Here is a 57,671-nt window from a genome sequence, read left to right as displayed (position 1 = left end):
AAGAAAATTTTATTCAAGCCGGTTTCCAGCGGATCGATACCACAGGACAGTTGAGGATTCGCCAGCACATACAGATGCTTGCCAGCGACGCCAATTCCTGCGAGTGCCGAAGCAAATGACAAACCCGCCGTTACTCGCCTGGCTCTTTCTGGCAGTAGCGCAGCCAGCAATGCAAACAGTCCTATGCCCAGGAAAGCATAACGTTGCAACACACACAGAGGACAGGGCAACATGTCTTTGACCAGCTGCAGATACATAGCCGCTGCCAGAACAGCCAGGCAGCTTGCCGCCACAGCCAGTAATACGAATTTGCTAGAACGCATGAAAATCATCCGGAAAATGAAAGCGGATGCCAGCTTACACGTTTTTTCTGTCAGCGTGATAAAGCGATGTAAGTTGGCACGAGTAGTGTCTGTGGTACAGATCGTGACTCGCCTTGCGTGGCAGTCAGTCCTTGGACGACTTAATCGTCGCCTAGTTCCGCCAGCAATTCAGCCTGATGTTCTGCGATCAGCGCATTGCTAAGTTCTTCCAGATCACCATCCATGATGAAATCCAGTTTATACAAGGTCAGGTTGATGCGGTGATCCGTCATGCGGCCTTGCGGATAGTTGTAAGTGCGTATGCGTTCACTGCGGTCGCCGGAACCAATCAGGCTCTTACGGGTTGCTGCCTCTTTCGCTTGTTTTTCCCGCAGCTGGATATCCATGATGCGAGTGGCCAGCACGCGCATAGCCTGGGCCTTATTCTGATGCTGGCTGCGGCCATCCTGACATTCCACCACGATCCCGGTCGGTAAGTGGGTCAGACGCACTGCAGAATCGGTCTTATTGATATGCTGACCACCGGCACCGCTGGCGCGGAAGGTATCGATACGCAGGTCGGCATTATTGATGACCACGTCAGCCACTTCATCCGCTTCCGGCATTACGGCGACGGTACAGGCCGAGGTATGTATCCGGCCCTGGGTTTCGGTCGCCGGCACCCTTTGTACGCGATGACCGCCAGACTCGAATTTCAGTCTGGAGTAAGCGCCGAAACCGGCGATACGCACAATCACCTCTTTATAACCACCGAGTTCAGAAGCCGACTCCGACATCATCTCTACCTGCCAGCGATTGCGCTCAGCAAAGCGGGTGTACATGCGCAGCAGATCACCGGCAAACAGGGCTGCTTCGTCACCGCCGGTACCGGCGCGAATTTCAAGCAGGATGTTGCGCTCATCATTCGGATCTTTAGGCAGCAGCATTTTTTGCAGATCATCTTCCAGCGTCAGCATGGTCTGCTTTGCGCTTTCGATTTCTTCCTGTGCAAATGCCTTCATGTCCGGATCATTCAGCATGTCCTGCGCCTCCAGGATGTCGGATTGCGCTTGCTGATAGTTTTTGTACAAAGCAACCAGAGGGTCCAGTTCCGCATGTTCACGATTGAGCTTGCGGTAATTATCCATATCATTGGTTGCGCCTTCCTGCATCAGCAGGTGACCGACTTCATCGAGGCGTTCAGCCAGCTGATCCAGCTTGGCGAGCATAGAGGGTTTCATAGGCAGGGCAGATAAAAAAACAGAGACATGGCCGTGTGGCCTGAGAGTAGTCAGCCCAAGGCGGCTGACCAGAAGAAAGTGCACTAACGTTTAGTACGGAATAACTGAGGCAGCAGACTGGCCAGGCGCGCGCGTTCGTCGCCGCTGGCCTGGTGCAGCGCCTGTTGCGGGCCATGCAGGAATTTGGCGGTGAGGCCCTTTGATAAGGCTTCCAGCACCAGATCGATATCTTCACCACGCGCCAGCATTTTACGCGCACGTTCGAGTTCTGCGAGGCGTAACTGTTCGCTGCTTTCATGCAGATCCTGAATCACAGGCACTACGGCGCGGCCATCTATCCAGTGCATAAACGATTGCACGCGGGTTTCGATGATGGCTTCTGCCTGGGCGACGGCAGCCTGACGGTTTTCTATGCCGCTTTGGACTACGCTGCCGAGGTCATCGACGGTATATAAAAACACATCGTCGAGCTGAGCGACTTCAGGCTCAATATCACGTGGTACCGCCAGATCGACCATAAACACCGGACGGTGCTTACGCGCTTTGACCACGCGCTCGACCAGTCCCAGACCGATAATCGGTAAGGAGGATGCGGTACAGGAGACGATGATGTCGAATTGCGCTAATTGCTGCGGTAAATCAGCCAGGCGGATCGCCTTGCCATTGAAACGATGGGCCAGTGCTTCACCGCGTTCCAGCGTGCGATTAGCGATAGTCAGTGACTTAGGATTTTGCGCAGCGAAATGGGTAGTGCACAGCTCTATCATTTCACCGGCACCGATGAACAGCACATGCTGATCTGAAATCTTATCGAAAATTCTTTGTGACAGCCTGACTGCCGCTGCCGCCATCGATACGCTGTGCGCACCGATTTCTGTCGTGCTGCGCACTTCCTTGGCAACCGCGAAAGTACGCTGGAACATCTGGTGCAGATAGGTGCCGAGACCGCCAGCTGCTTCGGCCTGACGTACCGCATCTTTCATTTGCCCCAGGATCTGCGGCTCGCCGAGTACCATGGAATCGAGTCCGGATGCGACGCGGAAAGCGTGCCGCACTGCATTGTCTTGCGGCAGAGTGTATAGATGCGGACGCAAATCCGCGTAGGGTAAATGGTGGAAGTCAGCCAGGAAGCGTGCCGTGACGTCGACCGGGTTGTCGAGACCGGCGCAGGCTGCGTACAGTTCTGTGCGATTGCAGGTTGATAAGATCGCAGCTTCTGTCGTGCCCGTCGGATGCTGAATCTGCCGCGAGCCAAACCACGCGCGCGCAGCCACTACTGCCTGACCAATCTGATCAGGAGCAAAGGCGACTTTTTCGCGCAGTGACAGGGGCGCAGTCGTATGATTAAGACCGACAGCAGACAGTTGCATGGCTAATTTTCCGGAAGAAGTCGTCATTATAGCGCTTCGCTCCGTAGTTTTCCGGCTTTACACCAGTTGATCTGCCTCAAACTATGATCCCGGGTATGCGGATGTGGAAAGTCGTTCCCTCATTGGGGGCGCTGACAAAGTCGATGCTGGCATAGTGCCTGTCCAATACCGCTTTGACAAATACCATCCCCAGACCGACGCCATCATTTTTCGGCTGATCATTCGCTTTGAAGCGTTGAAAGCGCTGGAACAGCTTGCTTTGCTCCGAGCGTGCAATTCCATAACCCTGGTCTTGGATACTGCAAATGATGCTCACGTCCGCCAGATTTCGCTCCAGCTTAAGGCTGCAGTTGATGGTTGTATCACGCGGACTGTATTTGATCGCATTCGATATCAGGTTGGTCAGTACGCGTGTCATCAGGGCACGGTCAATACGAACCAGATATTCCTGTTCCGGGATTTGCATTTTGAAACGAATGTTTTTACTGCGGGACAGCGACCACATTTCTTCTGTGGCATCCAGTAATACGTCCTGAAAATCCACTTCTTCGTAGCGATAGTCCTGCGATTCTGCACGTGCCAGTTGTACAAAATTATCGGCCAGACCCAGGGTGATTCTGGATGCTTTTTCTATGCGCGACATGAATTCTTCGGTTGGCAGTGCCGTTTGCGGCTCTTTTTGCATTTCCAGTAAAGCCAATATCGAGGCTTGTGGTGAGCGCATATCGTGCGAGATGAAGTGCAGGGTTTCGTCGCGGCTGCGTTCAGCGGCGCGGATCGCCGTGATATTCACCATGCTGACGATCCAGCCCACTAAATGTTTATCAGCGTTGTAGGCAGGAGCGCTTTTGATCAGCAGATCTTGTCCACGCGGGTCACGCACTTCAAAGCCTTGTGACATGATTTTGGTCAGTTTGATATCCAGGATATCCCACCAACTGAAGTTGCGGCCATCCGTATGGTCAAAATTAGCCGGTGCTGACATATTGGCAAACAGATAGGGCACCAGAGCGTCATTCACTTTAGGCTGACCGATGCCCGCAAAATAAGCACGTGCAGCCTGATTGGATAACAGCACATTGCCATCTGTTGTGGTGACCAGGGTCGCATCAGGCAAACTGGCCAGGCTATCGCTGATGAACTGGCGCAGATCGCGCACCCGGTTCGCAGCCAGATGCACATCCTGTATGCTTTTTTCCAGCGTGTCGGTCAGATTGATGGCGTGGCTTTCCTCGTCGTCAGTAAATTCTGGTAACAGATGTGGTTCTTGCTCCAGCAAAGTGAATTCCGCTGCCAGATACTTAATGGCCGCTTCCAGCCGACGCCAGCTCCAGAGTGGGTAAGCCAGCAAGAGTGCAATAACAGCTGGCGACATTGGCACCCAGTAAGCCTGCCAGCGCATCAATGCCAGACTGCCAGCGAGGCAGAACAGTATCATGGCTATCGTGGAGATCAGCGCTTTGCGCGGTGACAGGAACTGATAGGCGATGAGCGCCAGAATCAGAACAAGGACGTTCCATATAGCTATTTGCCACGGTAGTGCAAACTGTATTGCTTTTTCATTGAGCAAACTTGCGAGAATATTGGCATTGATTTCCACACCTGAGATGACGCCTTCATTACCGGTCACCGGGGTTGGGTAAGAGTCTGCCATCCCGATTGCCATAGGGCCAACAATGATGTATTTGCCTTGTAATAAACTGGCAGGAACTTCGCCGCGCAATACCGAGACATAGGGCACAGACTGGAAATGACCGCTACTGCCAGCAAACGGAATATGCATCTGGAAATCACGTTGCCAGCTGTTTTCTGACCGCTCTGCTTTTCTGAGCGACGCTGACAGCTGTACGCCGGGTAAATACTTTTCTGTGCCGGGCGCGATATTCTGCCCGACGTCTTTCATCGCGAGCGCAAAGTGAGGCCACCATTCACCTTGCATACCTTCACGCAGGAAGACACTGCGAGCGATACCGTCTTTATCCAGCTCCAGATGGATGTGACTGAGTTGACGGGCTGCGTTGGCCAGAATAGACACCGGTTTGGCCGTAGTCAGGCCTTTGCCCGCACTCTCAGACACCAGTGGCAATACGACCTTATTGCTCTGTTGAATCGCATCAGCCAGTTGCTGGTCACCGCTGGCTTGCTGGGTGTCGGTGACAGCTTCAGCTTCGGTAAATAAGATGTCCAGTCCTACCGCTGCCGGTTTAGCAGCGTTGATCTGGCTCAGCAGTTGGGCGTGGTAGGTACGCGGCCATGGCCAGCGCCCCAGCTCTGCCAGACTGTAGTCGTCGATGGCAACAATCAGGATGTCGTCCCGCGCTGGCTGGGTATTGATCTGCATGATGCGGTCATACATCACCAGATCCATGCGCTCGGTCAGCCGGAACAGGCTGAGTGCGGCTGTCAGCGCAAGCAGCAGGATACTGAGTATCAGCCACTCACGGAATGCAATTTTCTTTATCTGCAATTTTTTATACTCATTGCTGATCAATATCCGGTTTTGACGACACCCGCTGCACTGCGCAGTGCGTCTCCATCAGAGGTGGTCCAACGCGCACTGATATTGATTTTCTGGGTTCCGGAAAAACTCCCTACAAAGCCATCGGGGTCAGTTGCCTTGACGCGGATGAAGTAATCACCGGGAGCAGGCCGTGGCAGCTTCAGTTCCGCCTGCGTCAGTTCTTTGGACAGCAGCAGACGTGTGAATTCCTTGTCAGCGGCCAGCTGGACCAGGAAAGTCTGACCAGGCTCTGCTGGCCAGCTCAGGGTAATGTCTTTACCTTCTGAATCGGCAAAACTGGCTCCACCTTGCGGCGGCAACTTCTGGAATTTTTGTGCATCGCTAAATGGCCCCTGATCCGGTTTTCCATTTTTTTGTGCGACTGTCGCAATGCGCCAGTAGTAGTCGCCATCCGCTAATTTGTCGTTGGTCCAATGTACGTTACGGATACCTGCTTCATCATGCACCAGTGTTTTGAAGTCACTGTCTTTGGCTATCTGCACGCGGTAATTGTCGGCATTGGCCGCTTCTGTCCAGCTGAAATCCACTTTGTCAGACCTGACTTTATTTTTTGGCTGCGAGGTAAATGGTGGCTCAGGTCTGGCTTTGAGTGTAAAGCTCTGTATCAGCGGAATACCTTCGAGACCATGCTGATCAATGGCAGTGACACGCAAGAAATAATCACCATCATCCAAACCGCCAAATTTAAAGCGCGGATCTTTGAAGCGGTTTTCCATCACTATGTCCAGCGCCTGCGCATCTTTGCTGACTTGTACCCGCCAGGCTTGCGCTGCCGGCATTGCTTGTGCGAGAAATTGCATGGTTGGACGTATCTGTAAACGGCTGCCTTCATCCAGCACAGGTGATGGCAACAAATCAACCGGCTTGCCAACACCGCTGGCATTGACGATGTTTCCTTTGCCCGCGCCCAGCGTCAGCTTCGCAGTTTTTTGTGCTTTAGCCTGATCGACTGCTACGCCACCTTCCAGGACTTCGTTGGCGGTGCCATTGTCACTTACACCGACCCGGAAATGGGTGCCGCGTACACCGGCAATAGCCAGTGGCGAGCGCACCTCAAAGCGGCCCTTATTTGTACTCAGTGATGTCACCCGCGACTCGACCTTGCCTTCGATCAAAGACAGTTCAGTGCGCGGGCTGGATGTGTACTGGGTTTTGCGTAACTTGCTGAGCACGACCTGACTATTAGACGGTATTGAGATTCTGGATTCGTCCGGCAGTGCCAGTGTGACGAAGCCGTTCTTACCAGTCAGGATTTGTGTGCCTTCTTTTAAAACAACGCCTATCGTCAGATTTGCTTCGCCGCTGTTGGGTAACTTGTAAACCGGATTACCCGCGAGTGCGACGACTTTGGCCTCACTATCGACTTCTGGCAGCAAATCAAGCGGGATACGGATTGCCGTACCGATAGGAATCGCACGGTCATCAACAATCTGATTTTTTTTACTCAATACAGTCCAGTTCTGCGGCTGATTGGTAAAGCGCTTGGCAATACTCAACAGAGTGTCACCTTGCAACGCGTAGTAAGTCATGTCAGGTGGTGTCGCGATCACAGTGCCAGGCTCACCGCGTGGCTGTGCGGCGACTGCAACTGAACTGAGTGACAGCGTCATCGCGAACAGGACGCTTGCTTGAAGCTTGCGCAAGAGGGAGGGAGAAAAGCTCATGCGAATTTCCTAATTTTTAAATGCAATCCGGGTCAGACTGTGCTGACCCGGACTTGTTATTCTGCTGTGACTTGTTCTAGTCGGTAACCGTAACTATACACTGGAGCGAGACGGTATCCATTTTCCGGGCGTAATTCCAGCTTGCTGCGTACCCGTGAAATATGGGTATCCATGGTTCTCGATGGAATATCGACATCGCGCGACCAAACCGCTTCCAGAATATAAGCACGCGATAAAGGGCGGCCCAAATTACGGAACAGTAACAACGCCAGATCGAACTCTTTCTGCGTCATTTCTACCGGTTCTTCATTGATGGTCACGCGACCGGCACGGGTTTCAAATTTGTAAGCGCCAAACTGCAAATGTTCCGAAGCGGTTTGGGTCGGATAGGCGCGACGCAATAAGGCTTGTACGCGTGCAACCAGCTCACTGCGACGGATAGGCTTGATCATGTAATCGTCTGCACCTGCAGCAAGACCCGCCACAATATCATCCTCGCCGGAGCGGCTGGTCATGAACAAGACAGGCAGCGTAGGAGACAGTTTCTCTCTGACCCAATGCAGGATTTCTGTGCCGTTCAGATCCGGGACTTGCCAGTCCAGTATCAGCATGTCGTAACTTTCTCGACGCAGCTGATGCAGCATTTCTTTACCACTTAAAAATGGATGGCAGGTATGGCCGGCAGCGTTAAGGATGGTGCAGACCAGTTCCAACAAGTTGTTGTCGTCGTCGAGTACAGCGATTCTCATGAGTAATTACCGTTAAAGTCCGGCTTGAATTGGCCAATACATATCATTATAACGAATGCAATTGCAAAATATCAAAATTGTGGACTTATGCAGTTCTCATCCAAATTGCAGGTTTTGCCATAATTTTATTCGATGATCATTGCAATTGCTGATTTGTTATGCAACAGCATACGTTGTGGTTTGGGAATTTGCAATCTTTACCGTCGCAGAATCCGAACAGTATTGCAATGGGGTATGAAATAGTCGTGGGCGTGAAACAATTGTCTGCAGGCGGCGCAGATCCGCCTGCAGAAGTCTGAACAATTGATCAACTGCGTACTTCGAGTTCTGGTAATACGACATTGACATCCAGCACTTCCAAATTACCTTGTTTGTCCAGAGACACCTTGATGTCCTCAGGGCTGACTTTGGTGTATTTCGAAATCACAGCGATCAGCTCTTCACGCAATGCAGGTAAGAAATCATACCCATCGCGCCCTGTGCGTTCACGGGCAATAATGATTTGCAGACGCTCTTTCGCCATATTGGCGGTTTTAGGTTTGCTGTTAAATAAAAAAGAAAGCAGAGCCACTTTATTTACCTCCGAAAATGCGCTGCAGTAAGCCCGGTTTTTCATAGGTGATGAAACGTAACGGTGTTTCCTGGCCCAGGAAGCGGGAAACCACATCTTCATACGCATCGGATACATCACTGCCCTTCATATGAATAGCAGGATTGCCCTGATTGGAAGCATGCAGCACTGCTTCTGATTCAGGAATCACACCGATGAGCGGAATGCGCAGGATTTCCTGCACGTCGGTGTACGACAACATTTCGCCTGCTTCAACCCGCTTTGGTGAATAGCGCGTAATTAATAAATGTTCTTTAACCGGCTCGCCGCCAGCCTGAGCGCGCTTGGATTTCGCCTGTATGATGCCCAGGATGCGGTCAGAGTCACGCACCGAGGACACTTCAGGATTCGTCACGACGATTGCTTCATCCGCGAAAGTCAGTGCCATCACGGCGCCGCGCTCTATCCCTGCCGGTGAGTCGCAGACGATGTATTCAAAGTCCATTTTGACCAGGTCATTCAGAACCCGTTCTACACCTTCTTCAGTCAGCGCATCTTTATCGCGGGTTTGCGAGGCCGGTAAAATGAACAGGTTATCGCAATGTTTATCTTTGATTAAAGCCTGATTCAGGCTGGCTTCGCCGCTGATGACATTCACCAGATCGTACACCACGCGACGCTCACAGCCCATGATCAGGTCCAGATTGCGCAGGCCTACGTCAAAGTCCAGGACGGCGGTCTTGTGGCCCCGCATTGCCAGCCCAGACGCAAAACTAGCACTCGATGTGGTTTTGCCCACACCGCCCTTGCCGGATGTTACAACGATGATTCTTGCCACAAATAGCTCCTTTTATTTATCCGATATGTCTGATAGCAGGGCATCAGCCAGTTGATTTTACTGACGAAACTTCAATACTGTCACCATTTAACCTGACTTGTACAGGGTGATTTGCTGCTAAATCCGGAAAACCATTCTCAAAAGTCCGGTAAATGCCTGCAATCGATACCAATTCCGGCTCCATCGTCAGTGCAAATATCCTCGCTTCAGTATTGCCGGTCGCGCCTGCCAATGCACGTCCACGTAAGGGGGCATAGACATGTATGCTGCCATCCGCAATCACTTCCGCGCCAGGATTGACCACTGCCGTAATGATCAGATCCGCACCTTTGGCATAGATCCTTTGCCCGCCACGCACCGGCGTATCGATCACTAATGCCGGATTATTTCTGATGATGATTTGTGGTTCAGGTAAGGGGGCTGGCGTTGGCTCTGGTTCTGGCTCCGGCGCAACTACTTCAGCAGCAGGCACAGACAGGGTGGTTTCCACCTCGCTGCGTGGTTTATTCACGACGTCTATACTCAGTCCGTGACTGCGCAGGGCCGCATGGTCTTGCTCATTGGCATGTCTGACCGCAACAGGATTCAGGCCATTCGCCTTGAATAAAGGGATCAACGCATCCCAGTCCAGCGACTGATCTGCGATCGCTTCCACATCGATCACCGCGAACTCATCATCGAAGAAATCCGGCGAACCTGCCGTCATCTCCTCCAAAGCCGCCGCCAACACCGGGATTGAAGCCTCATGCAATGAAATTGCTACGGCAACAACAGTTGAGATTTTAATTTCTATAGGCTTGCGGGTCAGACTATTTTGCATAGGTCCAGGATCCTAAAGTTCACAGCCAGGCTTTACGCCACGATCCACCTGTCTGGTGCCCGTTCGCTGATAAAGGACTAATCCTACCAATTGATGAGCAGGATTGCAAAATTATGCTGCCTGTGCGCAGATATTTAAGGTCGCTGGTGTTGGTAACATGCTTGTCATTTTGTTGACGCGCATCCTGTGTAAAATTGTGAACTTCGGGAAAGCACAGTGATAAAAGCGTTTACCAAAATAAATAAGTTTATTGCCAATAAAATAAATGCTAAACTGCGTTCAATTGTTGAACGATGGCTTTATCTAGTCCCGCTTTGCAAACCTTGTCGGAATATTGAATGCCTTCCCTGGATGCCGGACTGAGTTGTATGCAAAAAAAAATAAACACTGATGAAGACACGCATCTGAAGCTGATGCGGCTGCTGGAGCAGCACCCAAACATCACCCAACGCGAACTGGCTGAGCAGCTAGGTGTTAGCTTAGGCAAAACCAATTATTGCATTAAGGCTTTGTTGGATAAAGGCTGGCTGAAAATACAGAATTTTCAGGACAGTAAGCGCAAATTGGCATATGCCTACTTACTGACGCCACAAGGCATGGTAGAGAAAAGTGCGATTACGGTCAGATTTTTGCAGCACAAGATGGATGAGTATGAGCGACTAAGGCTGGAGATTGAGTCTTTGCGGCTGGAGGTTTCAGCTGAGGAGCTTAGTCAAAGTAAATCAGGCATGCTGTGATAAACGTCGAAAGTAGAGTGTGGTGGTGAACTGTGAAGGTAATTCAAATTCATGTGTTTAGTTGTGCTTCTATTTATAGGAAATTTAGGATTTTCTGTTTGCGTAGAAATGCAAATGAAATTGCAATTTGAAGCCAATACAAATTTATCTCAAGTTGGTTTAATTGCTGCGTAAGTTTTAAGTATACGTGTGAATAAAATGAATATTATTGAATCAGGGGCTTGAAGGACTTACTTTGCGCCAAAAAGTGTTTTGACCTTGGGAGTGCTATGGCAGTATGGATGAAGTCGAATAATTTAAATATAAGTGGGTATAAGTAAACTTGGTGCTAGCTGAGTCCACATAAACTTCGTCATCGTGTAGGGCATTGGATTGTTGTTTAAGGTGTTGCAGGGGGGGGCGTGCGGTGAGAAGTAATTTTACTGACTGAAAATCAATCCACATATATGCCACTCGGAGAAGTGTATCGATAGAGAAATACAGATGCGATTCCAATCGAGATCGTCAAGCTGCAGTCGGGTAGCTATTTGGGAGGTGACGATATGTTGTGTTTTGAAGATAGTATGGTCATTCATTTAAATGAAAATGTGGCTCTTGTTGTAATGAATTTCGATTGCTTCTGGCTTCATTTTTTTTTGACTTTTTGAGTATTTGGAATGAGCATTTAATGCTTGTTAAATGAAGTTTATTTAATTTTTAATTTTTAATTTCGGGTAAATTATGCTGTCAAACAAATCCATTCTTATAACTGGTGGCACTGGCTCATTTGGCAAAGCTTTTGTAAAAACTATTTTGGATCGTTATCCTGATATTAAACGATTGGTTGTGTTTTCTCGGGATGAGCTTAAACAGTTTGAAATGGCGCAGGCATTTTCTGGTGAAAAATATAAAGGATTGCGTTATTTTATTGGCGATATTCGTGATGAATCTCGCTTGAGAAGAGCACTTGAGGGTATTGATATCGTTATCCATGCTGCAGCTTTAAAGCAAGTTCCAGCTGCGGAATATAATCCATTTGAATGCATTAAAACCAATGTTCTTGGGGCCCAAAATCTGATTGAGGCTTGTCTCGACAATAATGTGCAAAGAGTAGTTGCATTGTCCACAGATAAAGCTGCTGCGCCAATTAATCTTTATGGTGCAACCAAATTGTGTTCCGATAAGCTTTTTGTTGCTGCGAATAATATAAAAGGAAACAGGGATGTCTCGTTCAGTGTTGTGCGCTATGGAAACGTCATGGGTAGCCGTGGATCAGTAATTCCATTCTTTCAAGAAAAACGATCAACAGGTGTTTTGCCTATTACCGATTCAGCAATGACGCGTTTCAATATCTCTCTCCAGGAAGGTGTAGATATGGTCTTGTGGTCTATCGAAAATGCTTGGGGTGGTGAAATTCTTGTGCCAAAAATCCCTTCCTATCGAATTTTGGATGTGGCTCAAGCCATTGCGCCCGAGTGTGCTCACCCAGTCGTTGGTATTCGTCCGGGTGAAAAAATTCATGAAGAAATGATTACTAGTAGCGATAGTCCAAATACGGTTGATATTGGTAACTATTACGCTATTTTACCCTCAGGTGGAAATTACTCAATTGAAGAGTACTGTAAAAAAATGAACGGTAAATTAGTCGCTCCCGGCTTTAGTTATGATAGCGGTAGTAACGATCACTTTTTAACTGTCGATGAATTACGCAAGTTAATTGAAACACATGTCGCTTAAATTGATTTGCGGAGCTAAGTGTGAACTATATTCCTTATGGACGACAAGACATTAATCAACAAGATATTGATAGTGTCGTCGAAGTATTGAAGTCAGATTTTTTAACCCAGGGTCCAGCTGTTCCCAAATTTGAGGCGTTGGTTTCTCAATATTGCAATGTCGCTTACTCGCTTGCGGTTAATAGTGCTACATCCGCTCTGCATATTGCTTGCTTAGCATTGGGCATTGGGCCGGGGGATCACGTTTGGACTACACCGATTACTTTTGTCGCATCAGCTAACTGTGCTCTTTATTGTGGTGCTTCGATAGATTTTGTTGATATTGATGCTAAAACTTTCAATATGAGTGTCATCGAATTGGAAAAAAAATTAGTTTTAGCTGAAGCTTCAGGCAAGTTGCCAAAGGTAGTTATTCCTGTTCATTTGAGCGGTCAGTCCTGTGACATGGAAGCCATCGCATCGCTTGCGAAACGTTATGGCTTTTTTGTTATTGAAGATGCGTCGCATGCAATTGGTGGACGCTATAAGGATGAGCCAATTGGCAACTGCCGATACAGCGATATAACTGTGTTTAGTTTTCACCCTGTGAAAATTATTACAACGGCAGAAGGTGGACTTGCTACAACGAACAATGCTGCACTTGCCAAAAAAATGAATTTATTCCGAAGTCACGGTATCACACGTGATCTGGATGAGATGACGCATGCCCCCGATGGTCCGTGGTATTACCAACAGATTGAGTTGGGTTATAACTATCGAATGACTGAATTGCAAGCCGCATTAGGTGTGAGCCAAATGCAGCGTTTGGATGAATTTGTTGCGAAGAGACATGAAATCGCGGCTCGTTACAATCAACTGCTAGCATCGGTAGACGTCTTGGTTCCGTGGCAGCATCCTGATACGTATTCAGGTTTGCACCTCTATATTGTCCAAGTTAAACCAGAAAGTGGATTCAGCCATCTTGAAGTCTTTCAAAAATTGCGGGAGGCAAATATAGGCGTCAATCTCCACTATATCCCAGTTTACTTGCAACCATATTATCAACAGTTGAACTTCAGTAAGGGTTACTGTCCAGCTGCTGAGGCATATTATGCGAATGCCATCAGTTTGCCTATGTATACAAACTTGACTGAGCAGCAGCAGGAATATGTAGTAGAAAAATTGTCTTCGATTTTGCATTAATGGTTTGCTGTTGCTGTGTTTTTTGTTGGGTCTGAATTGGATATTGTTGCTTAGGAATGTTGCTTAATGAGCTTAAAGAGTAAAACCAAGTTGGGGTTGGGTACTGTACAGTTTGGCCTTGATTATGGGATCGCAAATAAAGATGGGCAAGTTTCGTTGGGTACAGCCAAGGCAATCATGCATTCTGCAAATGAGCATGGTCTTACTGTAATTGATACTGCAGCCGCTTATGGCAGTAGCGAGGATGTATTGGGGGCATGTTTCGATGAAATTTCTCCTGGTAATTTTTCTGTCTTTACAAAAACAAAGCCATTAAGACTTCCTGAAATCTGTGCAGAACACATTGAAGATGTCGAAGCGATCTTTGCAAGCTCTCTCCAGAAAATGCAATCTGGACATGTAACTGGGGTATTGGTGCATCATGCCGAGGATCTTTTGGTACCCGGTGGTGATCGTTTATTTGCGCAACTACAAGGTTGGAAGGCTGCAGGAAAAATCAACAAGATAGGCGTTTCTATTTATGACGCAAACCAGCTTGATCAATTGTTTTCGCGTTATGAGTTTGATGTTGTGCAATTGCCTGTTAATGTGTTTGATCAACGATTAATTCGTGACGGTAGTTTGCAAACTCTTGCGAATAGAGGTGTTGAGGTGCATGCGCGCTCATTGTTATTGCAGGGCGTCTTGTTAATGCAGCCTGACGATTTACCGAGACATCTGCAAAAATTACAGTTACCACTCACGCGCTTGCGACATTTTTCCGCTGAACGAGGTATGTCACCGTTATCTTTTGCTTTAGGTTTTGCAAAATTTACGAAAGAAATATCTGTTGCTTTAGTTGGCGTGACATCCGTAGGTCATTTACAAGAATGTATATCCGCGTATGGTGATGCTAAGCAATTCGACTATTCAGAATTTGCCGTGTCTGAAATCGAATTACTTGATCCTCGCCAGTGGCCGCAAATTCAAAGGTAAATAAATTGATACTCGCTATATTGCAGGCGCGTTGCTCCTCGTCACGTTTGCCTAATAAAGTACTCAAGCCAATTTTAGGCGTGCCAATGATCGCACGCCAACTTGAACGTGTTCAACGTGCGCACTTGATTGATCATTTAGTCGTTGCAACGAGTGACAGCAGTAGTGATGACCCGTTAGCTGCGCTTTGTGAAGACCTACAAATTTCGTGTTTTCGTGGGAGTCTTAATGATGTCTTGGATCGCTACTATCAGGCGGCAGCGAGTATTAATCCGGATCACATCGTTCGATTGACTGGTGATTGTCCGCTGGCGGATCCATCTGTGATCGATATGGTCATTGAGGCGCATCTCTTAAGTGGTGCTGATTACACGGCCAATTGCGTGCAGTCTAGTTTTCCAGATGGTCTCGATGTCGAAATTTGTAAATTTTCTGTATTGCAGCAAGCTTGGGAAGAGGCAAAGTTAGTTTCGCAACGTGAGCATGTGACATTATTTATTAATCAACAATCCGATCGTTTTAAAGTACATCACGTTCATGCGAGGGAAGACTTATCTCATCTGCGGTGGACCGTTGATAATCCTGAAGATTTTGAACTTGTCAGTAGAATTTATTTCAACTTATACAGGCAAAATCCGCACTTTACAACTGAAGACGTGCTCGCATTAATAAGTAAGGAACCTGAGCTGTTCAATATTAATCAGCATTTAGAGAGAAACGAAGGCTTGCAAAAATCATTGCAAAACGATCAAAGTATTTGATGTGTATTTAACGAGTTTCTCAATTCACTGAGCAAGGAATAAAATTATGAGTACGCGCTACAAATTGTCCGAAGAACTGTTACACCGTGCTGAACAAACCATTCCGTTGGGTAGCCAGACATTTAGTAAAAGCAAGACGCAATATCCTTTTGGTATTTCACCGTATTTTATTGCCAAAGGCAAAGGTAGCAAAGTTTGGGACGTTGATGGAAATGAATACGTCGATTTCATCAGCAGCCTCGCTTCCGTAACTCTTGGCTATAACGATCCTGATGTAACAGAGGCAGTTCGTGCGCAATTGGAAGATGGCGTAATTTTTTCCTTGCCGCATCGTTTAGAGATGGAAGTTGCAGAGCGTATCGTTGATATGGTTCCATGCGCAGAAAAAGTGCGTTTTGGTAAAAATGGTTCTGATGCGACGGCTGGCGCAATTCGTGTTGCACGTGCTTTTACTGGTCGAGACAGGGTCGCTTTATGTGGTTACCACGGTTGGCAAGATTGGTACATTGGCACGACAGCAAGGTCACTTGGCGTTCCGCAAGCTGTCAGAGATTTGAGTCATAGCTTTCCTTTTAATGATCTCGCTGCTCTTGATAATCTGCTTAAACAACATAACGGCGAATTTGCTGCGGTCATCTTGGAGCCAATGAACGTTGTTGATCCACATGAGGGATATCTGCAAGGTGTTAAAGAACTTGCTCATAAGCACGGCGCTGTTCTGATTTTTGATGAAACAATTACCGGGTTCAGATATGCGAACGGTGGCGCACAAGAATATTTTGGCGTAACACCTGATTTGGCTACATTTGGTAAGGGTTTAGCTAATGGCTATCCTGTTTCCGCAGTTGCTGGTCGCGCCGATATTATGAAAATGATGGAAGAGATTTTCTTTTCATTCACTTTCGGCGGCGAAACGCTTTCGTTAGCTGCTGCAGCAGCGACGATGGATAAGCTCAAACGTGAACCAGTTGTTAAGACAATGTCAGCTACAGGCGAGAGTTTGCGTAGCGCTGTAACTCAATTGATTTCCAAACATGAGTTAGGCGAGTGGCTCGGCTTTGCCGGACATTCAACCTGGAGCTTCCTCACTTTGAAGGATGCGCCAGGCTGCTCGATGTGGGATAGTAAAACTTTGTTGATGCAAGAGTTACTTGCTCGCGGTATTTTGTGGTTTGGTACTCACAACATTAGTTACTCGCATTCTGCGGCAGACATAGCGAAGATTGTTGGTGCATATGATGAAATATTTCCGATGCTAAAGCAGGCTATTCATCAAGGTAATGTGACGCCATTTTTACGCTGCGAACCTATCCGTCCTTTATTTAAAGTACGTTAATTTCTTCTAGGCAAAATTTAAATATGCATATTGCAATCAGAGTTGATGCATCGACAAATATCGGGGCAGGTCACTTGATGCGATGTCTGACACTTGCTAATCAGCTTGTACAGCAAGGTGCAAAGGTTCTTTTTGTTTGCCGTGAACTATCAAACGTTTTTTCTAAGCAGATTTGCGAAAATGGTCATGAAGTAGTCATTTTACAGCAAAGGTCAAGTTCATCTGTTCCCGGAAGTAAAGAGTGTTTGGAAAAAAATGAAGATGAACCTTTGCCGCAGCATTCCACTTGGTTGAATGTAAGTTGGGACATTGATGCGGCTGATTGCATTGAAAATTTGGCCCGCTACGGTCAAGTAGATTGGCTCATTGTTGACCACTATGCTCTTGATGCACGATGGGAAAATGCCATGCGTGTCCGCGCAAAAAAAATCATGGTGATTGATGATCTTGCAGATCGTCAACATGACTGTGATATTTTGCTTGATCAAAATTTTTACGTTGATCAGGAGTTGCGATACCTAGGTAATGTTGGAATAGGAACCCGTTTGTTGTTAGGCCCGTCTTACGCTTTGTTGAGACCAGAATTTTTAAATGTCAAAGATGATGAACAGCGTCTAAATCGACTTCAAATCAAGCCTAAGCGCATCAATATCTGTTTTGGCGGGGTTGACGTTAATGGTGATACCTTAAAAGTATTGGAAGCGGTAACGTCGTTGTTGAATGATTATGACCTTCAAATCGATGTGATTTTAGGTGGAGCGTCCCCACACATTGATCTTATCAGTGATTGGATTAAAAACTATAAACAAGTCGTCCTGCATGTTGCTCCACAGAACATGGCTGAATTAATGGCTAGTGCCGACATCGCTATCGGTGCAGCCGGGGGTATGAGTTGGGAGCGGGCAAGCTTGGGGGTGCCGTCAATTGCTATAGCGATTGCGGAAAATCAGTTTAAGCTTGGTCAAGATGCTGCCATTGAGGGTATGCATCTGTTTTTAGGCCGTGCATGCGAAATTAATGTAGGGCAAATTAAGGCTGCTATTTCTGTTTTGCTGGAAAACCCTTTTTTACGAAAGCACTTTGTAACTCGTAGCCTTGCGATGTGCGATGCGCATGGTTCTTTGAAGATTGCACGTCACCTCATTGATAGTACGATCAATATCCGCAGATGCACTATGGCTGATTGCGAAAATTTATATCAGTGGCGAAATGCGGAAGAGAATCGTCTGAATTCACATGATTCCAAGGTCATTCCCTACGAGTCCCATCAAGGTTGGGTAAGTGCAATGACGGTCAGCGATGAACATTTCTTGCTAATTGGAAGTGATGCAAGAGGCCCTGTTGGGGTATTGCGTTATGACTTCAACGTTAAATCTAATTTTTGGATGACGTCGATTTATCTTGTGCCCGGGAGACACGGAAAAGGTCTCGGTAAGGATTTACTTATTGCAGGTTTAGACTGGCTGAAGTCGAGTGGAAAAAAAGTAAGTGAAATCAGGGCAGAAATTAAAACGGAAAATAAAGCGTCACATTCAGTTTTTCTGAAAGCGGGTTATACGCCGCTATTTACGACATATACAGTTAATCAGGACTTTTATGACTAAAGCAAATATACAAGTCGGGCATCGTCAGATCGGCCTAGGGCAACCTCCATTCGTTATCGCGGAAATGTCCGGCAATCACAATCAATCGTTAGAGCGTGCACTTGAGATTGTCGAAGCTGCGGCTAAGACCGGTGCGCACGCGCTGAAGATTCAAACTTACACACCAGATACCATGACGCTCGATCTGGATGAGCGTGAATTTCACATTAGTGACCCTAAGAGTCTTTGGTCGGGTACCTCGTTATATAAATTATATGGTGAAGCTTACACACCTTGGGAGTGGCATAAGCCGATTTTCGACCGAGCTCGTGAATTGGGAATGATACCTTTTAGTACTCCGTTCGATTCAACTTCGGTTGATTTTCTAGAGACTTTGGATGTTGATGTTTATAAAATTGCATCATTTGAGAATACAGACATTCCTCTTATACGTAAAGTTGCGGCAACTGGGAAGCCTATGATTATTTCAACAGGCATGGCAACTGCTGCGGAAATCGATGAAACAGTGCGCGCAGCGCGTGAGGCTGGATGTAAGAATCTCATATTGCTGAAGTGTACAAGTACTTACCCAGCCACTCCTGAAAATACCAACATATTGAGCATCCCCCACATGCGTCAGTTATTTGACTGTGAAGTAGGTCTTTCCGACCACACAATGGGCATTGGAGTTTCAGTAGCAAGTGTCGCACTTGGAGCTACTGTTATTGAAAAACATTTCACTTTAAATCGCGCTGATGGGGGGGTAGATAGTACCTTTTCAATGGAGCCAGCTGAAATGAACCAACTGGTAATTGAATCTGCTCGTGCTTGGCAAGCTTTAGGAAAAGTCAGCTATGGACCTACGGATGCAGAGAAAAAATCGCAACAATTCAGACGGTCACTATATGTTACTAGAGATATTGAAAAAGGTGAAATTTTAACAGTGGACAACGTCCGTGCCATTCGCCCAGGGTTGGGGATACCGACAAAATATACAGAGATAGTTTTAGGGATGCAGGTTAGTAAATCAGTGAAAAGAGGCACTGCCCTAACTTGGCATTTGTTAAAGTAGTTGGTCGGTTAAAAAATGCTCGTTTTTCAAAAATAAATCATCTAGTTGAGAAAAAATATCGAAAAATGATATTTTTTATATTTAGCCGAAATTTTAAATAATATATGTAGGAGATATCTAGTGTTAAAAAAGAAAGTACTTGTTTTTTGTAGACCATATCTGGTCAATGACTTTCAAAAGAACATTGATGGGCTCTCAGAAGAGTTTGAGTTTAAATTTATAACTGATGGTAAAAAGAAGGGTATTACAGACACTCGCGCCAGATTCTATGCAAATTTGGATTCGGCTCCAATGGTGCAAGGATTTACACAAAATGATGAAAGTAATGTCATTTCACGTTGCCGTTACCTTAGGAACATACCCCGAAGCCAAGCAATTCAAATGTTGCGTTCAATGGCATTAGTTTTAATCGAAGAGTTAGAAAGCTTTCAACCCGACGTTGTCTACTCACATATGGTAGACGACTATGTTACACACTTACTTGCAGAATTGTCAAGATTGAGAGGATTGATGTATGTAGGAATTGCATACTCGTATTTCCCTGGAAAAATGCAGATCACGCAATACGGTTATGGCCTTCCACTTGATATAAGAGAGCCAGAAGAAGAAGAAATTCGGACAGTTTTAGAACAAATATCTAAACCGAAATTCAGACAAAATTATTTGCAAGCAGATACGTATACACCACTACGCCATCTTAAAGCGATGATACGCTATCGTGTAAAACAGATTGTTTTTGCGGTAAAAGGCCGTCTAGAAAATGATCCGCTTCATATGCATTATGCCTGCTTGCCTTTCGTTGTCGAACGTAGACGGTGGCGTGACTTTCCTAATGCTGAGGACTTCCACGGTGACTGGCGTTCGCGTATTAACACAATGGGACACCAGTCTGGTAAACCAATAATTTATATTCCGCTTAGTTATATTCCTGAGGCAACTTCCGATTATTGGATGAAAAATCTCAAAACACTAAGATACCAAGAATTAGTTATAGAGATTTGCAAAGAACTTAGTCCACATTTTTGCATTGTCGTTAAAGAGCATTTACATATGCTTGGGGCACGTGATTCGGATTTTTATAAAACTCTAGTAAATTTAGAGGGTGTTATTAGTGTTCCTGCAATGGAATTTAGCAATGATGTATTAGCGATGGTAGACGTCGTTTTAATGGGGGCAGGAAGTATCGGCGTTGAAGCATATTTGAGAGGAAAGGCAATTGTTTCGTTCAGTGATCAGAGTTACTGGTTCCCGTATTCCAATGCTGCGTATATTGATGTCGAGAATGTTGTGAGTTGGCCTATAATAATTAACAATAAAATTTCGTCTTTCAAGGTTCCTACTGAAGAAGAAAAATATGAGTTTGTACGTCAATGTCTTCGCAGTACGATGCGCCAAGGGCAGCAGGGGATTACATGGCACCATTGTGACAAGAAAGATTTAATTGCTGGCTTGAATAAAGTTATAAATTCCTCTAGTGGAAAATTAACTTATTAACAATGATATTGAAATAAATTCTAGCGAGGCTTTAATTGAAAATGATTGCCAAAAATATAATTCGCCCTCAAATTTGGATGTATGGGTTGCAACGTTTAGCAACCTGGTATCCATTAAGGAAGGTCATTACAAAGATAGTAGTATTTGCAAAACCCAAATACATTCAAAAATTCACCGAAAGTAATATCTTCTCCCAAGAATTGGAGCGCGATGGAATTACTCTTTTAAATCAATTTGTTTCCGCTGATGCTATTACTAGAATAAAAGAACATCTCGTGGGATTGCCTTTGAAAGAGCGTTTCGATCTGCAGCGAAGTGGGTTTTATATAGATAACGTGCCCGAAAATGTGCATGTCGCGGAATATTTCACAAAAGATATTGTGAGTTCCGTAGATGTGATTGCTTTGGCAAATAACCCACAAATTTTAGATATTGCTGGGAAGTATTTAGGTTGTAAGCCAACTATTTCTAATATTAGTATTTGGTGGTCGATTCCTGCTGACGGAAGTGCGCAAGAAGCAGAAAATTATCATCGAGATGTTGATGATTTTAAATTTGTAAAATTTTTTGTGTATTTGAGCGATGTGGATGCGGGGAATGGTCCCCATTGTTTCGTCAAAGGATCTCATCGAGATCAACGGTTTTTGAAAATCCGCAGGATACTAGATGATGAAGTTTACTCCTCTTTCCCTCATGAAAATATCTTGTCTTTATCTGGGAAAACCGGCGACGCATTTTTGGAGGATACGTTCGGTTTACATAAAGGGCAGCCGCCACGAAATGGCAGAAGATTGTTGCTTCAAGTTGAATATTCTGTAGGGCCTATTGCTGTGTATGACTATTCAGTAAAAAATAGAAATATTAACAAAGGTCAATTTGATTCATACGTTAATCGACTATATATAAGATAACAATAAGGTGATTTAATTAATGCAACCACAAAAAATACAAAGTTCGATTTTCTCTCGACTGTATTGTTGGGGATGGGCTATTCCTATTGCACTTTATATGTTGCCAATCGCAGAATTTCCCGATTTGTCATACTTTGCTGTTTTTGTTTTATTTGTATTAGTCTTTTTGGGTTATGCAGTAATTAAATCTGTCGAAAAAAAATTTAGATGTGGTGCGCAACTGAATGTGAACGAAATCCAGGGTTTTGGAAAGGTTCATAGGAGCGCGGTATTTTTCTCTTTATTATCTATCATCGGATGTCAGTTAGTTTTGTCCGAGCAAGCTAATTATATTGGTGGGCTAGATTTCGGAAATCTACAGGAAAGATACATCACGCTAGTAGAAAGCTCCCTTGATGGAACTGCCACATCTTCGTTTTTTTCTGCGATTGGAAATTTGTTTAGATCTTTTTTTTTTATTGCTCTAAGCTCTCTTGTCGTGTATTCGAAAGTAGAGAAATCAAAACTTAAAATCACTCTTGTTTCAATTTTGGTTGTGTTTGCAATTTCGCTTAATTTTTTTGTTAACGTAAGTAGATTGCAGTTGGTGTTTTATATTTTAGTGATTGGAATAACTGCAGAACTGATAAATCACCCTTTTATTCGAAATAAAAGACTGATTTTTGGAGTTACGTCGATATTGATTTTATTTATATTAATGACTACAAATCAGCGTTTTGAAGCTAAGTTTGGTGACCTAAGTCTGGCAGCAGGTTATATCGCAGGCTATTTTGGGATAAAAATAACTAATTTGGGAGCATGGGTAATCGAATATTTAGGTTTGGCAACATATACCATTGCTATTTACTTGACCCAAGGGATTCCTGAGTTACTTCGCCTAATTTCCTTTAATGCCAGTCCATATAGCTTGGGAGCGCATTCGTTTTTTCTCGTCATATCTCCCTTTGCAAAAATCATTGGAGTCAAGCTTGGAGAGAATGGACCTGAAATTTCAAATCAGGGAGCTTGGTGGGGGTTTATGGGGGATCTTTACCTTGATTTTGGTTTTTTATTTCCAATTTTATATTTAGTTGTTATTGCATTTATGATTGTGGCCGCTTTAAAAATAAGGTCTAAAAACATTTATGGCCTTGCATTTCAAAGTTTAACTGGAGCGATGATTTTTGTTATCCCATATTCTGGGATATTCAACACATATGCGGTTAGTTATTTTGGACTTTTATTTATCGCGATTTATAAAAAGCGTGCTTGAGTGGGGTGATGTGCGCATCAGTAACCTCAGAGATTTATATAATGAAAAATAGAATTCTCGGTTTTGATTTACTTCGGGGATGGTGTGCAATTTTGGTCGCAGCCTATCATCTGATGATATGGCAAGTAGATGTTGAATTGTATTCTTGGGGATTGCATGGCGTCTATATTTTTTTTGTTTTAAGTGGAGCCAGTTTGACCTTGTCTTATAAAGCAAAATTCGATAATAACTTTTCCATCGTTGAATTTATCTTATTACGCTTTATCCGACTTGCGCCGTTACTGATTTTAATTGAATTACTGATGTTTCTTAGGGGACTTTTTGTCGATGGTTTTTCTTTCAATCTGATTGAAAAAAGTCTACTAACTGCTTCTATGTTATTTGGGTTGGGTAACCCAGGTGGTACATCTTTAATTCTTGGAGGATGGTCCTTAGGAATTGAATTTGTTTTTTATCTTTTATTTCCATTAATGATTGCTTTGGCGTTTAGCGTCCATTGGCGAGTTATTACTATATTTTTTGTTCTAGCTCAGATCTCATTTGTAGAACTGACATTACATGGAGTTGTTAATTTCAAAGAAATATGGGTGCCGTATACACAACCTTTGGCATTCATAGCATATTTCTTTCTAGGCATTCTTGTTGGTAAATTTATTTTATTAGAGAAAGATAAGAATCAACCCTGGTCATTTTTAATCGGTGTTTTCTTCTTTATAGTTCTCCTTTTTTCTAGCGGAATATCGGCGGTACAAACCTTAACTGGGATAAGGGGAATCTGCCTGCTTGCACTCGTTGTGTGCATTGTTTTTTTCTTTTCACGATTCAACCCGGTATCCCCGCTGCTTAAACGCATTTGCATTTTTTTTGGTGATATTAGCTACGGAACGTATCTTCTGCATCCTATTGTTTATCTGATTGTTACGAAATCTCAATATGTAAAAAAAACAGAGCTGGTATTTTTTATTGTTCTTACTTTGACAATTTTTTTCGCATTGTTAGTCGAACGTTTTTTTGAGTTACCAGTTCAAAAAATATTAAAAAAATATCAATCAAATTTTATAAAGGTTAATCAATGATTCAACTTTCACCAATCTTATCTTCTTCTGAAAAAAAGTGCTCTTTGAAAGAAGTATTTTTAAATGCCAAACCATTCCAAAGTTTGGTAATAGATAATGTTTTTGATGTAGACGTCTTGAGAGAAGTAGTACGTGAATTTGCAGATATTCGTCACAATACTAGCTATTATGATGCGACAACCGTTGGCAAGTTAACTTGCGATGATTGGAATCTTTTTCCTCCCGCTATCTTTAACTTAATTTCCTATCTAAATTGCGGAAGTTTTATTTCTTTGTTATCCGAGTTAACAGGAATTGACGAGTTGACGAGTGATCCGTATTTACTCGGCGGTGGCGTTCATGAAACATTGCCAGGTGGTTTCCTAAAAATTCATACCGATTTTAATTACCATAACACCCTAAAATTAGATCGTCGTATCAATGCGATACTATTTTTAAATGAAAATTGGGAGCCATCTTGGGGGGGGGAACTAGTGCTGGCAAGCACAGATATGAGTATCCAAAAAAAGATAGAGCCAATTTTTAATAGGCTTGTAATTTTTAATACGAATGACTTTTCGTTTCATGGGCAACCTGATCCGCATACGTTCCCAGAGGGAAACTCAAGGAAAAGTATAGCAATGTACTATTACGCGAATGGGCGTCCAGAGCATGAGACAATTTCTGCCAAAATTGGTACAACTTATAAAGCCCGACATGCAGGTGATCTCACTTTTAGGACCAGATTAAGAGAGATGGCGAGGCTTTTGGTTGGGTCAAAGAGAGCAAAATAACTTTACGATATGAATTGCTGAATGAAACACACACTTTTTTTTGTTTGTAAGCGTGGACGTTTGCGAGATATTCCATTGTTGAGAGATGGTGCAATAGATGCAGGTTATCGTTTCATGGTTACGTTAATCCCTTTTGCATATCCGTTGTTACTCTTGTTGGGTATTTCGAGAATCTTTGGTGCAAAATTTTCTATTATATTTAGTGATAAGTTTTGGGGGGATACAGTATTCGCTAAATTTTTGGGAGATTCTTGTGTGCGTATGCTTTGGAATTATGCAGACGAATTTCCTGATCGACTTAGTTTTAAACCAAACAAAAGAGTGTGTTTTTTTAAGGATGATGAATATCCTGCAGTTGAACGCTTTGTTTTTGCACCTCAACCGAAAAAAGATGTGCAGGTGAAATTTGCACCTCGGAAAATTGGTTTTATTGGAGATGTGAGTTTGACTAGCGATCTGCCGAATGGCACTAACTGGTGGATAACACATTTTGATGATCTTATTGACAAATTCGGCTATCAATTTTATTTAACTGAGGAATTCAATACCTTAATAAATGCAAATTTAAGCTCATTGAACGAGCAGCGGCAGGCGAAAGTTTTATCGAAAAATTATTTGCGCTTCAAAATCTTAAATTTAGTTAACGATAATTTTTCGTCAAATCTAATAATTATTGGAGAGAATTGGAGGCGCTTCGGCTTTAATGCCCAAGCGTCTTTATATTCTTTAGATTCTCGCCTTGAATTTTACAAAAGCTTGGCTGTGAATTTAGACGCAGGTTCAAAGTCTGGCGATAGTTCTCTGTATCCACGTTCAAGCGAGATCATGACTTATGCTGGATCTCCAGTACAAGTTATTTGCGAGGACAGCATATCTGTGTTTGGCGAAAAAATATCGGAATTCGTATTTGCAGATGAGGTCTCTTTAATGGCTTTGATTGATGATCGCTTGTCTGAACCTGAAAATGTACGCTTGAACAGAATACGCTGGCTCAATCAACAATTACACTCACAAGAAATGACTATGTCATGTTCAGTTAGGCGACTATTTACCGGAAGAGAGTCATTTTATTAGTTGAATAACAATTCGAGAGGCTGCTAAGTTTGAAGAATTATAATTTAAGATGTTAAAAATATTTATTTCTGGACTAGGTGCAAATATCATTTTTGTATGCGCCGGTTTGGTGAAGCAATATTTGTTGGCTGCACAAATGTCAGTAGCAAATTTTGGTGCATATGGGACTGCAATCTCATTAGCGTCTCTGTCTTTGCTTATCATTCCTTTCCCAGCGTACCTCGACATAATGGTCAGAGGGTTTAGTGATTTTTCAAAAAATTCCTATTTACGTCATCAGTTAATTGCCGCTGTGCGTAAAGAAATACTGATTTTGACAATTTTAGTTGGAGCTGGATTTAGTCTTATTTTAGGTGCGACTTTCATTTGCACTTTTCCAGATCAATTAATTTTGTCCATATCGTTACTTCTTCTTTCTCAATATATTGGAGCAGCTCTTGATTTGATGCTTAGAATGCAACAGGCTCATCGTACACTTGCATTTTTTATGGTGTTACGTAATTTGCCAGCTATTTTTCTTCTGATGTTAACTCGTGTTGGCTCGCCATTGTTAGTGGCCGGAATAGATCTTATTGCTAGTGTTTTCATGTTGTTTGTTTTTTTAAATTCGAATGTACTAAGAGTTAGAGCATTCGAAATTAGAAGCAGATTTAGATTTTTTCTAACATCAGCTGAAAGAACGCTTTGGTTTGCAAGGTTATTTCAGTTTGTGAATTCGTCATTACTTAGACTGGTTATCCCTTTCGTTTGTGGGGCACATGAAACAGGCTTGTTTTTTTTCTCAATGATTGCTCAGTTGCCTTGTTCTTTATTCTTATCTGTAACAACTCAAATGTATGGGCATACCCTTGCATCATTAAAGCGGGGTGAGTGGAAGTCACTTTGGATTATACAAGCATGGTTTATTTTGCCAAATTTAGCATATGTAATTGTTGCAGCTTTATTTATGCCTTTTTGGGAGGGTATTGCAATTATGATTCCGGGACTTGCGAAATATAAAGACGCGGGATCTTTAATTATGGCTGTCATTGTATATAGCTCAGTCTTGGCATCAGACTGTCAAGAATATTTATTGCGTACAAGGGGATTGGCTCATGTGCTTTTACAATATTCATTATTTTCAGTTTGTGTTCAAGCATTGGTTGTCGCCGGTGTGTTTGGTAATCTGTTTGACTTAATACATGCAATCTATTTTGCTGCTTTTATCCAAGTAGTAGTATTGATCTTATTTACGTATAAGACTTTTAAGCTTACGATTGGCATAAAGTTGTAAATATAAAAGCTTTAATTGATAAGCAAAAAATATAACTATTTTGTGTTTAAAAAACAATTTTTTAATTTAAATGAAAAAATGAAAATATTAATAACTGGTGGTGCAGGCTTTATTGGTCAGAAATTGATTCGTGAGTTGCTGAAATATGGTGATGAGATTCGTATTTTAGATAATTTTAACGAACAAATTCATGCATATAGTGATCTTCCAGATGATATTGCTAATAAAGTGACTCTTTATAAAGCGAGTGTATTGGACAAAACAGCCGTTGCTAGTGCTTTGAGTGAAGTAGAGTGCCTTGTTCATCTTGCAGCAGAAACAGGGACTGGCCAATCAATGTATGAAATAGAAAAATATTTTAATGTGAATGTACAGGGAACGGCAGTTCTTCTTGACGTCTTACAAAATACCAATTGCGGCATAAATCTGAAGTCCATCATTGTTGCTTCTAGCAGAGCTATATATGGTGAAGGTGCATATACGTGCCAACGTCATAATACTGTTTTTCCAGATCAGCGTACTCGGATAAATTTATCAAATAGGTTATTTGATCCTATTTGTCCTTTATGTGGAGATCCGTTGCAATTAACCCCTACCAGTGAAAATGCTCCGTTTAAGCCAATGTCTGTTTATGGACTAACTAAACAGGTTCAAGAGCAAGCTATTTTAATGTATGCGCGTACGCGGGGTATCAATGGCTTCGCTCTTAGGTATCAGAATGTTTTCGGGCCAGGACAGTCTTTGAAAAATCCTTATACAGGAATATTGGCAGTATTCTCTAATTTAGCCCGTCAAAATGAAAATATTGAAGTATATGAGGATGGTGATGAGTCGCGGGACTTTGTTTATATCGATGATGTTGTCGATGCGACTGTTTTAGCTATTAAATACTCTGGATCCTATGTCGGTGCTTTAAATGTCGGGTCAGGTAAAGCGACGAGTGTTATGTCAGTGGCTAAAGAAATAGTGAGTTTTTTTGATAGTACAAGTTCAATTGCAATTTCCGGCGCCTTTAGGATAGGTGATATCCGTCATAACATCGCTGATATTTCAGAGATTGAGCGAGTTCTCGGTTTTAAACCGAAAACTGATTTCAAAGATGGCCTTGGTTTCTTTCTTGAATGGGCGGCGTCACAGCCTGAACAGAATAAAGCTGCCTATGGGAAATCTGTAATGGAGTTAGTCGAAAAAGGTTTAATGGGAAACGTGGGAGACAATGCGTGACATTAAAGGAGTTTTTTTTATTGTTGCGTTCGGATCTAGTTCGACTAGATGACCCGTTACACCAACGAGATGACGCTAAAGTCAATTATTTAAATCTCTTGAATCCAAGATTTTTTCCAGTTTTTTTTATTCGATTAGCTAGATACTGTCACAAAAAAAAATTGTTATATCCATTTGCGGTCTTTTTCACATGGCTTAATTTTTTTATTTTTGGTGTTGAATGCACGCCAAGGTGTGAAATTGGTTATGGACTTTTGTTGCCCCATACAAGCGGTACCGTTATCGGAGCAGCTGAAATTGGTCATAACGTAACTATATTTCAAGGCGTTACGCTGGGAGCAGTTTCACTTGACATGCATTTTGATGTTACAACCCGACCAGTAATTCGAAATGGAGTAATTGTAGGCGCCGGGGCTAAAGTCTTGGGCGGAATTACCATAGACGAGTTTTCTAAGATAGGTGCAAATTCGGTCGTTTTAAACTCAATTCCAGCTAACTGTACAGTGGTAGGAATTCCTGGGAAGGTAGTTGTCTCAAATGCTTGATTTATTCAATAAAAATGTTTTGGTAATTTCCCCGGAATTTTTTGGCTATCAAAATGACATAAAAGCAGAGCTCATAAAACGTGGCGCGGTTGTTGATTTTATTTCGGACAAGCCGTTTTCCAGTGTGTTTATGAAGGGTATGTTACGTTTGCAGCGAGAAAGGTTTTTACGATTTGCAGATAAATTCTATTTTAGTGCAATCGAGGAATTTGGACGTTCAAATTATGATTTGGTTTTGGTTTTGGTTGGTGAAGGATTATCTGAGAATTTTTTGAGCGCCTTAAAGTCCACTTTTCCATCAGCAAAATTTGTGTTTTATATGTGGGACTCGATGAGAAATCGTCGCGGCTTAGATAAAAATTTGGTTTATTTCGATTCCTGTTTTACGTTCGACAAAAATGATGAGAAACAATATGGCATGAAATTTCGCCCATTATTTTTCAATGATAGATTTCAACGCAAAATAAAAGTTCTCCCCAAATATGATCTTAGTTTTGTGGGCACAGCTCATTCGGATAGATTTAGTGTATCTAATACCGTAGCAAAAAGTCTCCCCGAAAACATAACATTCTATCGTTATCTTTATCTCCAAGCCCGGTGGGTTTATTTTGCGCACAAAGTTGGAAATCGAAATTTCAAAGATGCTAAATTATCCGACTTTAATTTTACGTCTTTAGGTAAAGCCGCAGTAGCGGAAATTTTTTTTAATTCCGCTGCAGTTCTTGATATTGAACATCCCAAACAAACTGGGCTGACAATGAGAACGTTTGAAGCTTTTGGCTCAGAGACGAAAATTATAACGACTAATTCTCATATTGTGGATTATGACTTTTACAATCCCGAAAACGTACGAGTATTTGATAGAAATTCTACGTTAAAGATAGAAGAAGATTTTTTTATTCAACCCTATAAGCCAGCATCCGTAGAAATATATCAAAAGTATTCATTGAGTGGATGGTTAGATGATATTTTAGTCTAGATAATTGCAACTTTTGAAATTAGCAAAGAGGTTTGAATGAGTCAAATAAGTGTTATTGGTGGTAGCGGTTTTATTGGCACGCGATTGGCGAGTCGCTTGGCTACTAACGGGGTGTATCTTTTTGATATTGTGGATAAAGTAGTAAGTAAAGAATTTCCTCAGCAGACGAAAAATGCAGATGTAAGAAATTTTGAGCAGCTTCGAGAGTCAATTTCAAAAGACTCAATTATCATTAATTTAGCTGCAGAGCATAGAGATGATGTTCGACCACTTTCTTTGTATCACGATGTAAATGTGGGGGGGGCAATAAATATTTGTAAGGTCGCAAAAGAAAAGAATGTAAAAAAAATAATTTTTACAAGTTCTGTTGCAGTGTATGGATTTGCTCCCCTAGGTACATCTGAAGAAGGAAAAATTTTGCCCTTTAATGATTATGGGCGTACAAAATATGAGGCGGAATTAGTTTTCAAAGAGTGGCAAGCTGAAGCACCAAAAGAGCGAACCTTGGTTATAGTGCGCCCGACGGTTGTTTTTGGGGAGAGAAATCGGGGAAATGTTTATAACCTGCTCCGTCAAATTGCTTCTGGACGTTTTTTGATGATCGGAAATGGTGAGAACAGAAAGTCTATAGCTTACGTTGAAAACGTTGTCGCGTTTCTTGAGTTTGCATTGACGTTTAAGCCAGGTATTCACGTATATAACTTCATCGATAAACCAGATTTTACGATGAATACTTTGGTCAAAATAGTCAATAAAATTATAGGTAAACCCGAAAAAGTTGGTTTTAGATTGCCATATTTTTTGGGTTATTCAATTGGGAAATGCTTTGATTTTGTAGCATTTTTATCTGGCAAGAAGATGGTTATAAGTTCTATTCGAGTTAAAAAATTCTGTTCGAATTCTGTATTTGATACATCGATTACAAGTACCGGATTTGTCTCACCTGTGCCACTACAAAAAGCGTTAGAGCAAACGGTCAAGTATGAATTTGTTGAATCACATGATCAGACTAATCTCTTTTATTCAGAGTAATTAACTAGCGCGATATTGCTTAAGGGTATATTTCGGGTCTAAGTGATTTAAGCATGGTTTTTTTCATATTGATTAGCGCAATTGTCTTAATCAATATGAAACTGGACCATAAGTGTTTTGCCGTATGATCTCCGCACAAGTAAATTTCGCTTGTAGCGATCGAAAATAAGGGCAATCGAGTGACAGACTTGATTTTCAGTAATCAAGCAAAGTAAGGACGAAGACATGTGATTGATACCAAGAGAAAAGCCGCTTAACAGATTGCTCCGTTAAGCGGCTTATATCTTGGTGGCCCGGGGCGGAATCGAACCACCGACACAAGGATTTTCAAGCATTACCAAATACTAAAAAAATCAATATCTTAAGATAGATGTAGTCTACAAAACGTATATTTCAAGCCTCTTAATAGCTATTGATCGGTTAGCTTATTGCAGAATTGTAGAAAGAAAAAAAGAGGATGAAATGATTCAAGGTATACAGTTCGCTAAAAAAAATAAGGCTGCATTCAGCGGTTATTTTTTCCATTGATGGAGCTTAAAATAATTGTCGCATCCTTCAATTCTGAGATTCGGATTTGCTTCGTCTTTTCTTCATATATCGCGACATATTTATCGGAGCTATCAATTAAAAATCCCTTAATTTCAGCTTGATTTGGTTTTTGTAAAGTTGCGCAATAGTGCTCATAATCTCGCGATTCGTTACAAGGCTGTTGAAAATCTTTCAGATCACGTGCTGCCTCGTTCCGCCCATAGTTTGTCGCTACATTTCCAAATATCAGTATTGGCAGACATAGGAAAGCAACGAATAGGATTGGCCCTGGTATTAACAACATTTCACCAGTAAAAAAGATGGCTGTCGCGTATAAAAATTTTTTAAATGGAGATTTTTTACCTTCGATCTGCATTACCAACTTTTTCCTAATATTTGTTTTTTCGGGATATTTTTGATTAAGCCAAATATAAATCGAAAATAGTAGACCCGCACATAGCGCGATAACTAGCATTATAAGTATTGTGATATTTTGAGTGGACGGTGATGGTAAGCTTTCTGCAAATGTCCCCATAACAGATAACATGCCTTTTATCTCGATTTGAAAAAGGCTTTTTTCGAAAAGTGAGCCTTTTATACCTAAACGTTCAGAATAGCTTTGTTGTGCTATTTCACCAGTAAAGTGAAATAATAGTGCTAAGGAAACAGCTATCCAGGCTATCGCTTTTATTACTCTTTCAGTGTACGTCCAAAAATTGTGTGAAGGAGAAGCGGAGGAATTGTCTATTTGTTGAATTGTAGGATCAGCCATTTTTCATAAAAAATTTACTAAAAAGATATTATAAAATAAATAAACAATTGCCTTATTGGGAATTTTTAGTTTTTTAATATATGGTTTCTTTTTATTGATTAAATATAAAATCATTTTCTGAAAATTTTTGTACCTACTTTAAAAGTCACACTTGCATAAGGTTATAAGAATATTTGACTTATAAGGTAGATGTTACGTTAGGATTTTGTGACTGCATTTATGTCTACTAACTTAACTGACTGAAGCTCATTGCGATTGTGGAATTAATAGTTGGACTAAAGAATTCTAAGAAAATCAATTTCAATTCAAAAAAGAAGATTTGAATGAGGAAGACGTTATTTGCGATTACCTTCGCCGTTTTGCTGTCCGCATGCGATAAGGGTGGAGATAAATTTTTGGGTAAATGGGTGAGTGTAAAATGGAAAGAATACAAGCTTGAAATAGTGCAAAACGGCGATAGCTTCCTCGTAAAGGAAACCCGGCCTAGTTTCGTGGATGGTAAGCTTCAAAATATTAATAAGCCTGCCACCATAAAAGACGGAATTTTATCAACTGGGTCGGGACTGGATCAAAATACGATGTCTGTTGACAAGAAAACTGGGCATTTGGTTAACGGTAACGCCGAATTTGAAAGAGTAAAAGAATAGGTGCGCTTCTCGGTAGTTAGCAGAAACTTTAACGAGCGTTAATGAAGTGCGACGGTGTTCGTATATTTTCAGACTATTTTAGTCTGCGGAAATAGCTACCTCATAAATCATGGTCTCTTACTTATTGTATTGTGATTTTTGAGGTAGATTTTATTTTATATAAACGTAATTTTTTCAGACATTTTCGCGGAGGCGAAAATTAATTCAAATTCGTCTTATTTACAAATTTTTCACCCCCAATGCTTGCCCAGTAATTCTTTCAAAAAATTTGCCTTCTAGAATCTCGTGGCGTCTTTTTTTCATGATGAATTGCCTCGTATTATTCAAAATATCAATTCTTTCGTTTGCGTCTTTATTGTCACTTTTTCTCGCGTCTTGTATTTCTCTGCATACTCTAAAATATTCACCTGCTAGAGTTCGATCAGCAATAAAGTTATCTTCAGGATAGTTGCTCACGTAACCCTGAACTGCAACATGCAGTTTTGGAATGCAATGACCAAATTCAATATCCGTTAATCCAGATGCTAGCCAAAATGCGAATTGCGGCCAATTTCTAGCTGCAGCTGATACTAGCGCCCCGCTTGGGGCTGAACCTTTCTTCGACCACCAAGTTCTCCAAGTATTTTCTGGAATGCCAGTCGCATGTTCGAGGATTGGAAAGCGTCGTTTTTCTGGGGTTTCGGCAAGTATCAGCAGTTTTAGTCTGCTTCCGATGCTATCCATGCTCAATTCTTCGCGCAGATTTACTAATTCATTTCCGTCTGAACCGTTAGTCATAAATTCCCCTCCTAAATTTTTTGTAGAAAACTTGCCTGAAAATCTAATTAAGTGTATATTTTCACTCAATTAGATGGATTTATTAATTTAATTAAACGGTTTATCCTCTGTTCGCAATGGGATATACGTCTTAAACAAATGAATATTAGCATCTAATGGGATTCAATTTCATGAGTTTAGGGATTGTATTGAATTCAAATTACCAGAGATTACATTTAAATTTTATTAAGTTTTCATCTACAAAAGAAAAGGGAAAATATGTCAATCGATAACAAGCATCATTTGCAAATCGTAGGAATAAACACACTGAAATACACATCGAAAAAAACCGGAATGGACGGTGAAATGAAATTAGCGCAGTGCATTGTCAAGTATGTCGATGATGAAAAAGGCGAACAAATAATGGTTGGCGAATTGCTGCTGCCAAAGCACTTGTCAGAAACCTTGCCAGGTGAATATTTAGCTGACTTTGAGCTGGTCGTCGATCGTGAAAAGCGAATTGGTGCCCGTTTAAAAAATCTTCATTCATTTGGACAATCTGCCCGCCCTGTTCCAGCCAAAGAAGATAAGAAAGCGGCTTAAAAATGCCGACCGGATCAATACAAACAGTAATCGTCTGTACGCCTGTCATGAATACGCCGCCTCCGGCAGTTCGTTCATTGTGCCCTGATCAGGGTACTCAGATGTTTGCACCGGCTGGGGTGCAAGCGTACGTCATTGATCCGAGTCAGCAAGGAAATTTTGAGGCAGCGACGGAGCCTTTTGACTATGGATATGCAAGCGGTATCTGGTCGCTGGCCTTCAGCATGATAGTTGGATTGTATTTTGTATCACAAGGAATTGGTTCAGCCCTAGGGGTAATACGCCGAGGCTAACAATGCGACCGGGCGCATCCCCGGATTTAAAAATGGAGTGGTAAAGATGAAAAAAAATATTCAACGCGGTTTGGCAATGGTTGGTGCGATTGCTGTGTCGAGTTTGACCTTCGCGGGTTCTGCACAGGCTGCGGGTGGCCCCGACTTATCTTCATTAACTGGCGCAGTTGATATGACTTCGACAATTACTGCAGTGCTGGCCATTAGCGCAACATTGGCTGGTTTATTCGTCGCAATTCGCGGCGCAAAAACTGTGGTCGGTATGATCAAAGGTCGCTAGAACGACCGCATGACCTATGCAATTTAAGGGGCTATTCAGCCCCTTTTTTTAAGGACGAGAAATGACGATTAATGAACTGTGGTATCTGATCATTTTTGCCTGGGGCATGGTCAGTGGTTGGGCGGTTGTGAGTGGGATAAAAAACGGTTAAGGAGAGATCATGATGATATTTTTTATCGCGATTGGCTGCGTTTGTGCAGTCGTTTATTGCAATACTTTATTTCAAATTTTGGCCTTCGAAGAAACGAAATCTTGGTGGGAGCCATTTTTCTTGGCAGCGGTAATACCGTTCTATCAAATCTATACGAATAGATTTCAGATATTTCACACCGCGATGGCAATTTTCATTGTGATCGGAATCATTGCTGCACTGACGATGACTTGCAAATTGATTGCTTGGGTCGTTCTATGAAGAAAAAATTTATTTCGATGGTGCAATTCAAAGTCATTTTTGTTGTCTTCATTTTGTGCTGCATGCTGATTCATCAGCAGTTCGCTCATTCGCAGGCATTACCAATGACGCGAGCCGCAAATTTTGTAATGAATCGGGCTGTCGCGGGAATTGTCGCTAATCGTATTGCCGTTGCTGAAGGTGCCGCAGCAAACGATGCGGTCTGGCTGGCAAAGGCTGCCAATGATCCAATTTACAGTGCAACTATGGCTGGGATCAGCAGACAAATGACTGGACTGAACATTGCGTCTGCAATCGCAGGTGGTGCGCTTGCCATCGCGGGTGCTCCTGTATGGATGACAATCGCGGCTTCGCTCGCCATTACCACGCTTGGTGCGCTTTATTTTGCCAATACCGCAGCCGTGTCACCTGGTGTTCCGACCGCCAATGTCAAAATAACCGCGGATGGAAAGGTAAGCATTCAGAATGCGGCTCCGAATACGAATATCAGTTCTTATGCACCACCAGCAAGCGTGCCATCAACCTCGCCTTTCAACGATGCGTATGTCAATGCTGCATCGGCCGGAATGTTGGTGTTTAAAACGGCGCAGTGCTACGCGACAGATAGTTGGTGTAATTTATTCCCTGCTTTCCCTGCTGGAATCACAGCATCTTCTTTTCCATTTTATACCGCAGGCGGTTCTGTAGTCGTCGTTGGAAAACAGTTATCTGATGTTGACAAATTCAATGGCATTTGGGTTAGCACAATTAATGCTGCCACGCCTCCGCATACCGATGGATTCCCCGTTATCTATTTGGGTGCAGCTTGGCAGCAACCCTCTGTGCCTGGTCAACAAGCACGCCTTGTGCAGAGCAGTATGTCTACGCATTGGACAAATAATAATGGTGTGTGGACATCGACGACGACCGCTCCAGTAGTCAATGCATCTAATATGCTTGGCGATCCTCGCTATGCTCCGCAGACATTCAATAACCTGTCTGACGCAGTTGCGAATATGACAGACGACACGCTGAAAATGCCTCTGTCCGCCGATCAACTTGCCGCAGTCGCCAATGCAGCGTGGCAGCAGGCTGCCAGTGATCCAAACTATCATGGACAACCCTATTCTGCGAGTCAGCCAATTACCGCAGCAGACGTCGCGACATGGCAGCAAAACCAAAAGAATCAATTACCGACTTTGGGTGACATGCTGACACCTGCGAGTTCCCCAGGAACGCAGACTGTTCCTGTGTCACCGACCGTCACCATCGTTGTACCCGTTCCTACGCCGACACCACCTCCCGTTCCTGCGATTGGAACAAATGTGAACGTGATGAATACGCCGACTGTCATGGTTGGCAACCCAGTTAAAGTGGATATGGGGGCGGATCCTGGTGTTGCAGACCCGTCGTTGGAACAAACGCCAGACGCCGCCAGCATCCTCTCGCCGCTCATTTCGCTGCTGCCGGAATTGCGCTCATTTCAAACACCTGGTCATTCCGCCGATTGTCCAAAACCGACTTTCACTGTGTTTGGAAAATCGTTTGTGATGGATTCGCATTGCACGATTGCCGAACAAAATCGAGCCGCATTAGGCGCAATCATGTTGGTGGTATGGCTCATCGTCGGCCTGTTTATCCTTCTTTCCGCCTGAGGTCATCATGCCAGCTGCATTATTTGGAATTCTGTTATCTGTACTGCGAACAATGCTTGGTTTCTTGCTGCGTTCTGTCCTCGTAAAATTTGTCACATTCTTTGCCTTATTTTTTATCGTCAAAGAATTCGTCAACGTACTGGTTTCCTCAAATCTGTATCCAGGTGCGACGCAAGCATCCTCGCTGGCAAGCGCCTTATCAGGCATTCCCAGTTCAGTGTGGTATTTCCTCGATTTATTTAGCGTTTCTACTGGCATATCGACGGTCGTGTCTGCTTACGCGACACGGTTCATCATTCGCCGTATTCCAGTGATTGGATAATTATGTCGATTAATGCTTACGTAGGCTTGCAAGGCTCTGGTAAATCCTACGAATTTGTCTCAGGTCCGATGCTTGACGCCATCATGCAGGGTCGTCGTGTAGTCACCAATGTCGCCGGAATTAATGAAGACCTTGTGCATGATTATCTGATTAGTAAGCGTGATGCCAATGCAGACAAACTCGGAAAAATTATTCACGTCGGTAACGAACGCATTTCAGAGCCTCAGTTTTTTCCGGATGAAGAGAAACCTGAATTGGTATCCGTTGTTCAAGGTGGTGATTTGGTGGCGATTGATGAAGCGTGGCGCTTTTGGGGAACCGATTGCGGCAAGCTCAGTCACGAACATATGCAATTTTTCCGGATGCATCGTCACTATGTGCACTCCGATACGTCTGTTGCCTGTGACGTGGTTTTGATGACACAAGACATCACCGGTTTGCATCGCTCAGTCAAGAATGTGATTGAGTTCGCATTCCGCACGCAAAAGCATAAATCCTTGGGATTTTCTACACGCTATCGTGTTGAGATTTATGAAGGCTGGAAACTCAACGCAAAGACAAGGATTGATGATCGCCAAAAAAAATATAATCCTGAAATTTTCCCGTTGTATCAGAGTTATGCCGGTGGCAAGGGAACTGAAACTGCAATCGATAAGCGTCAGAATATTCTCGCCAACAAAACCCTTTGGCTTTATGCGATAGGCACTGTCTTGTGTATTACAGTCGGCGGCGTATCCGCATGGCGTTTCTTTCATCACACGCCTGATGGTATGAGTACGAAACTGATTTCAGCTAAAAGCAATACGCCTGGACAAGCTGAACGTACTAACGGGGTTGCGGCCACAGTTAAATTCGAGCCACCCAAACCTAACTTCTCGCAAGAATGGCGCTACGCCGGCGAGTATCTTGCCAACGGCACGCGCTGGATTGTGGTTGTCAATTCTGTGGGAAGATTGCGGGTCGAATCCCCGTCGATGTTTCAATCGCATGGGCAAGCTGTAATCGGTGATATTGACGGCGACAAGGTAACACGGTGGTCGGGCGCGGTAAATCGTGGCGGTTCTGGCATCGTCGCAGCAACGGCAGCAGAGGTCGTTAAATGAAATGGTTGCCAGCACTCTTCTTCGTATTTGCGTTGCCGGCCATTGGAACCGAAATTTCACCGGTTCCGAATATACGCCTACCTATTCAGGGTTTGCCGAATCCAGTTAAGTTTGATTTTCAGGCGATTACCGTATCCCAGGTTATTGGTTTGGTATACATGGAAGCCTTAAAGCAGCCTTATGTCATCGATCCAGCCGTCCTGCGAGATGATAGGCAAGTCTCATTTCGCTTTGATTCCGGTAGCGGAGATTTGCACCAGTTTTGGAAAAACTTTCTGGATGCGCTAGGTTTTGCTGTTGAAACACGCAATGGCGTAGATTTTATAGCGACCAAAAAAACAGCAGGGAAGACAGAGCCGACTCAAGAAGTATTTGTTTATCGCACTCGTTATCGACCACTTTCTTATATCGTCGGCTTGCTGACACCTATATTTAAAGTGGGCAATTTTACGGTTAATCGCCAGATTCATGCGCCTGCAGTTTCTGGCATCACTGGCACACCATCCGCATCTGCAATTGCACCGCAGGGTTCAGCAGCGTCCATGATCGATCAGGATAGCGATACGCTGATCTTTCATGGCACAACAGACGAAATCACTCTTCTCAAAAAACTTTTGCCGCAAGTAGACACCGCGGTCGGTGAAGTATCTGTGAAGGCAGTGGTATATGAAGTTTCGACAGGAAAGAAAGACGGTACAGCGTTCTCTTTGGCGTTGAATATTCTAGGCAGAAAAATCGGTATCAATTTGGGTGATCCTTCCAGCTTAGCGAACGCCGTAACCATTAAGACGAACAGCATCGACGCGGTATTTTCTGCACTGGCAGGAGATACGCGATTCAAAGCCGTCAGTACGCCTAACTTGCGCGTGAAATCAGGTATAGCTTCACGCATTATGGTGGGGCAGGACGTGCCTACGCTTGGCTCTGTTTCGTATCCCCAGGGCGGTGGCCAGCCTATTCAGTCAATCACATATCGATCTTCTGGCGTCATCCTTGGCCTGACCGCACAGGTACGCGAATCTGGTATTGATTTGCAAGTGGATCAGCAGATTAGCGATTTCGTCAAAACTGAAACAGGGGTAAATGATTCTCCAACGCTGACGAAACGGGAACTGTCTACCACCGTAACGGTAGGTGATGGTGAGCTGATTGTGCTTGGGGGGCTGACTCAAGAGAAGGACAACGAAAGCACGTCTGGTTTGTCATTTTTACCTAAGGTGTTTCATAGCTCCAGCAAGAGTGATTCTAAGACCGAAATTCTATTGCTGTTGCAAGTATCGAAAATTGTTAACCCTTAAATATAAAAGTACGAGACTGTATATCTCGCTCCTTCAATTCAAGAGAAAGCGGAATCGCATTTCTGGAAAATTTTCTTACGTTCTTAAAAATTCACTTCTGTTTAGTCGAACAAAAAATAAATGGTTTTTAAGATTGCCAAACGAAATTTTGCGAGTCATGAAATTGCATGCAGGTAGCTTGATCGATGCGTCCTCTGACGGAGAATTTCTGATTATTGTGACGAAAAATATGAGTAAGAAATATGCTGCTCGTCGCAGAATCCGTGTCCGTTTGAAAAAGTCGTTGCACCCAAAGCGATAGTTGATTCATTGCAGACCATTCGGCGGTGAAATAACGAAATAGGTTCTTCTTAAACATGTAGCGGTCGGACAGCTTTATCGTCCGATGGTTGCGGTAGCTGCCGGGTCGGTAGACCTTCGCGAAGCGAACAGCGTATCCCGCAAACAAGCATGTTTAAGCGCGGGGAGGTAGCACAGTAGTTTTTGCAGGTTTTGACGTTGCAGTGAGGCGAAGTGAGCAGCGCAACGCCCGCAGCGACAGCGAGGACGGACGCGCGCGCAGCGCGCCTAAACTTGTATTAGGGACACTTAACGAAAACCAGCAAATACTCGATAGGCCAAAAGAGACATAAATAAGTTTTATAAGAGTTTTTTTTATTTCATAAAGAAAAAAGAGACGCAACACCGGCAAGTGTTCGTCTCCATGATTGACACAAATATTTAGGAGCTGCATCAATGACTAGAAATATAGATGATTCCATTCGTTCTATCAATGATTTTGAATTCGATTTCGAAGACTGTCGCCCAGCGACGGAAGATGAGACTGCAAATTGGTTGCTTGATGATGGTCCTGTACTTAAAACTACTTGGATGGTTTATGACAGGCAGTTTCCGGATGGACAGCGAGAAATATGTGCGTCTCGCTCTGTTCTTATTAAACAAACAGGCTTTTTACCAACTAGAAATCTTGCTAAGCGTGGCGAATCTGAAAAGCGAGAACAGAATAACGATGACTGCGCAAAACGCGCACGGCAGGCAGTTAGGCTTCGCTGCAAGACGATTGGAGCAGACCGAATGATTACCTTAACTTACCGAGAAAATATGCAGGATATGGATCGCTTGAAGAAAGACTACGATTCATTTCGGCGGCGTATGGGAAGGCACAGACAATTCCACTATGTTGCGACTGTTGAAAAGCAAGTACGCGGTGCATACCACATACATATTGCTGTTCGCGGTAGACAGGTCTATCAATTGATTCGCTCTATTTGGCAGAAAATTGTTGGCCTATCAGATGATGGAAAGCAGGGTGGTCAAATTAATGTGCGTGATCCGCATAAATTTGGCTTTGGTAAACATGGCGCACACAAGCTCGCAGGGTATATCAGCAAATACATTACCAAAGACCAAAATACCCATGACCTAAATAAGAAGCGCTATTGGTCGTCTCGGGGCATTGTAGTCCCAGAAAAAAACTACTATCAGCTACCGTACGGTACGGATGCATTTGCTGCATATTGCCATGTAATGCAAATAGCGGCTGATCATAATAGTGATGGCATGACATTCTTTTCAAATCAGGCGCTCGGTGTTTGTTGGGTTGCCACGGCGCCTTTAGATCAGCGGGAGGTGTTTTGCTGATGTTTCTAACTGACAATGAGTTGCGTGAGTTGACTGGTTACGCATACCGCTCTAAGCAAATACTCTGGCTAAAAAAGAATAACTGGAAGTTTGAGTTGACTGCCCAGCTTCGCCCCAGAGTAGCGAGGAGTTATTTCGAAGTCCGCTTGGGTGCTGCATCAGGTATTAGCGTAAGTACGCATATTGATCCGGCGCCTCGACCAAACTTTGGTGCACTCTCACAATTAATTCGCAGATAGTATGGGTCGTAAACGGCAAGGAAATCACAATCTGCCTCCGCGCATGAGTGTAAAAAAGGGATGGTACTACCATGTCTCAAGCACGAGTCCACGTAAGTGGACACCGTTGGGAAATGATTTAAATGAGGCTCGTAGGAAATGGGCTGAACTCGAAGACGAGACAGTGAATCCTGATGACAAGACCTTTCGAGTGATTGGTCAGCGTTATATGCGAGAGGTACTTCCATCTCTCAAAGCGCACACTCAGCGAGATTACACGCAATATTTCAAATTGCTGGATGCTGTTTTTGGAGAGATTCCTATTGATAGCATTCGGCCATTTGATGTAGCAGAGTATATTCGTGTTCGAGGTGAAACCGCCAAGGTACGAGCCAATCGTGAGAAAGCGCTTTTCAGTACAATATTCAATCATGCCAGGGCATGGGGCTACACTGATAAAACGAATCCGTGTATCGGAATTAAGGGGCATAAGGAAAAGTCACGCGACAGATATGTATCCGACGATGAGTATTCTGCCGTGTGGGCTTGTGCGCATCCTACTGTTCAAGATGCAATGGATTTGGCATTGTGTACAGGGCAGCGCCCAGCAGACGTGCTGAAATTCAACGTGACCGATATTGTCGGCGGGAGCCTTCAGCTTACTCAGAATAAGACGGGTAAAAAACTTCGCATTGCAATTGAGGGCGACCTTGCAGAAATAATTTCAAGGATATTGGCGAAACCTCGCGATAAGGTAAATACGGCACTATTGCAAGATCCTGATGGACAGCGATTGAGTTACTTTGCATTGCGTTCTCGTTTTGATAAAGCCAGAGAATCTGCTGGTGTCAGTTTTCAGTTTAGAGATCTTCGTGCAAAGGCGGCTACGGATACTGAGGACTTAGCTCACGCACAAAGTTTGCTTGGCCATAAGAGCAGAAGCACAACTGAGATTTATACACGAGACCGGAAAGGGGAGAGGGTACGTCCTTTATCTCGGACACAAGCAAAAGAGGGGTGATGTGGGGAAAGGGTCGCCACTTTACACGAGAATTTCGACTCTGCTGACCGACTCTGGTTCGAAAAGATGGCGACACCTTGTTATTTTAATCCTATGAGAAATTTTCGTCAAAGCATTCAATATTTTTGAGGAAGGAGATAGATTGATTTTTAGGGCTTTCAATTAGTGCATTTTTTGGGGATTGACTTCGAGGAATAACTTTGGGCTTGCACAATAACATTTGTTATCGTAGAATAGACCCAACAACTAATCCGCAAGACTGGCGTGGCTTGACCAACTAGTGTGCGGGGGAATAAGCCGGCGTAAGCCGGTTTTTTCATTTCTAGGGCAGAAAATGGCAGAAGTAAATAGCGTGAAGCCTCTAAGGACTCGCGTTTATATTGATGGTTTCAATCTGTATTATGGTTGTTTAAAGGGGTCACCCTATAAATGGCTTGATTTACTTTCTCTTTTTGAGAAGCAGATATTGCCCTCAATATTAGTAAAAAAAGATAATCAGCCCTGTCAAATGGAGCTTTTGCCACTGGCGATTAAATTTTTTACAGCTAAAATTCTTGAAAATGCAGCTAAAGCTTCAGACTCTGTCTCATCTCAGGCTCGCTACCACACAGCGCTCAGAAGGTATCACAAGGAGCGTATAGAAATAGTCGAAGGTTATTACTCGTTATCGCAATCAAAGGTTAAAGTCGTCGATTTAGATAATCACGATAAATTGCCACGCGACTGTCAAGAGATAACCGCTTGGAAGATGGAAGAAAAGCAGTCGGATGTAAATCTTGCTTTGCAAGCCTACCATGATGCAACTACCAACCAGGTTGATCAGATTGTCATTGTTACAAATGATACTGACATTGCTCCTGCACTTAAATTGATTCGTTTGCATACGAGTGTGACTGTTGGATTGGTAGTTCCTGCTGTTAATAAAAATCGCAAACCCAATACAGGATTGTCTGAGCATGCTCATTGGGTTCGTTCTCATATTCTTCCAGATGAATTGGCTAAATCACAGCTACCAAGAGTTATTCCTGGGAACGTGCCTACCATAAAGCCTGACTCTTGGTATGCCCGCCCTGACTTGCTGGAGCGAGTGTTGCAATTAGCCCAACCTATACTTGGAAGTCGTGGGAGTGTGTTCAAGTGGATGGAGGAGCCTAACACATACATTGATAATCAAGTGCCAATTGAACTTATTGATACTGATGCAGGGGCGGCTAGAGTGGTTGCGTATATTGAAGCATATATCGCTAACGAAAGGTCGACTAATAGTTGAGCCTCTTTACCACTGTCTAAGAATTGTAGATCGAGATGATAAATTGTAGATTGGGTTGAGAAAAGACAAAAGGCTTACATCGCTGTAAGCCTTTGTTTTTACTGCTTAATTCTTGGTGGCCCGGGGCGGAATCGAACCACCGACACAAGGATTTTCAATCCTCTGCTCTACCGACTGAGCTACCAGGCCAAGAAACAAGAATTATAGAGATCGAAGCCCGCTTTGGCAAGGGGGGAGGGTGAAAATACTTGTTTTCTGCGCCAATTGTTCTTGATCTGGCGCATCGGAAGGGGCGGGAGCGCTGCCGTATAATGGCTGACTTGTTGAAGATAAAAGAAAAGGTCACGCTATGGCTCAGATACATCATTGTGATATTTGCATCGTTGGTAATGGCGCGGTGGGTAAGGCGGCGGCGCTGGGGCTGGCGCAAGCGGGTTTGACTGTGCGGGTCTTGTGCGAGTCGGCGGCACCGATTGTGGCGTCGGCCGATTGGGATGTGCGCGTGTTCGCGCTAAACCATGTGGCCTATGATTTATTGGATCAGTTAAAAGTCTGGGGTGCGCTCGATCATAGCCGGGTGGCTGCGGTGACAGGCATGCAGGTCAAGGATGGTGCGGAACAGCGCGATGGGCAATTGGGTTTTGATGCCTATAGTGCGCGCACCCAGGAGTTAGCCTGGATCGTCGAGAACCGCAATCTGAATCTCGCGCTCGACAGTGCGCTGCGTTTTGCGCAAAACCTGCAACTGCATGTGGGCCAGGCGCAGCAATTGCATGTGGATACGCAGGCTGCCAGGCTGACGCTGGCGGATGGCGATAGCATTGAAGCGAAGCTGATCATCGGTGCCGATGGTGCGCAGTCCTGGGTGCGCGGGCAATGTGATATCGGCATGGACTATCGCTCCTATGGGCAAAAGGGAGTAGTGGCGAATTTCGAGTGCAGCAAGCCGCATCACGGGGTGGCGCATCAATGGTTTATTGAAGATCAGGGTATTATTGCGCTGCTGCCGCTGCCCGGGCAGCGCGTGTCGCTGGTCTGGTCTGCGCCGGATGCCTTGGCTGACCGCCTGGTGCGCGAGCCTTTATCTGGCCTGGTGTCTGCGCTCGAACATTACTGTCTGGAGACGCATGGTCATTTGACGCCTGTGCTGCCGGAGGATATTAAAGCCTTTCCTTTGCGCCTGATGCGTCCGCACAGCCTGATTGCTGAGCGGGTTGCGCTGATTGGCGATGCAGCACATGTGGTGCATCCGCTGGCTGGACACGGTATGAATCTGGGCTTTGGTGATGTAGCCGATCTGCTGCGTCTGGTGAAGCAGCGTGATGAATTCCGCGATTGTGGTGATGCGCGTTTATTAGAAGCCTATCGCCGTGCGCGCAAACAGGATGTCTTGTTAATGCAAGTGACGACCGATGGTTTGTCGCGTTTATTTGGTTCAGATCTGGGACCGGCGCGTCTGGTGCGGAATCTGGGAATGAACTTACTGGACCGTTTGCCACTCATAAAGAACAAATTAATTTCTCATGCGATGGGGCGCTAAGCCTCACGCTTCATGGCGATGGCCGAAGGAAAAAAGTAATGAAGCTGAAGTTCGTGGCAATCGCCGCAGTAAGTCTGTTATCCGGTCTGATCTCTATGCAGGTAGCGGCGCAGACGCCACAAGAAACCGCTGTCAAAAAACTGGTGGAACCGCGTCTGGGCGAGGGGGTGAAAGTCGACTCTGTGACTAAGACCCCTTATTCCGGTTTGTTTGAAGTGCGGGTTGGCAGCGATGTGATTTACACCGATGAAAAAGCACAGTTCTTATTCGTTGGGAATGTGATCGATGCCAAGTCAGGCACCAATTACACCCGTGCCAGAACCGAAGAGCTGAGTAAGATTAAATTCTCCGATCTGCCACTGGAGCTGGCCTTGAAGATGGTGAAAGGCGATGGCAAACGCGTTATTGCCGTGTTTGAAGATCCGAATTGCGGTTACTGCAAACAATTCCGTAAAACCCTGGCAGGTATGGACAATATTACGGTCTACACCTTTATGTATAACATTCTGTCGGATGACTCTACCGCCAAATCCAAAAACATCTGGTGCGCCGCCGACCGCAATAAGGCCTGGGATGATTGGATGATCAGTGGTAAAACCGCGTCGACCGCACCAGCGAATTGCATTACCCCGCATGACAAAGTACTGGCGCTGGGCCAGAAATTGCGTGTGACCGGAACGCCGGCGATTTTCTTTAGCGATGGCACCCGCATTCCGGGCGCGGTCAATGCCAAAGGCCTGGAAGAAAAATTCGCCAGCATTGCCGGTGGCAAGGCCAACTAATGGCTGAGTCCGCGGCCTGGACTGGCATCTTGCTGGCAGCCGGGCGCGGACGTCGTTTTGACCCGGGTGGTCAGCAATCCAAACTGCTGATGCCCTGGGGAGAGTACAGCTCGGTTGCTGTGGCTTGTGCCACACGCCTGATCCAGGCTTGTCCACTAAGCATCGCTGTCTTGCGACCTGATCAGCAGGAATTGCAGCGGCAATTGGCCGATGCCGGTTGTGCCATTGTGTTGACTGAACAAGCCGATCTGGGCATGGCCCATAGCCTGCGCGCTGCCTTGCTGCAGACTCAGCACAGTGCTGGCTGGCTGGTGGCATTGGCGGATATGCCCTGTGTAAAAGCCGGGAGCTTCCAGGCTATCCGGCGCGCCGCCTTAGCCGGGCATCAGATCGTGGTGCCCGAATATCAGGGGCAGCGCGGAAATCCGGTGGCATTTGCTGCCTCCTGTCTGCCTGCATTACTGCAATTGCAGGGTGATCAGGGGGCGCGTGGTCTGTTGAATTCGGCGCTGGTACATCGCCTGGCATTGGACGATGCCGGAATTTGCCAGGATATCGACACGCCGGATGACTGGCATCATTTGCGCCACAATCGGGATAACTGAGCGCTATACGCCCGATTTTCATGCTTTTTTCTGCAAAACTGTGACTTTCTGCACAGTGTCAGTGCTGTTCCAACTATAGATGTATATCTAACTTGGGTATTTCCTCTTAGAATATCGTTTTCCCGAATTTGACAGGAAAATTTTCATGCGACGAAGTTGCTCGTAAGCAGTATTTTCAAAATATTGCTATGCTGATCAGCTTCATCGCGAGACTTGGTGGCGTACGGCTAAATTTTATGAATAATCTCAATCAAAAACTGGTGATACGACTGGGCTTTGCTGGCCTGATTCCGTTTGTTTTATTGACGGTACTGTGCTGGATCGTGCATCCGGACTGGCTGGGGTATTTCATCAAAGCGCAGCTGGCGTATGGCATCGTGATTTTGTCCTTCCTGGGTGGTTTGCATTGGGGCGTTACGCTGATGGCCCAGGGTAAGGACGACGAAGAAACCCGGCGGGCAATGATCTGGGGCGTCATCCCCACGCTGATTGCCTGGTGTTCTCTGAGTAATATGCTGTTCGGTTTTGTGGTGCAGGTAGTCGGCTTCATCGCGGCCTATAAAATCGACAAAAAACTGTATCAGAGTTATGCCGTACCGGCCTGGTTTATCGATCTGCGTCTGCAACTGACCCGTGTCGTCGTGGGTGCGCAGATATTCACTTTCATCGCCGCCAACGTACGTAGCTGAACGCCAAAACCAGAGTCTGCTCTGGTTTTGTTTTATTCAGGACTGACGCATATCTCCCGACGACGCACAGGCTCACATTCAGCGGTGTTTGTGTTTCACGCCATGTCTGACAGGGACAGGTTTCAGTCCACTAATTATTTAATTTGATTTCACTTCATTTCAGAAAGATCGTTGAGCATGGCAAAAACGACGACAGTACAGGGACGCGCTGCACGGCAGACAACTGCCGGTATTCACTACAGTATTATTCCTAAAGACTTGGCTGGCCACTTGTTTCAGGTAACGCTGGAAATCGCTCAGCCCGCCGCAGACGGACAGATAGTGAGTCTGCCAGTCTGGATACCGGGCAGTTACATGGTGCGCGAATTTGCACGCAATATTGTGCAGATCAAAGCCAGCGCGGCAGGCAAAAAAGTCGGCCTGAAAAAACTGAATAAACATAGCTGGCAGGCGGCGCCGTGCAAAGGCGCACTGAGCATCAGCTACGAAGTTTATGCCTGGGATTTATCGGTGCGCGCCGCGCATCTGGATCAGAGTCACGCATTCTTCAATGGCACCAGCGTTTTCCTGGCCGTGCATGGTCAGGAAAACAGCCAGCATGTAGTCGATATCCAGCGCGCAGCGGATCCTGCCTGCAAGAGCTGGCGTGTAGCCACCTCGCTGCCTGAGCTGAAAGCAAAACGCTATGGCTTTGGCACTTATGTAGCGCGTGATTACGATGAGCTGATCGATCATCCGGTTGAAATGGGCGACTTCGCCCTGGCCAGTTTCGAAGCTTGTGGCGTGCCGCATGACTTCGTGGTGACGGGTAAAGTGCCGAATATGGACATGGACCGCATGGTGTCCGATGTGAAGAAAATCTGCGAGAGCCAGATTGCGCTGTTCGAGCCACGCACGAAAAAAGCGCCTATGGATCGCTATGTGTTCATGACCATGGTGGTCGGTGAAGGCTATGGCGGGCTGGAGCATCGTGCCTCGACCGCCTTGATCTGCAACCGCAACGATATCCCGCTCAAGCATCAGAGTGAAATGAGCGAAGGCTACAAAGGCTTTCTGGGCCTGTGCAGCCATGAGTATTTCCATACCTGGAATGTCAAACGTATCAAGCCAGCGGTCTTCGCCAGCTATGACCTGAGCCAGGAAAACTACACCAGCCTGCTGTGGTTGTTTGAAGGCTTCACCAGCTATTACGATGATCTGATGCTGGTGCGTGCCGGCGTGATTGATGAAGCCGCCTATCTGAAGCTGCTGGCAAAAACCGTGAACATGGTGTTGCGTGGCAGCGGACGCCTGAAGCAAAGCGTAGCCGAATCCAGCTTTGATGCCTGGACTAAGTATTACCGCCAGGATGAAAATTCACCGAATGCCATCGTCAGCTATTACACCAAGGGTTCGCTGGTGGCGCTCGGGCTGGACTTGAGCATACGCCAGCAGACTGCTGGCAAAAAGTCGCTGGATGATGTGATGCGCGCCTTGTGGCAGCAGTTTGGCCGTGACTTCTATGCGCGTATGCCATCCGGTGAGCAGCGTGGCCTGGGTGAGCAGGAAATCGCAGCCATCATCGAAAAGACGACCGGTGTTGATGTCCGTCGCTTCCTGGATAAGCATGTGTTCGGTACCGAAGATGTGCCACTGAGCAGCTTGTATGCGGACTTCGGCGTTGTTGTGGATGGCGGTGTCGCGAGTCAGAAAGCCAGCCTCGGCGTCAAAGTGGCACGCGATGGCAACGACTGCAAACTTGCTAATGCCTTTGAAGGACGTGCCGCGCATCAGGCTGGTTTGTCTGCACAGGATGTGCTGATCGCGATCAATGGTTTGCGCGTCACTGCAGCGGATGCGGCAGATGGTCTGAGCAGCGCCGTGGGCCGCTATCATATCGGTGAAACGGTAGAAATCCACGCGTTCCGGCGCGATGAGTTGTTAGTCGTGAAAGCGAAATTGCAGGCCGACGATGTACCGGCTCAGCAGTTCCGGCTGGCCGACAAAGCAACTGCGCTGGTGACCGCGCGTCCGACTTATCGTAAGCCTGGCAAACGTTAAGCAGCGCATTCTGCCTCAGGAAACTGCGTAAAAAAACCGTCTTCAGTGCTTGCTGAAGACGGTTTTTTATTGGATGTCCCAGTATTGATGCGGGTTGTGAGCCAAAAACAGGCTGCGAGCCGCACCGGACCTCAGACTTTTTTTGTGATGCCCTGTCTGATCGCTCAGCGCATCTCTCAGAAAAACAGTTTTTCCAATTCTGCGCCGGGTTCAGCGGCACGCATAAATGCCTCGCCGACCAGGAAGCTATGCACCTCAGCGGCACGCATGCGTGTCACATCCTCACGGCTGAGTATGCCGGACTCGGTCACTACCAGCTTATCCGCAGTAATCGCAGGCAGCAGCCCCAGCGTGGTGTCGAGTGTGACATCGAAGGTGCGCAGATTGCGGTTATTAATACCGAGCAGTGGCGTCTTGAGTGTCAGTGCGATATCCAGTTCAGCGCGGTCATGCACCTCAACCAATACATCCATGCCCAGCTCCAGCGCACAGGCTTCCAGATCCGCCATCAGGCCATGGTCCAGCGCGGCCACGATCAGCAAGATACAATCGGCACCCCATTGTCGCGCCTGATACACCTGATAGTGATCGATGATGAAATCCTTGCGCAGTGCCGGAATCGCACACGCTGCGCGAGCTTGTTGCAGGTAGGCGGGTGCACCCTGAAAAAACTTTTCATCGGTCAGCACAGACAGGCAAGCCGCACCGTGATGCGCATAGCTTTGCGCAATCGCGGCAGGTTCAAAATCTGCACGCAATACCCCTTTTGACGGGGAAGCTTTTTTGATTTCTGCAATCACGGCAGCATGACCGGCTGCGATTTTCTGGCGCATGGCGCGCTCGAAGCCGCGAATCGCTGCGCGGCTTTCGGCATCGGATTCCACCTCATCACGCAGGCTGATCAGCGATTGATAACGGCGTGCTGCGGCCACTTCATCCTGTTTGACGTCCAGTATTTGACGAAGAATATCTGACATATTTATTTACCGAGTTGTTGGGTGACTTGCACAAACTGATCGAGCTTGGCGCGTGCGGCACCGGAGGCAATGGCTTGCTGCGCTTTTTTCACGCCGTCGGCAATCGAATCTGCTAACCCCGCGCCGTACAAGGCGGTACCGGCATTGAGTGCCACGATATCGCGCGCCGGGCCATCGACGTTGTGCATGACTTCCATGATTTTTTCACGCGATTCAGCCGCGCCATCGACTTTCAGATTGCGGTTAGAGACCATCTGCAGGCCAAAGTCTTCGGGATGGATATCGTATTCGCGGATTTCACCATTGATCAGTTCGCCCACCATGGTTGGCGCGCCCAGCGAGACTTCATCCATATTGTCACGTCCCCATACCACCAGCGCATGCTGCGCGCCTAGGCGTTGCAGCACACGCACCTGTATCCCGACCAGATCCGGGTGGAATACGCCCATCAGTATATTCGGGGCACCGGCCGGATTGGTCAGCGGACCGAGGATATTGAAAATAGTGCGCACGCCCAGCTCTTTGCGTACCGGCGCTGCATGCTTCATGGCGCCATGGTGGTTAGGTGCAAACATAAAGCCTATACCAGTTTGTGCAATCGACTGAGCGATTTGTTCCGGCGTCAGATTGATATTCGCGCCCAGTGATTCCAGTACATCGGCGCTGCCGGAGGACGAGGACACGCTGCGTCCGCCATGTTTGGCGACCCGTGCGCCAGCCGCTGCGGTCACGAACATGGAAGCGGTTGAGATATTAAAGGTATGCGCACCGTCGCCGCCGGTGCCCACGATATCAATCATATTCTGGGTATTCGCGAGTGGCACCTTGGTTGAAAACTCGCGCATCACCTGCGCTGCGGCGGTGATCTCGCCTATGCTTTCTTTTTTCACGCGCAGCCCCATGGTCAGCGCGGTGATCATCACCGGCGACAGTTCACCACCCATCAGCTTACGGAATAAATACAGCATTTCATCGTGAAAAATCTCACGGTGTTCGATCAGGCGTGTCAGTGCTTCCTGTTGGGTGATGGTCATGATGCAGTTCCAGTCAAAAAGTTTTTCAGCAAGGCGTGGCCATGTTCAGACAAAATGGATTCAGGATGAAACTGCACACCCTGCAAATTAAATTCCTTGTGTCTGACCCCCATGATTTCACCGTCATCGGTCCATGCCGTCACTTCCAGGCAATCTGGCAAAGACGCGCGTTCTATCGCGAGCGAGTGATAGCGAATGATGGTGTAAGGGCTGGGTAAATCTTTGAACACACCCACACCGGTATGGGCAATCACTGAGGTCTTGCCATGCATGACTTGCTTGGCGCGGATGATATTGCCGCCAAAGGCCGCACCTATACTTTGATGCCCCAGACAGACACCCAGAATCGGGATGTGTCCGGCAAAGCGATGAATGACAGGAATCGAAATCCCCGCCTCGGCCGGTGTGCAGGGGCCAGGTGAGATACAGATATGATCAGGCCGCAGTTCTTCTATCTGCTCCAGCGTAATTTCATCATTGCGATAAGTACGCACATCTTCACCCAGCTCAGCAAAATACTGCACCAGGTTGTAAGTAAATGAATCGTAGTTGTCGATCATCAGTAACATAATTTAAACCTCTCAACACAGAGACACAGAGACACGGAGATGCAGGTGCTCATAGTGAAATACGTTTAATGCCATCTTTTAAGACTGGCACCATAAAATTGATTAATAGTCCGGTTTTGATGCCGGATAATTTCAGATACGTCAGCAATTGTGCCTGGTGAAGCGGCATTAAGGCTTCTGCCGCTTTTAGCTCCAGCACCAGGCTGTTTTCAACAACAATATCAAGTTTGTACGCTGCATCGATTAGGACAGTTTTGTATTCGATGTGCAGCGGAACCTGACGTTGAAACCTTAAATTCCTTAAAAATAATTCGTGACAAAGACAGCTTTCATACGCACTTTCAAGTAAGCCTGGACCCAGATGACGATGTACCTCAATCGCAGCACCTATCACTTTTTCGCTCAGGGCTTTGCTTTGCTCGTCGGTACGTTTATCCTGAGCTGCATTCAGATTGTTCACACAGATCTCCAGCTAAATGTCAGAAGTTGAACATCTTGTTAAAGCAATTCAACACAAAGCAGTTTTAAAAAAGCACTCTTGAATCAGACCCTGGTCACACCCAAGGTTTTTCTCTGTGCCTCTGTGCCTCTGTGTTGAATGGTTTTAAGCCTGCTATCAGATGTCCCCATCCAATCCGTCTTGCACTTGTTCTGCGGCGCGTAATACAGCGCGTGCCTTGTTTTCGGTTTCCTGCCATTCCAGTTCCGGCACGGAATCCGCCACCACACCGGCTGCTGCCTGCACATACAGCATGCCGTCTTTCAGTACACCAGTGCGGATCGCGATTGCCAGGTCCATTTCGCCACCAAACGACAGGTAGCCGCAGGCGCCGCCATAGATGCCGCGTTTGACCGGCTCCAGTTCATCGATCAGTTCCATCGCCCTGACTTTAGGCGCACCGGACAAGGTGCCAGCCGGGAAGGTCGCTTTCAATACATCGAGGTTGCTGAGTTCAGGTTGCAGCATGCCTTCTACATTCGAGACAATGTGCTGTACGTGTGAGTATTTTTCGATCACCATCTGATCGGTCACTTTGACTGTGCCGGTTTGTGCAATCCGACCGATGTCATTGCGCGCCAGATCAATCAGCATCACGTGTTCAGCGATTTCTTTAGGATCGGCCAGCAGTTCGGTTGCCAGTTCTGCATCGCGTTCCGGCGTGGCACCACGTGGGCGTGTACCTGCCAGCGGACGGATAGTGACTTTTTTCTGACCATCATTCAGGGTTTCATTGCGCACCAGGATTTCCGGTGAAGCGCCGATGATCTGCATGTCGCCAAAATTATAGAAATACATATAGGGCGAAGGATTCAGCGAGCGCAAGGCGCGGTACAGCGACAGCGGCGAATCCACATAGGGCTTTTTAATTCGCTGACCGACCTGGACTTGCATCAGGTCGCCAGCCATGATGTATTCCTTGGCTTTTTCTACTGCTTTTAAATAATCTTCTTTGGCAAAGTCGCGGATGGAATCGGTACGTACCGAAGCCGAGGTCACTGGCGCATCCACGCTGCGTCTTAGCATGGCACGCAAATCCTTCAGACGCTGGCGCGCTTTGGACCAGGCTTCCGGCTGACTGGTGTCGGCGTACACGATCAGATACAGCTTGCCGGACACATTGTCGATCACGGCCAGCTCTTCGGTCAGCAGTAACTGAATTTCCGGCAGACCCAGATCATCTTTCGGCGCTTTTCCTGCCAGACGTTTTTCTACATGGCGTACTGCGTCATAGCCGAAATAGCCGGCCAGACCACCGCAAAAACGTGGCAGGCCGGGACGGGTCGCGACTTTGAAGCGGCTCTGAAATTCAGCGATAAAGCTTAAGGGATTTTGCTGATGGGTTTCGACCACTTTGCCATGTTGCAGTACTTCGATTTTTTCACCAAAGCTGCGTACCAGGGTGGTGGCAGGCAGGCCAATGAAGGAGTAGCGCCCGAAGCGCTCGCCACCCATCACCGATTCCAGCAGAAAGGTATTTTTACCAGCCTGCTGGCTTTGTGCCAGTTTCAGATACAGCGTGAGCGGGGTTTCCAGATCAGCGAATGCTTCCGCAATCATTGGAATACGGTTGTAGCCTTGCGCGGCCAGCGATTTGAATTCGAGTTCGGTCATGGTTTTCTCTCAGCCGCCCGCAGCAGCGCCATAGGCGACCATAGCGAGACACATGGGGTGTGTGGACGGATAAAAACAGATTGATATAACAAACAAGAAGATGTGCGGAGGATGTGCACAGCCACTCGCGGCATTCAGTGGATTAACAGAATTGCCAGCGTCGCCATAGCCAGGCCTCAAAGGCACCTGGTGTCATGAATGGACGTTTGTTATCAGGAAACATTCGTGATTGGAATGATGATTTAAGTGGTTGTTGGTGTCGTCAGCAGTTTTGCTGCTGATAACAGGGTTTCGACTATACCATCACTTTCAATATTTTGTACAGGTTCGCCGTGGTTGTAACCATACGGCACGGTCAACACCGGGCAACCCGCAGCACGCGCAGCGATCGCATCATTGCTGGAGTCACCAATCGCCATCACCTGTGCCGGTGGCAGTCCAAACTGCTGGCAGGCCGATAGCAGTGGCAAAGGATGCGGTTTTTTGTGAGTAAAAGAGTCGCCGCCGTAAGTCAGGGAGAAATACGGCGTCAGTCCCTTCATTTGTAGTAAAGCCTGAGCAAATGCGAGTGGTTTGTTGGTCACGCACGCAAGCTTCAAGCCCAGCGCCTGCATGGCTTGCAAGCCACTTACCACATCGGGATACAGCTCACTGTGCAGGCCATTGATTTGCGCATAATGATGCTGGTAGCCAGCCAGCGCCGCGTCGAAGTGCTGCTGCACACCAGCCTCATCGAAATCTTTCGCCAGCACCTGGCGGATCAGATGTTCAGACCCTTTGCCGACCATGCGCTTGATCTCTGTCAGCGATATCGCTGACAGACCAAAATCCTCGCGCATACGGTTCACCGCCAGCAGAAAGTCTGGTGCGGTATCTACCATAGTGCCATCCAGGTCAATAATCACGGCACGGATATCAGCAAACATAATCAGTGATGTTTCAATGAAGAGAGGTTGGAACGGGCGACTGGGCATTAAGTAACCCAGTTAGCCCGGTCTGTATGGCTAAGCAGCTAGTCTTAAATGTCGCCTTGTTGTTGGGCGAGCTTATGCGACCTGAGCCAGCTCGCTACGCATCGCATCGATGACTGCCTTGTAATCCGGCTTGCCAAAGATGGCTGAACCCGCCACAAAGGTATCCGCGCCAGCTGCTGCGATTTCACGGATATTGTCGATTTTGACGCCACCATCGACTTGCAGCAGGATATCGCGACCAGATTCATCGATCATTTTGCGTACTGCGGCGATTTTTTTCAGGGTATGTGGGATGAAGGACTGACCACCAAAGCCCGGATTCACCGACATCAGTAAGATCAGATCCAGCTTATCCATCACGTGTTCCAGCACATGCAGCGGTGTTGCCGGATTCAGCACCAGACCTGCCTTGCAGCCATGATCGCGTATCAGTTGCAGGCTGCGGTCTATGTGCTCAGAGCCTTCCGGATGAAAGCTGATCAGATTCGCACCGGCTTTGGCAAAGTCAGGAATGATGCGGTCTACCGGTTTGACCATCAGATGCACATCAATCGGCACCTGTACGTGCGGGCGTATCGCTTCGCAGACCAATGGGCCTATCGTCAGATTAGGCACGTAATGGTTATCCATCACGTCAAAATGGATCATGTCGGCACCGGCTGCAACGACGTTTCTGACTTCTTCACCGAGGCGGGCGAAATCAGCGGATAAAATACTGGGAGCAATGCGATATTGGGTCATGATGTGGTCCAGCAAAAAAAAGATGCGATATTTTACCCTGCAACCACCTGCTTTATCGTCGAATCCTACTAAACCGTCTAAGCTCTGGCACAATGTCTGTTTGATATAAGACTGACGAAAAACCGCCCCAGCTGCGTTATGGCTCCTTGTCGTACACTGCGTACTGCCTGCGTCGCCAAGCCTTGCCGGGACAATTTTGCGTCAGTCCTAAGAGTATGTGCAAGTTATTACAAGCTAGAAAAGGTCCATATGTCTGCTTACCAGATGCGCGTCTCCGTGGTGACGCAATATATAGAAGAACAATCCGAGCCGGATAAATCCCATTTTGTGTTCGCTTATACCATCAGCATTACCAATAGCGGCGAAGTGGCGGCGCAAGTGATATCGCGTCACTGGATCATTAATGATGCGAATAATCATATCGAGGAAGTTAAGGGTCTGGGCGTGGTCGGCCATCAGCCCTTCCTGCCACCGGGGCAAAGTTTTGAGTACACCAGCGGCTGCATTTTGAAAACGCCGCAGGGAAGTATGAAGGGGCACTACTTCTGTGTGGCAGAAGACGGCACCCGTTTTGAAGTGGAGATTCCGGAATTCGTCTTGTCTTTACCGAGAACCTTGCACTAATAGATATGGGCCTAGCTGGCGCTGTTCTCAGTGTCTTCAGGTTTGGTTTGCTGCTTATGCCGGGTTGGTCGTTGCGGGCGCCCCGAAAACATGGTCCACCATACGATAAAGATCAAGATGCCCAATGCAATTGCAGCCTCTAATAACAATAACCACATAATAGCTTCCTCTGTTTGCAGAAATATCGTTGTATGTTGAGTGCACAGTTTCAGGCAGCGTAGTTATGCTGCCGCAGATGCTGAGCGAATAGTAATGCTTACATGACGCTTAGCTTTAATTTTATCCTTATACCTTTATACCTATACTCAGGAGATCACATGGAATTCGAATGCATACTCGTTGAAACCAAAGAAAAGGTGGGTCTGATCACTTTGCATCGCCCCAAGGCGCTGAACGCATTAAATGATCAGTTGATGAATGAACTCGGCCTTGCGCTGAAATCCTTTGATCAGAATGAAGCGGTGCAATGTATCGTCATCACCGGCAGTGAAAAAGCCTTTGCAGCAGGTGCCGATATCGCAGCCATGGCAAATTACAGCTTCATGGATACCTATAAAGAAGACTACATCACCCGCAACTGGGAAACCATACGCCAGATTCGTAAGCCGGTGATTGCTGCCGTGGCTGGTTATGCATTGGGCGGTGGTTGCGAGCTGGCGATGATGTGCGACTTTATTATCGCGGCGGACAACGCCAAATTTGGCCAGCCTGAAATCAAGCTCGGTACCTTGCCTGGCGCCGGCGGTACTCAGCGTCTGCCGCGTGCTATTTCCAAATCCAAAGCAATGGATATGTGCCTGACCGCGCGCATGATGGATGCGGAAGAGGCGGAGCGTGCCGGTCTGGTTTCCCGCATCGTGCCGGTGGATCAGTTACTGGAAGAAGCGCTGACTGCAGCAAACACCATCGCAGCCATGTCGCTGCCAGTCATCATGATGATTAAAGAGTCGGTCAACCGTGCCTATGAAACTACCTTGTCGGAAGGCGTGCATTTTGAGCGTCGCTTATTCCAGGCCAGTTTTGGGACCGAAGATCAGAAAGAGGGCATGAAGGCCTTCATGGAAAAACGTCCGGCTGCATTTAAAAATAAATAACCAATATAAATTATTTGAACGAAGGGCTTGCAAAGAGGCATC

The 57,671-nt window shown here is 45.6% G+C and carries 57 protein-coding genes and 1 tRNA gene (1 of these 58 running past the window's edge); 38 read left to right on the top strand and 20 right to left on the bottom strand.

What is annotated here, in order from left to right; genetic code table 11:
• From EYB48_RS03450 to minC, 9 genes are all read right to left on the bottom strand, one after another.
• Positions 1–323, bottom strand: the 5' portion of a protein-coding gene (locus tag EYB48_RS03450; RefSeq protein WP_162018916.1) for a disulfide bond formation protein B. The gene continues 178 nt to the left of window position 1, outside the view; only the first 323 of its 501 coding nucleotides appear in the window; its start codon is at positions 321–323; the stop codon falls past the left edge of the window.
• 140 nt (positions 324–463) lie between these two features.
• Positions 464–1,543, bottom strand: coding sequence for a peptide chain release factor 1 (gene prfA, locus EYB48_RS03445; protein ID WP_162018915.1), 1,080 nt, complete (start codon positions 1,541–1,543; stop codon positions 464–466).
• A gap of 83 nt (positions 1,544–1,626) precedes the next feature.
• Complete coding sequence (gene hemA / locus EYB48_RS03440; protein ID WP_162018913.1) at positions 1,627–2,913, bottom strand: glutamyl-tRNA reductase; 1,287 nt, start codon at positions 2,911–2,913, stop codon at positions 1,627–1,629.
• Positions 2,914–2,989: 76 nt separating this feature from the next.
• Positions 2,990–5,380, bottom strand: coding sequence for a CHASE2 and HATPase_c domain-containing protein (locus EYB48_RS03435; RefSeq protein WP_235934887.1), 2,391 nt, complete (start codon positions 5,378–5,380; stop codon positions 2,990–2,992).
• Positions 5,381–5,400: 20 nt separating this feature from the next.
• Positions 5,401–7,098 (bottom strand): FecR domain-containing protein, encoded by a 1,698-nt coding sequence (locus tag EYB48_RS03430; protein WP_162018912.1) that lies wholly within the window; start codon positions 7,096–7,098, stop codon positions 5,401–5,403.
• 56 nt (positions 7,099–7,154) lie between these two features.
• Entirely contained in the window at positions 7,155–7,847 is a 693-nt protein-coding gene (locus tag EYB48_RS03425; RefSeq protein WP_162018910.1) for a response regulator transcription factor, read from the bottom strand.
• A gap of 307 nt (positions 7,848–8,154) precedes the next feature.
• Complete coding sequence (gene minE / locus EYB48_RS03420) at positions 8,155–8,418, bottom strand: cell division topological specificity factor MinE (RefSeq protein ID WP_162018909.1); 264 nt, start codon at positions 8,416–8,418, stop codon at positions 8,155–8,157.
• A gap of 1 nt (position 8,419) precedes the next feature.
• Positions 8,420–9,235, bottom strand: a complete 816-nt coding sequence (gene minD, locus EYB48_RS03415) for a septum site-determining protein MinD (protein WP_162018908.1) — start codon at positions 9,233–9,235, stop codon at positions 8,420–8,422.
• Positions 9,236–9,278: 43 nt separating this feature from the next.
• Positions 9,279–10,055, bottom strand: coding sequence for a septum site-determining protein MinC (gene minC / locus EYB48_RS03410; RefSeq protein WP_162018907.1), 777 nt, complete (start codon positions 10,053–10,055; stop codon positions 9,279–9,281).
• 368 nt (positions 10,056–10,423) lie between these two features.
• Between minC and EYB48_RS03405 the strand changes: the two genes are divergently transcribed.
• From EYB48_RS03405 to EYB48_RS03315, 19 genes are all read left to right on the top strand, one after another.
• Positions 10,424–10,792 (top strand): MarR family EPS-associated transcriptional regulator, encoded by a 369-nt coding sequence (locus EYB48_RS03405; RefSeq protein WP_162018906.1) that lies wholly within the window; start codon positions 10,424–10,426, stop codon positions 10,790–10,792.
• A 720-nt stretch (positions 10,793–11,512) separates the two neighbouring features.
• The gene (pseB, locus tag EYB48_RS03400; protein WP_162018905.1) at positions 11,513–12,508 is read left to right on the top strand and encodes a UDP-N-acetylglucosamine 4,6-dehydratase (inverting); all 996 of its coding nucleotides are present in this window, start codon (positions 11,513–11,515) and stop codon (positions 12,506–12,508) included.
• A 20-nt stretch (positions 12,509–12,528) separates the two neighbouring features.
• Positions 12,529–13,689, top strand: a complete 1,161-nt coding sequence (pseC, locus tag EYB48_RS03395; protein WP_162018904.1) for a UDP-4-amino-4,6-dideoxy-N-acetyl-beta-L-altrosamine transaminase — start codon at positions 12,529–12,531, stop codon at positions 13,687–13,689.
• Between the two features lie 66 nt (positions 13,690–13,755).
• A complete protein-coding gene (locus EYB48_RS03390; RefSeq protein WP_162018903.1) occupies positions 13,756–14,664 on the top strand; it encodes an aldo/keto reductase in 909 nt (302 codons plus the stop codon).
• A 5-nt stretch (positions 14,665–14,669) separates the two neighbouring features.
• Entirely contained in the window at positions 14,670–15,425 is a 756-nt protein-coding gene (locus EYB48_RS03385) for a cytidylyltransferase domain-containing protein (RefSeq protein WP_162018902.1), read from the top strand.
• A 46-nt stretch (positions 15,426–15,471) separates the two neighbouring features.
• Positions 15,472–16,761 carry an aminotransferase class III-fold pyridoxal phosphate-dependent enzyme gene (locus tag EYB48_RS03380; protein ID WP_162018901.1) on the top strand — a complete coding sequence of 430 codons (1,290 nt, stop codon included), beginning with the start codon at positions 15,472–15,474 and terminating at the stop codon, positions 16,759–16,761.
• A 23-nt stretch (positions 16,762–16,784) separates the two neighbouring features.
• Positions 16,785–18,365, top strand: a complete 1,581-nt coding sequence (gene pseG, locus EYB48_RS03375) for a UDP-2,4-diacetamido-2,4,6-trideoxy-beta-L-altropyranose hydrolase (RefSeq protein WP_162018900.1) — start codon at positions 16,785–16,787, stop codon at positions 18,363–18,365.
• Complete coding sequence (gene pseI, locus EYB48_RS03370; RefSeq protein ID WP_162018899.1) at positions 18,358–19,416, top strand: pseudaminic acid synthase; 1,059 nt, start codon at positions 18,358–18,360, stop codon at positions 19,414–19,416. The genes pseG and pseI overlap by 8 nt, the downstream gene beginning before the upstream one ends.
• Before the next feature lie 120 nt (positions 19,417–19,536).
• Positions 19,537–20,910, top strand: a complete 1,374-nt coding sequence (locus EYB48_RS03365; RefSeq protein WP_162018897.1) for a hypothetical protein — start codon at positions 19,537–19,539, stop codon at positions 20,908–20,910.
• Between the two features lie 41 nt (positions 20,911–20,951).
• Complete coding sequence (locus tag EYB48_RS03360; protein ID WP_162018896.1) at positions 20,952–21,821, top strand: phytanoyl-CoA dioxygenase family protein; 870 nt, start codon at positions 20,952–20,954, stop codon at positions 21,819–21,821.
• Between the two features lie 19 nt (positions 21,822–21,840).
• Positions 21,841–23,073 carry a hypothetical protein gene (locus tag EYB48_RS03355; protein WP_162018895.1) on the top strand — a complete coding sequence of 411 codons (1,233 nt, stop codon included), beginning with the start codon at positions 21,841–21,843 and terminating at the stop codon, positions 23,071–23,073.
• Positions 23,074–23,114: 41 nt separating this feature from the next.
• Positions 23,115–24,149 carry an acyltransferase family protein gene (locus EYB48_RS03350; RefSeq protein WP_162018894.1) on the top strand — a complete coding sequence of 345 codons (1,035 nt, stop codon included), beginning with the start codon at positions 23,115–23,117 and terminating at the stop codon, positions 24,147–24,149.
• Positions 24,146–24,922 (top strand): 2OG-Fe(II) oxygenase, encoded by a 777-nt coding sequence (locus tag EYB48_RS03345; protein WP_162018892.1) that lies wholly within the window; start codon positions 24,146–24,148, stop codon positions 24,920–24,922. Before EYB48_RS03350 ends, EYB48_RS03345 begins: the two co-directional genes overlap by 4 nt.
• Before the next feature lie 21 nt (positions 24,923–24,943).
• Positions 24,944–25,996, top strand: a complete 1,053-nt coding sequence (locus EYB48_RS03340) for a hypothetical protein (protein WP_162018891.1) — start codon at positions 24,944–24,946, stop codon at positions 25,994–25,996.
• Positions 25,997–26,045: 49 nt separating this feature from the next.
• On the top strand, positions 26,046–27,269 hold the full coding sequence (locus tag EYB48_RS03335) for a hypothetical protein (protein WP_162018890.1): 1,224 nt from the start codon (positions 26,046–26,048) through the stop codon (positions 27,267–27,269).
• A gap of 42 nt (positions 27,270–27,311) precedes the next feature.
• Positions 27,312–28,493, top strand: coding sequence for an NAD-dependent epimerase/dehydratase family protein (locus EYB48_RS03330; protein ID WP_328823231.1), 1,182 nt, complete (start codon positions 27,312–27,314; stop codon positions 28,491–28,493).
• Positions 28,490–29,038 carry a serine O-acetyltransferase gene (locus EYB48_RS03325; protein ID WP_162018889.1) on the top strand — a complete coding sequence of 183 codons (549 nt, stop codon included), beginning with the start codon at positions 28,490–28,492 and terminating at the stop codon, positions 29,036–29,038. The genes EYB48_RS03330 and EYB48_RS03325 overlap by 4 nt, the downstream gene beginning before the upstream one ends.
• Positions 29,022–30,017 carry a WaaS/CpsH family glycosyltransferase gene (locus EYB48_RS03320; protein WP_162018888.1) on the top strand — a complete coding sequence of 332 codons (996 nt, stop codon included), beginning with the start codon at positions 29,022–29,024 and terminating at the stop codon, positions 30,015–30,017. The genes EYB48_RS03325 and EYB48_RS03320 overlap by 17 nt, the downstream gene beginning before the upstream one ends.
• 36 nt (positions 30,018–30,053) lie before the next feature.
• Positions 30,054–31,049 carry an NAD-dependent epimerase/dehydratase family protein gene (locus tag EYB48_RS03315; RefSeq protein WP_162018887.1) on the top strand — a complete coding sequence of 332 codons (996 nt, stop codon included), beginning with the start codon at positions 30,054–30,056 and terminating at the stop codon, positions 31,047–31,049.
• Between the two features lie 505 nt (positions 31,050–31,554).
• Here the strand turns inward: EYB48_RS03315 and EYB48_RS03310 are convergent.
• Positions 31,555–32,349 carry a hypothetical protein gene (locus tag EYB48_RS03310; protein WP_162018886.1) on the bottom strand — a complete coding sequence of 265 codons (795 nt, stop codon included), beginning with the start codon at positions 32,347–32,349 and terminating at the stop codon, positions 31,555–31,557.
• Between the two features lie 323 nt (positions 32,350–32,672).
• On the opposite strand from EYB48_RS03310, the gene EYB48_RS03305 reads away from it, so the two are divergent.
• A complete protein-coding gene (locus EYB48_RS03305) occupies positions 32,673–32,996 on the top strand; it encodes a lipoprotein (RefSeq protein ID WP_162018885.1) in 324 nt (107 codons plus the stop codon).
• A 219-nt stretch (positions 32,997–33,215) separates the two neighbouring features.
• Here EYB48_RS03305 and EYB48_RS03300 read toward each other — a convergent pair whose 3' ends face one another.
• Positions 33,216–33,773 (bottom strand): hypothetical protein, encoded by a 558-nt coding sequence (locus tag EYB48_RS03300; protein ID WP_162018884.1) that lies wholly within the window; start codon positions 33,771–33,773, stop codon positions 33,216–33,218.
• 258 nt (positions 33,774–34,031) lie between these two features.
• Between EYB48_RS03300 and EYB48_RS03295 the strand changes: the two genes are divergently transcribed.
• The 11 genes from EYB48_RS03295 (at position 34,032) to EYB48_RS03245 (ending at position 43,847) form a co-directional block, all read left to right on the top strand.
• Positions 34,032–34,355 carry a hypothetical protein gene (locus EYB48_RS03295; RefSeq protein ID WP_162018883.1) on the top strand — a complete coding sequence of 108 codons (324 nt, stop codon included), beginning with the start codon at positions 34,032–34,034 and terminating at the stop codon, positions 34,353–34,355.
• Positions 34,356–34,694: 339 nt separating this feature from the next.
• Positions 34,695–34,928: a hypothetical protein gene (locus EYB48_RS03290; RefSeq protein ID WP_162018882.1), complete on the top strand. Its 234-nt coding sequence runs from the start codon at positions 34,695–34,697 to the stop codon at positions 34,926–34,928.
• A 160-nt stretch (positions 34,929–35,088) separates the two neighbouring features.
• Entirely contained in the window at positions 35,089–35,340 is a 252-nt protein-coding gene (locus tag EYB48_RS03285; RefSeq protein ID WP_162018881.1) for a hypothetical protein, read from the top strand.
• The gene (locus EYB48_RS03280; RefSeq protein WP_162018880.1) at positions 35,337–36,974 is read left to right on the top strand and encodes a hypothetical protein; all 1,638 of its coding nucleotides are present in this window, start codon (positions 35,337–35,339) and stop codon (positions 36,972–36,974) included. Before EYB48_RS03285 ends, EYB48_RS03280 begins: the two co-directional genes overlap by 4 nt.
• A 7-nt stretch (positions 36,975–36,981) precedes the next feature.
• Complete coding sequence (locus EYB48_RS03275) at positions 36,982–37,296, top strand: DUF2523 family protein (protein WP_162018879.1); 315 nt, start codon at positions 36,982–36,984, stop codon at positions 37,294–37,296.
• Positions 37,297–37,298: 2 nt separating this feature from the next.
• On the top strand, positions 37,299–38,399 hold the full coding sequence (locus tag EYB48_RS03270) for a zonular occludens toxin domain-containing protein (protein WP_162018878.1): 1,101 nt from the start codon (positions 37,299–37,301) through the stop codon (positions 38,397–38,399).
• Positions 38,396–39,697: a type II secretion system protein GspD gene (locus tag EYB48_RS03265; protein WP_162018877.1), complete on the top strand. Its 1,302-nt coding sequence runs from the start codon at positions 38,396–38,398 to the stop codon at positions 39,695–39,697. Before EYB48_RS03270 ends, EYB48_RS03265 begins: the two co-directional genes overlap by 4 nt.
• Before the next feature lie 735 nt (positions 39,698–40,432).
• Positions 40,433–41,338 (top strand): rolling circle replication-associated protein, encoded by a 906-nt coding sequence (locus tag EYB48_RS03260; RefSeq protein ID WP_162018876.1) that lies wholly within the window; start codon positions 40,433–40,435, stop codon positions 41,336–41,338.
• Positions 41,338–41,577, top strand: a complete 240-nt coding sequence (locus tag EYB48_RS19500) for a DUF4224 domain-containing protein (RefSeq protein WP_162018875.1) — start codon at positions 41,338–41,340, stop codon at positions 41,575–41,577. Before EYB48_RS03260 ends, EYB48_RS19500 begins: the two co-directional genes overlap by 1 nt.
• Before the next feature lies 1 nt (position 41,578).
• Positions 41,579–42,577, top strand: coding sequence for a tyrosine-type recombinase/integrase (locus tag EYB48_RS03250; RefSeq protein WP_162018874.1), 999 nt, complete (start codon positions 41,579–41,581; stop codon positions 42,575–42,577).
• Between the two features lie 334 nt (positions 42,578–42,911).
• Positions 42,912–43,847 carry an antitoxin Xre/MbcA/ParS toxin-binding domain-containing protein gene (locus tag EYB48_RS03245; protein WP_162018873.1) on the top strand — a complete coding sequence of 312 codons (936 nt, stop codon included), beginning with the start codon at positions 42,912–42,914 and terminating at the stop codon, positions 43,845–43,847.
• 113 nt (positions 43,848–43,960) lie between these two features.
• Here EYB48_RS03245 and EYB48_RS03240 read toward each other — a convergent pair.
• Positions 43,961–44,036: transfer RNA gene (locus tag EYB48_RS03240), tRNA-Phe, on the bottom strand.
• A 160-nt stretch (positions 44,037–44,196) separates the two neighbouring features.
• Here EYB48_RS03240 and EYB48_RS03235 point away from each other — a divergent pair.
• From EYB48_RS03235 to EYB48_RS03215, 5 genes are all read left to right on the top strand, one after another.
• A complete protein-coding gene (locus EYB48_RS03235; RefSeq protein WP_162018872.1) occupies positions 44,197–45,387 on the top strand; it encodes an FAD-dependent monooxygenase in 1,191 nt (396 codons plus the stop codon).
• A 38-nt stretch (positions 45,388–45,425) separates the two neighbouring features.
• Positions 45,426–46,169, top strand: coding sequence for a DsbC family protein (locus EYB48_RS03230; RefSeq protein WP_162018871.1), 744 nt, complete (start codon positions 45,426–45,428; stop codon positions 46,167–46,169).
• Positions 46,169–46,774 (top strand): nucleotidyltransferase family protein, encoded by a 606-nt coding sequence (locus tag EYB48_RS03225; protein WP_162018870.1) that lies wholly within the window; start codon positions 46,169–46,171, stop codon positions 46,772–46,774. Before EYB48_RS03230 ends, EYB48_RS03225 begins: the two co-directional genes overlap by 1 nt.
• Positions 46,775–47,010: 236 nt before the next feature.
• Positions 47,011–47,463 (top strand): DUF3429 domain-containing protein, encoded by a 453-nt coding sequence (locus tag EYB48_RS03220; protein WP_162018869.1) that lies wholly within the window; start codon positions 47,011–47,013, stop codon positions 47,461–47,463.
• A gap of 177 nt (positions 47,464–47,640) precedes the next feature.
• Positions 47,641–49,503, top strand: coding sequence for a M61 family metallopeptidase (locus EYB48_RS03215; protein ID WP_162018868.1), 1,863 nt, complete (start codon positions 47,641–47,643; stop codon positions 49,501–49,503).
• 176 nt (positions 49,504–49,679) lie between these two features.
• On the opposite strand, the gene trpC is transcribed toward EYB48_RS03215, so the two are convergent.
• From trpC to rpe, 7 genes are all read right to left on the bottom strand, one after another.
• Positions 49,680–50,480 carry an indole-3-glycerol phosphate synthase TrpC gene (gene trpC / locus EYB48_RS03210; protein WP_162018867.1) on the bottom strand — a complete coding sequence of 267 codons (801 nt, stop codon included), beginning with the start codon at positions 50,478–50,480 and terminating at the stop codon, positions 49,680–49,682.
• Positions 50,481–50,482: 2 nt separating this feature from the next.
• Positions 50,483–51,514 (bottom strand): anthranilate phosphoribosyltransferase, encoded by a 1,032-nt coding sequence (gene trpD, locus EYB48_RS03205; RefSeq protein ID WP_162018866.1) that lies wholly within the window; start codon positions 51,512–51,514, stop codon positions 50,483–50,485.
• A complete protein-coding gene (locus tag EYB48_RS03200) occupies positions 51,511–52,083 on the bottom strand; it encodes an anthranilate synthase component II (RefSeq protein ID WP_162018865.1) in 573 nt (190 codons plus the stop codon). The genes trpD and EYB48_RS03200 overlap by 4 nt, the downstream gene beginning before the upstream one ends.
• Positions 52,084–52,132: 49 nt before the next feature.
• Positions 52,133–52,543 carry a GxxExxY protein gene (locus EYB48_RS03195; protein WP_328823227.1) on the bottom strand — a complete coding sequence of 137 codons (411 nt, stop codon included), beginning with the start codon at positions 52,541–52,543 and terminating at the stop codon, positions 52,133–52,135.
• A 156-nt stretch (positions 52,544–52,699) separates the two neighbouring features.
• The gene (trpE, locus tag EYB48_RS03190; protein ID WP_162018864.1) at positions 52,700–54,196 is read right to left on the bottom strand and encodes an anthranilate synthase component I; all 1,497 of its coding nucleotides are present in this window, start codon (positions 54,194–54,196) and stop codon (positions 52,700–52,702) included.
• Positions 54,197–54,438: 242 nt separating this feature from the next.
• On the bottom strand, positions 54,439–55,122 hold the full coding sequence (locus EYB48_RS03185) for a phosphoglycolate phosphatase (protein WP_202927659.1): 684 nt from the start codon (positions 55,120–55,122) through the stop codon (positions 54,439–54,441).
• 120 nt (positions 55,123–55,242) lie between these two features.
• A complete protein-coding gene (gene rpe / locus EYB48_RS03180) occupies positions 55,243–55,911 on the bottom strand; it encodes a ribulose-phosphate 3-epimerase (protein WP_162018863.1) in 669 nt (222 codons plus the stop codon).
• 249 nt (positions 55,912–56,160) lie between these two features.
• On the opposite strand from rpe, the gene apaG reads away from it, so the two are divergent.
• Complete coding sequence (gene apaG, locus EYB48_RS03175; RefSeq protein WP_162018862.1) at positions 56,161–56,535, top strand: Co2+/Mg2+ efflux protein ApaG; 375 nt, start codon at positions 56,161–56,163, stop codon at positions 56,533–56,535.
• A gap of 11 nt (positions 56,536–56,546) precedes the next feature.
• Here the strand turns inward: apaG and EYB48_RS19050 are convergent, their stop codons facing one another.
• Positions 56,547–56,693, bottom strand: coding sequence for a hypothetical protein (locus tag EYB48_RS19050; protein ID WP_202927658.1), 147 nt, complete (start codon positions 56,691–56,693; stop codon positions 56,547–56,549).
• A gap of 159 nt (positions 56,694–56,852) precedes the next feature.
• On the opposite strand from EYB48_RS19050, the gene EYB48_RS03170 reads away from it, so the two are divergent.
• Complete coding sequence (locus EYB48_RS03170; RefSeq protein WP_162018861.1) at positions 56,853–57,629, top strand: enoyl-CoA hydratase; 777 nt, start codon at positions 56,853–56,855, stop codon at positions 57,627–57,629.
• The last annotated feature ends 42 nt before the right edge of the window (positions 57,630–57,671 follow it).

The organism is Cognatundibacterium crateris, assembly GCF_010078235.1.
Classification (GTDB): domain Bacteria; phylum Pseudomonadota; class Gammaproteobacteria; order Burkholderiales; family Burkholderiaceae_D; genus Undibacterium; species Undibacterium crateris.
This window is presented reverse-complemented; position numbering and strand designations above follow the sequence as displayed.

What these genes read in the sequence shown, in the direction of transcription:
- EYB48_RS03310 (WP_162018886.1), bottom strand. Translation starts at nt 32,349, where the DNA reads ATGGCTGATCCTACAATTCAACAAATAGACAATTCCTCCGCTTCTCCT.
- EYB48_RS03260 (WP_162018876.1), top strand. Translation starts at nt 40,433, where the DNA reads ATGACTAGAAATATAGATGATTCCATTCGTTCTATCAATGATTTTGAA.
- EYB48_RS19500 (WP_162018875.1), top strand. Translation starts at nt 41,338, where the DNA reads ATGTTTCTAACTGACAATGAGTTGCGTGAGTTGACTGGTTACGCATAC.
- EYB48_RS03275 (WP_162018879.1), top strand. Translation starts at nt 36,982, where the DNA reads ATGCCAGCTGCATTATTTGGAATTCTGTTATCTGTACTGCGAACAATG.
- EYB48_RS03335 (WP_162018890.1), top strand. Translation starts at nt 26,046, where the DNA reads ATGTTAAAAATATTTATTTCTGGACTAGGTGCAAATATCATTTTTGTA.
- EYB48_RS19050 (WP_202927658.1), bottom strand. Translation starts at nt 56,693, where the DNA reads ATGTGGTTATTGTTATTAGAGGCTGCAATTGCATTGGGCATCTTGATC.
- EYB48_RS03185 (WP_202927659.1), bottom strand. Translation starts at nt 55,122, where the DNA reads ATGTTTGCTGATATCCGTGCCGTGATTATTGACCTGGATGGCACTATG.
- EYB48_RS03290 (WP_162018882.1), top strand. Translation starts at nt 34,695, where the DNA reads ATGAAAAAAAATATTCAACGCGGTTTGGCAATGGTTGGTGCGATTGCT.
- hemA (WP_162018913.1), bottom strand. Translation starts at nt 2,913, where the DNA reads ATGCAACTGTCTGCTGTCGGTCTTAATCATACGACTGCGCCCCTGTCA.
- EYB48_RS03380 (WP_162018901.1), top strand. Translation starts at nt 15,472, where the DNA reads ATGAGTACGCGCTACAAATTGTCCGAAGAACTGTTACACCGTGCTGAA.
- EYB48_RS03170 (WP_162018861.1), top strand. Translation starts at nt 56,853, where the DNA reads ATGGAATTCGAATGCATACTCGTTGAAACCAAAGAAAAGGTGGGTCTG.
- prfA (WP_162018915.1), bottom strand. Translation starts at nt 1,543, where the DNA reads ATGAAACCCTCTATGCTCGCCAAGCTGGATCAGCTGGCTGAACGCCTC.
- EYB48_RS03265 (WP_162018877.1), top strand. Translation starts at nt 38,396, where the DNA reads ATGAAATGGTTGCCAGCACTCTTCTTCGTATTTGCGTTGCCGGCCATT.
- EYB48_RS03285 (WP_162018881.1), top strand. Translation starts at nt 35,089, where the DNA reads ATGATGATATTTTTTATCGCGATTGGCTGCGTTTGTGCAGTCGTTTAT.
- apaG (WP_162018862.1), top strand. Translation starts at nt 56,161, where the DNA reads ATGTCTGCTTACCAGATGCGCGTCTCCGTGGTGACGCAATATATAGAA.
- EYB48_RS03220 (WP_162018869.1), top strand. Translation starts at nt 47,011, where the DNA reads ATGAATAATCTCAATCAAAAACTGGTGATACGACTGGGCTTTGCTGGC.
- EYB48_RS03295 (WP_162018883.1), top strand. Translation starts at nt 34,032, where the DNA reads ATGTCAATCGATAACAAGCATCATTTGCAAATCGTAGGAATAAACACA.
- minC (WP_162018907.1), bottom strand. Translation starts at nt 10,055, where the DNA reads ATGCAAAATAGTCTGACCCGCAAGCCTATAGAAATTAAAATCTCAACT.
- trpE (WP_162018864.1), bottom strand. Translation starts at nt 54,196, where the DNA reads ATGACCGAACTCGAATTCAAATCGCTGGCCGCGCAAGGCTACAACCGT.
- EYB48_RS03425 (WP_162018910.1), bottom strand. Translation starts at nt 7,847, where the DNA reads ATGAGAATCGCTGTACTCGACGACGACAACAACTTGTTGGAACTGGTC.
- EYB48_RS03245 (WP_162018873.1), top strand. Translation starts at nt 42,912, where the DNA reads ATGGCAGAAGTAAATAGCGTGAAGCCTCTAAGGACTCGCGTTTATATT.
- EYB48_RS03345 (WP_162018892.1), top strand. Translation starts at nt 24,146, where the DNA reads ATGATTCAACTTTCACCAATCTTATCTTCTTCTGAAAAAAAGTGCTCT.
- trpC (WP_162018867.1), bottom strand. Translation starts at nt 50,480, where the DNA reads ATGTCAGATATTCTTCGTCAAATACTGGACGTCAAACAGGATGAAGTG.
- EYB48_RS03250 (WP_162018874.1), top strand. Translation starts at nt 41,579, where the DNA reads ATGGGTCGTAAACGGCAAGGAAATCACAATCTGCCTCCGCGCATGAGT.
- pseB (WP_162018905.1), top strand. Translation starts at nt 11,513, where the DNA reads ATGCTGTCAAACAAATCCATTCTTATAACTGGTGGCACTGGCTCATTT.
- EYB48_RS03315 (WP_162018887.1), top strand. Translation starts at nt 30,054, where the DNA reads ATGAGTCAAATAAGTGTTATTGGTGGTAGCGGTTTTATTGGCACGCGA.
- EYB48_RS03360 (WP_162018896.1), top strand. Translation starts at nt 20,952, where the DNA reads ATGATTGCCAAAAATATAATTCGCCCTCAAATTTGGATGTATGGGTTG.
- EYB48_RS03200 (WP_162018865.1), bottom strand. Translation starts at nt 52,083, where the DNA reads ATGTTACTGATGATCGACAACTACGATTCATTTACTTACAACCTGGTG.
- EYB48_RS03230 (WP_162018871.1), top strand. Translation starts at nt 45,426, where the DNA reads ATGAAGCTGAAGTTCGTGGCAATCGCCGCAGTAAGTCTGTTATCCGGT.
- EYB48_RS03215 (WP_162018868.1), top strand. Translation starts at nt 47,641, where the DNA reads ATGGCAAAAACGACGACAGTACAGGGACGCGCTGCACGGCAGACAACT.
- EYB48_RS03405 (WP_162018906.1), top strand. Translation starts at nt 10,424, where the DNA reads ATGCAAAAAAAAATAAACACTGATGAAGACACGCATCTGAAGCTGATG.
- pseG (WP_162018900.1), top strand. Translation starts at nt 16,785, where the DNA reads ATGCATATTGCAATCAGAGTTGATGCATCGACAAATATCGGGGCAGGT.
- EYB48_RS03305 (WP_162018885.1), top strand. Translation starts at nt 32,673, where the DNA reads ATGAGGAAGACGTTATTTGCGATTACCTTCGCCGTTTTGCTGTCCGCA.
- EYB48_RS03235 (WP_162018872.1), top strand. Translation starts at nt 44,197, where the DNA reads ATGGCTCAGATACATCATTGTGATATTTGCATCGTTGGTAATGGCGCG.
- EYB48_RS03390 (WP_162018903.1), top strand. Translation starts at nt 13,756, where the DNA reads ATGAGCTTAAAGAGTAAAACCAAGTTGGGGTTGGGTACTGTACAGTTT.
- EYB48_RS03355 (WP_162018895.1), top strand. Translation starts at nt 21,841, where the DNA reads ATGCAACCACAAAAAATACAAAGTTCGATTTTCTCTCGACTGTATTGT.
- EYB48_RS03300 (WP_162018884.1), bottom strand. Translation starts at nt 33,773, where the DNA reads ATGACTAACGGTTCAGACGGAAATGAATTAGTAAATCTGCGCGAAGAA.
- trpD (WP_162018866.1), bottom strand. Translation starts at nt 51,514, where the DNA reads ATGACCATCACCCAACAGGAAGCACTGACACGCCTGATCGAACACCGT.
- rpe (WP_162018863.1), bottom strand. Translation starts at nt 55,911, where the DNA reads ATGACCCAATATCGCATTGCTCCCAGTATTTTATCCGCTGATTTCGCC.
- EYB48_RS03270 (WP_162018878.1), top strand. Translation starts at nt 37,299, where the DNA reads ATGTCGATTAATGCTTACGTAGGCTTGCAAGGCTCTGGTAAATCCTAC.
- EYB48_RS03280 (WP_162018880.1), top strand. Translation starts at nt 35,337, where the DNA reads ATGAAGAAAAAATTTATTTCGATGGTGCAATTCAAAGTCATTTTTGTT.
- EYB48_RS03225 (WP_162018870.1), top strand. Translation starts at nt 46,169, where the DNA reads ATGGCTGAGTCCGCGGCCTGGACTGGCATCTTGCTGGCAGCCGGGCGC.
- EYB48_RS03430 (WP_162018912.1), bottom strand. Translation starts at nt 7,098, where the DNA reads ATGAGCTTTTCTCCCTCCCTCTTGCGCAAGCTTCAAGCAAGCGTCCTG.
- EYB48_RS03340 (WP_162018891.1), top strand. Translation starts at nt 24,944, where the DNA reads ATGAAACACACACTTTTTTTTGTTTGTAAGCGTGGACGTTTGCGAGAT.
- pseI (WP_162018899.1), top strand. Translation starts at nt 18,358, where the DNA reads ATGACTAAAGCAAATATACAAGTCGGGCATCGTCAGATCGGCCTAGGG.
- EYB48_RS03350 (WP_162018894.1), top strand. Translation starts at nt 23,115, where the DNA reads ATGAAAAATAGAATTCTCGGTTTTGATTTACTTCGGGGATGGTGTGCA.